This window comes from Chryseobacterium koreense CCUG 49689, assembly GCF_001045435.1.
In the GTDB taxonomy this organism is placed as follows: Bacteria; Bacteroidota; Bacteroidia; order Flavobacteriales; family Weeksellaceae; genus Kaistella; species Kaistella koreensis.
This window is the reverse complement of the sequence record NZ_LFNG01000002.1, coordinates 115,343-156,902: the sequence shown is the minus strand read 5'-3', so window position 1 is coordinate 156,902 and position 41,560 is coordinate 115,343. Positions and strand designations below refer to the sequence as shown.

Sequence of the window (41,560 nt, the reverse complement as noted above, 5' to 3'; positions counted from 1 at the left end):
TGCACGAATGATTTCTTTATAATAATTCAACGCAAAGATTTTAATATTAATCTGCATATTGGAGAAAGCAAAGATTGCGAAAAAGTTCGCTGATGAAGCGTGCTGCAAAACACTGTTTTTTGTGAGAAATATTTCTCTTTGCGAAACACTCGAAAAAGAAATACTCGCAAATGGCCAAACAAAGATTTATAAATATTTTAAACAAAGGCGCTATCGCTTATTGACGATAGACAAAGATTTTTTTACAGCATTTGAGATTAAGTTTGATTTTCGATTTTTCTTATCTACAGAAAGGGAAAGTATTTAGTGAAAAAATCCAAATCTGTCTATGCAATGGGCAGATTTTTCCATTTTTTGGGGGTTGGATCAGAAGTATTTTTGCAAAGTTGTTTGAAAGAAAATCTAGAAAGTAAAAAACCGCAACGCTTTGCACAAAGGTTTTCTTTAAGGATTACTTCTGCAAATTGCAAAGCTTTTTTGATGAAAGATATGGAAAAGATTACTCATTTTTTGGCTGGTTCGCAGCGACAATTGATCAATTTTGTAAGAATCGGAATATTCATCGTGATGGCGTGGATTGGCGGTTTAAAGGCTTTTCAGTACGAAGCGGACGGCATTATTCCATTCGTCGCAAACTCGCCCGTGATGAGTTTCATGCTCAATAAAAAGGTAAGCGATGCCGATAATTACAAACTCCACAAAAACAAGGAAGGCGAAGTAGTTCCCGAAAATATCGAATGGCATAAAGCAAACGGCACTTATGTTTTCTCCTATGGTTTGGGAACAGTGATCGTGGTTTTGGGAATTCTGGTTCTGCTCGGAATATGGTTTCCGAAAATCGGGATCTGGGGCGGAATGTTGACTTTCGGAATGTCAATCGTGACGTTGAGTTTCCTTATTACCACACCGGAAACCTGGGTTCCAAATTTAGGCGGAACTGACTTTGGATTTCCGTATTTATCCGCAGCAGGAAGACTCGTCATTAAAGATATAATTATGATGGGAGCGGGTTTGGTGGTAGCATCAGAATCAGCTAAAAGAATAATGAGCAGACGACAAGCGGCTGAATAAGCAATTTAAAATATTTCATAGTTTAGTTTTTTAGTGTTTAATGAAATTTCCCGCTCAAGAGGCGGGAAATTTTAATTCTGAATTCAGGGATCTTTATAGCATCTTCAAATTGTTCACTTCCAAATCCGTCAAGATTCTCCAATAGCCGCGTTTCACGTTCTTTTTGGTCAATCCTGCGAACATCACTCGATCAAGAGACTCCACTTCATAACCTAATTTCTGGAAAATTCTGCGTACCACACGGTTCCAGCCGATGTGGATTTCTATGCCGACTTCGTTCTTCGGTTTTCCGTCGATATAGGAAATGTTGTCCACTTCCGCGACTCCTTCTTCCAGCCGGATTCCTTCCGCAATGGCGTTCAGATCAGCTCTGTCGAGTTTTCTGTCCAAAGTGACGTGGTAGATTTTCTTCATGTTAAACGAAGGATGGGTCAACTTTTTGGTCAAATGTCCATCATTGGTCAAAAGAATGACACCGGTGGTGGTTCTGTCTAACCTTCCTACGGGAAAAAGTCGGTATGGTGAAGCGTTTGCCACCAAATCCATCACCGTTTTTCTGGCTTTTTCATCTTTCGTGGTGGAGATGTACCCTTTCGGTTTGTTCAGTAAAACGTAAACCGGTTTTTCGGGGGTAATTCCCTGTCCGTCAAAAACCACTTTATCCGTTTTCTGAACTTGGTATCCCATTTCGGTGATCACCACTCCATTCACTTGCACCAATCCTTGGGTGATTAATTCATCGGCTTCTCTTCTGGAACAGATTCCGGAATTGGCGATGTATTTGTTCAGACGGATCGTGTCTTTGTGCAAATCCTTATCAATTTTGTTCAGCTTTCTCCTTTGAACAAAAGATTTTGCGCGGTCTTCGTTTTTATCGTCGAATTTATTGAAAGGCTTTTTGGGGCCGAATTTTCGGTCGCCTTTTTCGTATTTATCTCGGGTATCAAAAGATTTGCCGGTTCTCTTTCCTGTTGGTTTTCTTGAAGTTCTTTCGATGGATCTTTCGAAAGATCTTGCTTCAGACTGGGACAAAAGTCTTGGTTCTCTTTTGGCTTTCGGTTCTTTCTTTTCCTCCGAATCTTCAGATTTTCTTGGTCGAGAGGAAGCAGTTCGCGAACTTCCGCCGGAAGGTCTTGCTGGTCTGGAGGAAGAAATTCTCGGTCTTTTCGGTTTTTCGTTGTCTCGGCTCATTTTCTGAAAATTTTTTGCAAAGATAGGGTTTTAGGAATTGCGAAGTACGAAATTAGAAGTTAGAAAATAGACATACGAATTAAAATACGGAAATACGGTTTTTGAAATAAGTTCACCTGCCATTCAAAACTCGGTTCTGCGGTTACTCTTGAGTACTTCCAAACTTCCTCTCGGCAGACAGGTTTCGAATTCTTCCAGATAGTTATCGGGATCGCAATTCGTAATTCGCATTTCGCAATTCGTATTTCTGCTGGATACCATTCGCCAACATTGCGAAAATTCCGATCAGAATCCATACCCGCAAAATATTTAAGTTAATGAAATTGGAATGTTTCGTTTTAAGGAGCACCAAATAAACCGAAAGAATCTGGACGAAAATACTGAAGGCAAAATAATAGCTCAGGATTCCGTGCAAACCCTTTTCGGAGACCACTAACGCCGAAATCAGTTGCGCGAAAATGAGCAGCAGAACGACAATCACATTCGTTACTTTTTTGCCAAAGAAATTCGGAATTGTAGTGTAACCGAAAACTTTGTCTCCATTTTTAGTCAAAGTATCCTTGATGATGTCGATGATTAAAAGCATTAAAAATATATAAACCGCCATCAGAAAAACCTTCATCGAAAAAGTTTGGTAATAAACCAGCATTCCAAAAAATGGATAAAGCGTCAAACTCACAAACGTAATATTGTTCAGGATCAGAATTTTACTCAATTTATGGCTGTAAAACCACATGACAAACTGGTAAATCAGAAAGAAAAGGAAAACCCGCGGCGAGATCAAAAATGCAACGGTGAGCGAAACCGTGTTCAGCAAAAGATAGGCATATAGAAAATATTTCTGCTTGAAGAAAGTCTGCAGCCGGGTTCGGAAAGGTTTTGTGATTCGGTCTTTCTCGCGGTCATAAAACTGGTTGATAATTCCGCCCGCCAAAATGCTGAGAACCGCACAGAAAATAATCCCGTGCACCCTGAAATCAAACACGAAATTCCTGAGACTTTCCTCTTGGTTAAAAAGGAAAAATGTGGAAACATAAAGCGCGAAAGTCAGCAATACCGTCACGAAAACCCTGGCTCCCAAAAGGAAACCCACGAGTTGCGAAATTCTGTAAGCGAAGAGATTGGACCCCTCTCTAAAACCCTCCACGGAGGATGGAGACTTTTTAAGATATTTATTTTCGGGTGAATTCACGCCAATAAGTAAATTAATATTTTAAACCATGAAAAACTATTGGCGATTTTTGGAATGATCAGAATCGGTAAATCACTTCCTTGTTGAAACCCTCCAGCATTTTTTCGGCTTTTTGGTAGTCCTTGGTAAAACCCAAAATATAACCGCCGCCGCCGCTTCCGCAGAGTTTAAGGTAGTAAGCGTTCGTGTCCAGACCTTTTTTCCAGATATTGTTGATGCTTTCCGGAATCATGGGTTTAAAATGTTCGTATGCCCAAATCGAAAGGTTTTTCAGGTTTCGGAACAGCGGATTCATTTCTTTTTTCAGGAATGCGTCGATGCAGGCATTGTTGTAGCGGATGAACTCTTCTTTCAGCGTTTTTCTGAAACCTTCGGTCTTCATTTTTTCAAAGAAAATCTGTACCATCGGTCCTGTTTCGCCTGTCATTCCGGAATCGATTAAGAAAATCGCACCCTTTCCTTCCGCACTTTGTGGAATGGAAACTTTATCTACATTTTCTTTATTTTCAATGAGAATCGGAAGGTTCATGTAGCAGATCAACGGGTCGATCCCCGAACTTTTACCATGGAAGAAACTTTCCATTTCACCGAAAACTTTCTTCAGATCCTTCAGTTCGTCTTTGGAAATCGTTTCTGGTTGAAGTTTGTTCACGGAATATTTCTCAAAAATAGCAGCCACTAATGCGCCGGAACTTCCCACTCCGTAACCTTGCGGAATATTGGAATCGAAGAAAAGTCCCTTTTCAATATCTTTTTGAAATGTAGAAATATCAAGTTGGAATTTTTCCGAAACCGGAAGGTTTTTGAGATAATCCGCGTATTTCTGCAAAGACGAATTCGACTTCTTTTCGAAATCATTCTCCAGATTGGAAAATTTCAGTGTTCCCTTATAGAAACTGTAGGGCAAAGTCAAACCCTGGGAATCTTCGATGATTCCGTATTCGCCGAACAGCAGGATTTTAGCGTAAAATAAAGGATTGGTCATTATAAGATTAACCGCTTGATTTTATGAGGCAAAGATACGGAAAAAATTGTTGCATGGTGCAATGGTTGCGATAGTTGAAATGAATTGAAGCTTAGTCCAGGAATGAAGGACGCTTCGCTTTAAAAGGTATCGGACAAAAATTTATTTTTTTTGATAGACCTCGACTGAACGATATTGCGATAAAATGAGCTGCAACTTGAGAAATCCTTGATTCTTACATTTTAAGGGTTTCTTCCCATTTGTTAAAGCCAAAAACCTTAATCTCCGTTTCGAAGATCTTGAAAACCACACGATATCCCTTGAAAATCATTTCTCTAATATTTTCATCATTGAAAAAAGGAGATTTCTTATAGGCGAAGGGAGTTTGAGCAATCTTCAAAGTTTCCCGGAGTAATTCTATTTCAAATTTTTCTGCAGCGTAGGGTTTGTCTCTCGCAATAAATTTCGTTTGCTTGAATAATTTCTGAAGGAATCTCTTTGAGTATTTTATCTCCTTGATTCTTCCCTCCATTTCTTTAGTTGTTCTATGGCGTCATCGTGATTATAAAACTCGGCATCTTCCCGAACTATATAGTCATAATCCTCTTGAAGTTCTTTTCCAATTTGCGTTGACTTTTCGTCTTTTCCAATAATTTCAAGCTCTTTCTCCGAAAATGTACTAAGCAATTTCAACAACTTTTCTTTGATTAAGATGTCATATTGAATAATTAAAGTTTCCATTATCTGATTGTTTCTTAAGCAAATCTACAAAATCAACCTTAAACATTTCCACGCCATTTAATTCACTTCCTTCTCCTGAATCACTTTCAACTTAACAAACCGAATCAAAACCAGTCCCACAAAGAAAAACAGCGACATCGATAATGCCGAGTAACGCATATTGTGGTATTTCTCGATCATGGTGGCGAAAATGAAGGTTCCTAAAATAATGGCGATTTTCTCGAGCACGTCATAGAAACTGAAATAGGTGGTGTTATCCATTCCGTTTTCAGGAAGCAGTTTGGAATAAGTGGATCGCGACATCGCCTGTAAACCGCCCATCACCAAACCGATGATTCCCGCAATTCCATAGAATTGGTATTCCACATTCGGGTTTTCCTTCTTTAAATAATAAGCCGACAAACAGGCCACAATCCAAAGAATAATCGCAATTGAAATCACATTTTTGTTGCCAATTCTTCGGGAAAGTCGGGAAAAAATCAGCGCACCTACGATTGCAATAATCTGGATTATTAAAAGCGTCATAATCAGTTTTTCTTGCGCCATGTTGATTTCACTTTTCCCGAAAAGTGTCGCCATCAGGAAAATAGTCTGCATCCCGACACTGTAAAAGAAGAAGCCGGAAAGGAAGAATTTCAGGTTTCTGTCCTTGAACAACTTGTTCCCCACCTTGAACAACTCGCGGAAACTCTGCCTGGTAATATCGATATAGAAAGCGATATTGTCTTTCAGGACTTCCCACAAACCTCCCTGTTCTTCATGTTTTTTGAAGATGTTTTTATAGTTCAACAAGACCAGATCTTTCGGCAGCTGGTCTTTCACATTACCAAATTGCGGCAAATATTTGAACGTATATTGAGAAAATCCAAACCACCACGCTCCTGTCAAAAGGAAGGAAATCCTGGTGTAAATTTTTGCCTGTTCTGCGTCTTTAGCCAAAACCTGAATCAGCACCAAACAGATAATCACCAAAATCACCGAACCGATTTAGCCGTAAACATAACCTCTCGCAGAAAGCGCATCCTGTTTGTCCGGAGTTGCGATATCGGGCAAAAATGAGTTATAAAAAACCAAACTCCCCCAAAATCCGACACTCGCCGTAATACTGAACAGCAATCCCAGAAAAACGTTCTGCATCCCGGTAAACATTGCCAATCCCATGCAGGAAGTGGCACCGAGGTAACAGAAAAACTGCAGAAAAGACTTTTTATTCCCAATGGTATCCGCCAATGACGACAAAATCGGCGAAAGCAATACCACAATCAGAAACGAGATCGTCAGCGAATAGCCATAAACCGCGTCCGGTTGGTATTCCGTACCGAAAACATTGATCGTGTAACGTTCCGGAACTTTGATCCATTTTCCGGTTTCCTGCACGAATTCACTCTTCTCCCGTATCGTGGTAAGAATGGAGAAATAAATCGGAAAAATCGTGGAAGTAATGACTAATGAATAAACGGAATTTGCCCAATCATAAAGCGCCCACGCTTTCATTATTTTGGGATTGTTCTTTATTGAATTCTCTTTTGTTTCAGGTTTCATAATTCTGGTTTCAAGTTTCAGGTTTCAAGTTTCAAGTTGAGTCCAGCTCTTATTTGAACTTATTTCCTTTAATTTCGGAATTTTGCAAATAAACAATAAAGTTTTTGATTTTTCCACTGAGGTTCTGATATTCCTCTATGAGCTGCTTTACATCTTCTTCGTGGATATATTCAAAATCAAAAGCACGATACAATTGAGATCTTGTTTCTCCGCAAGAACCTTTTGCAATGGAAAGAAATTGCTTAAACTCACTGTTTCCATCTCTTTCGAAGCCTTCCGCAATATTATCCATCACCGAACCTGAAGATGCTAATATTTGATTTCGAAATTTGAAATCATTATTAAAATTGCTCTTTTTGGAATGTTTAAAAATATTAACACAAAGCTTTCTAGCAGTTTGCCAAATTTCCAAATCCTCAAACCTTTTAATTGTAGCCATAATCTTGAATTTTTAACACATCAACTTGAAACATGAAACATGAAACATGAAACTAAATATTTTCAATGACAATTGCACTTGCGCCACCTCCACCGTTACAAATGGCGGCTGCACCGTATTTTCCGTTGTTTTGTTTGAGCACGTTGATTAAGGTTACGATGATTCTGGATCCTGAACTTCCGAGTGGATGTCCCAAGGAAACCGCACCACCATTGACGTTTACTTTTGAAGCATCCAATCCAAGGATTTTGTTGTTCGCCAAACCTACCACTGCAAACGCTTCGTTGAATTCAAAGAAATCAATGTCTGAAAGTTTTAGGTTTGCTTTTTCCAAAGCGATTGGCAGTGCTTTTGAAGGTGCGGTGGTAAACCATTCCGGTTCCTGTGCAGCGTCTGCGTAGGAAACGATTCTTGCCAAAGGTTTCAAACCAAGTTCCTCCATTTTTTCTCTGGACATCAATACTAATGCTGAAGCACCGTCGTTTAGTGTTGACGCATTTGCTGCTGTTACGGTTCCGTTGTCTTTTTGGAAAACGGTAGGCAAAGTTCCGATGCGCTCGAAGTTGACTGATTTATATTCTTCATCTTCACCGAAAATGATGGGTTCTCCTTTTCTTTGGGGAATTTCTACGGGAACAACCTCTTCTTTGAATTTTCCTTCGCTCCAGGCTTTTGCGGAACGTTGGTAAGATGCTATCGCGAAATTATCTTGGTCTTCTCTGGTGAGTCCATATTCCGCGGCGCATTTTTCAGCGCAAACTCCCATGTGGACTTTATTGTAAACATCGGTCAAACCGTCGAGGACCATTCCGTCCTGCATTTTCACATCGCCTAATTTTGTTGCATTTCTTGCGTGATAGTAGTGCGGAACCGAGGACATATTTTCCATTCCACCGGCAACCACGATTTCCTGGTCTCCGGCTTTAATGGAATTGGCCGCCAACATCACGGACTTCATTCCCGAAGCACAAACTTTATTAACGGTGGTTGATGGAACTTTATTGGGCAAACCTGCTCCCAAAGCTGCTTGGCGAGCGGGCGCCTGTCCTTCTCCTGCCTGAAGAACGTTTCCCATAAAAACTTCCTGAACCAAATTCGGGTCGAGGTTGATTTTATCTAATGCGCCTTTGATTGCGGTGGAACCTAATTTTGTGGCCGGAACGCTTGCCAAACTTCCGAGGAAACTTCCCATGGGTGTTCTTACTGCAGATACGATGAATACTTCTTTCATATTGATTTTAGATTATAATTTAATTATTTGCATTTTCAAATTTCTTACAGATTTAACCTCTCTTTTGGATCTTGTAAATTGTTCCAAAACGATAGTATTTCGATTCTATCGTATTGAACTTCATAAAAGATCAGATACACTTTCTTGACAATTATTCGTGTTTTTTATTACTGCACAGTCTTCCTATTAATTCATTCTTTGAAAGCATTTCATCAGGTTTTCTATTTCTTTCAATAATTTTTCACTGTATAAAACACTTCCATTTCTTTCATTATAAAACGAGAGATTTTCCCTTAGTTCGACTGTGGCTCTAGTTGACCAAATTATTTCTTTTTCAGCCATGATTTCATTTCGCTGAACATTTGCTCATTACTTTGAAAACGACCATTTTCAATATCCGCTCTTCCTTTATCAATGTTTTCTTTCTGAATTTCACTTAATTGGAAAAGCTCTTCTTCAGCAGAATCAAAAAGGATCTGAAGGGCGTTTAAAAACTTCAGATTATTTGAAGATTTAATACGCTCAATCAAACTATTTTTTATTTGAATCACGTTGTCCATTTTAATAAATTTTGTTTAAAAATAGTTGAGCCAAATTACGAAAAAAAACACACCTGATAAAAAGTGTGTTTTGCTTTATAAAAGTTAACTAGTGCTTGATTTCTTGCAATTCCTCCGGATTGTGTTTGTGTTTGAACATGATGGCGAAAAGAATCGCAATCACCAAGGCGTACGCCGCAAAAACCAGCCAGATTTCATGCCACATTTTGTCACCGTTTGGCAGGGTGAAATACTTTTGGATCAACCAACCACTCACCAAACTTCCCATCACTGCCCCAAAACCATTGGTCATCATCATAAACAAACCCTGTGCAGAGGAGCGGATTTTGTAATCAGTAGTGGTTTCCACGAAAAGGGAGCCGGAAATATTGAAAAAGTCAAAAGCCATTCCGTAAACGATGCAGGAAAGAACAATCAGCCCTAATCCGAATCCTACCGGAACTCCGAATGCGAACAGACCAAACCTTAAAACCCATGCAAACATGGAGATCAGCATCACATTTTTGATTCCATATTTCTTTAAAAAGAAAGGAATCGCAAGGATAAAGAGCGTTTCTGAAATCTGGGAAATCGACATGATAATCGTGGAGCGTTTCACCATGAAACTTTCGGCGTATTCCGGGATTTTACCGAAATCTGAAAGGAAAACATCTCCATACATATTGGTCAGCTGAAGCGCCGCTCCCAAAAACATGGAAAACAAAAAGAATAACGCCATTTTGTAGTCTTTAAATAAAGAAAACGCGTTGAATCCTAGTTTTTCAGCCAAAGTTGCATCTTTCGGAATCAGGTTTTGCGGCGGACATTTGGGCAAGGTAAATGCATAAATTCCCAAAATGATCGCAAAAACCGCAGCAATATCAAATTGAAAACCGGAGTCTTTATTTCCGGTGAGGTTGGTGATCCACATCGCCGCGATAAATCCTATGGTTCCCCAGACTCTGATCGGCGGAAATTCTTTTACGACGTCATAGTTATTATTCTTCAGCACATAATAGGCAATGGAATTCGATAGTGAAATCGTGGGCATATAAAACAGCATCGCGATGAGCATTACCCAAAAAAAGTTTTCAGGAGAGGTCACGGAAGGCAGGAAAAACAAAGTGATCCCATAAAGAATATGCAGAATTCCATATAATCTTTCCGCGTTCATCCACCGATCCGCAATAATTCCGGTTAAAGCCGGCATAAAGATGGAGGCGATTCCCAAAGTAGCGAAAACTTTCCCAAATTCTTCCCCACCCCATTGTTTGGTTCCAAACCAGTAAACACCTATGGTGATCAACCACGCTCCCCAAACAAAAAACTGGAGGAATGACAGTACTGTCAATCTAAACTTTAAATTCATATAGTTGCTAAAATATTATTCTATTTTTTTATTTCGTCTCTTGATTTCCTTCTGGAGCTCAAGTGCGGCGTCGAAATCTTCCTCACGGACAGCATCGTCTAGCAGTTTTTGGATTTCTGCATTAGAAAGTGTGGACAGATCGCCTTCTTTTTCTTCTATTTCCGGGGATTCTTCTTCTTTGGACACGTCTTCAAGCTCCAACAAAATCCCGGCTTCGCTTAAAACTTGCTGGGTCGTGTAGATCGGCGCATCAAAACGCACCGCCATTGCTACCGCATCGGAGGTTCTGGCATCCAAAATAAGTTCGTTTTTGGTCTCTTTATGCTGAAAATTGAGATTAGAGAAAAAAACACCATCCACGATTTGATAGATGATTACGGAAGTGAGCTCAAAGTTTGCAGAAGTTACAAATTTGCTGAACAGATCATGAGTGAGCGGACGGGGCGGATGAATGTCTTTCTCCAGACCCAGCGAAATGGATTGTGCCTCGAAATTACCGATTACTATGGGAAGTTTCACGTTGGTTTCTTCATGTTCCAAAAGGAGCGCGTATGCACCGGATTGCGTTTGGCTATAGGAAATTCCGCGTATGATTAATCTTTTATAATCCATAACTACAAATATACTTTAATTTTTAAATTTTGAATTTGAATTTTGATTTTTTTTGACCGGATGGAACAAAAATCAGGGGAGTAGATCCCCGTCAGCATTGGAATGATTTTTTGGATAGCCAATATCCTACAAAAAATTCCCGTGATCGGGGACTTGGTCGGTATTGATCTCGATGATAAACTTGCTTCCGCCTTGGCTATTTTCTTTGATGAACTTCGCATTCAGGAACTTGATCCTGGAATCGATATTGCTTAAGCCAATGCCTTTTGAAATCGTGTCCCTGGAAAAACCCTTGCCATTATCCTCCATAATAATCCTCATGTTTGGCTTCTCAAAATAAATTTCCAAGCTCCCTTCAGTTGCATGGGCGTGTTTCAGCATATTGTTCATCAATTCCTGTATAATTCGGTAAACATGGATCTGAACCGTTTTGCTCAAATCCGGTTTTTCACCAATGCAGGAAAAGGTAAACTTCATTCCAAAATTCTTTTCAATTTTTTGGCAGAAATTTTCCAGGGTGCCGATCAATCCGTAATTGAGAATTGAAGATGGCGACAGGTTGTGTGAAATTTCCCGGATTTGTTCATAAGAATTATCGATGATTTTGGACACCTCGTCAATCACTTCCCTGTTCTTTTGGGAAGCTTCCTCTTTATTGAAGACAGAGAGCTGGAACTTAATCGCCGTAAGATCACCGGCAATTCCATCGTGCAGTTCTTCGGCCATTCTCTTTCGCTCCCTTTCTTCGCCCTGCAGCAAACCCTGAAACCGGCTGATTTGCTGCTGATGTTTATGTCTGGTAACTTCTGTGCGGACTTTATCCCTTTCCTCATTGAAGACTTTCACTTTAAAGGCGAGTCCCAAACTGAAAAAAATAGTCTCCAGAATAGTTCCAATGTAGAAATACACAATCGGATTTTCCATGTTTAAGGAAGAAATACGGCTGCCCGCAAAAGCAATTAGTGAAAAGACCACAAAAATACTGGCTCCTGTGAGGAAAAAATATTTGTGTGCCGCAGAATGTTTCATGGCAAGATAAACTGAAGGCAAGAAAACAGCCAACATCACCGGAATATAGATGAAGGTAAAAAGGCTTAGATAAAATGGGTAATCACCGATAAAAAAGGAAACGACCGCAAAAATAAAGAAGGCTATGGCAAGACTTTTCAGAATCTTGACAACCGTGGTAAAGAACTTTTTGGTATGCCTTTGCAAATCCAAAAAATACAGCGCAAAAATCGTGTAGAAATTACAAAACCCAATTTGGAAATACAGGCAAAGTATCGCCACAAAAACCTTGGCATTTTTATCGCCCAAAAAACTGGCCACAAAATCTTCTAATGCGTAATAATTTGCGTCAAGTCTGGTTAAGACATACACCAGCAAAAAAATATTGTAAAAAGAATAAAATTTGAAGCTTTTATACCTTAAAAAAAGATAAAGAACGCCGCTCACAATGATAAACAGCAGCTGAAACGAAATTGACATGCTCCAAATAAATTCGGACATTTTTTGAATTATTAGTTTTAAAATATATAGTAAAAGTAGTGATTTTTCGAATCAGGCTATTTTTTTTCAAGCTTTTTTTGCATAAATATTCCATCCAGATGCAAAATTTCGGGACGGTTTATTGATCCCGTTTCTGGAAGGAGTTTTCCAAACAGGGATTCAGCCAGTAACCATGAACATCAATTTGGGACGATATTTCGGTTTGACCATTTTACCGGTTTTCATCCTGCGGAAATCTCAAAAACCAATTGTTCAATAAAGCCATAAAAAGTCCCACCTGATGATTCCGAAAAAACCAATTCATCACTGAAGGGCGGAAAGAACCGGTTCTATGATGGTTTACGATCTTTAAATGCAAAATTTATTTTATTGAAAATCAATGGAAAAAAACAAAAAAAACCGCCTCAGAATTGAGGCAGCTTCTTCTATATACTTAAGTTGCTCTTTCGATTTATCCTTTCAATGCTTTGATTTTTTCGGTTAAAGCAGGGATGATTTGGAACGCGTCTCCCACCACTCCGTAATCTGCCGATTTAAAGAAAGGAGCTTCAGGATCGCTGTTGATCACCACGATGGTTTTGGAAGAGTTCACTCCTGCCAAATGCTGAATGGCGCCTGAAATCCCGACTGCCACATAAAGATTCGGGGAAATTGCTTTTCCGGTTTGTCCAACGTGTTCAGAGTGAGGCCTCCAACCGATATCGGAAACCGGTTTGGAACAGGCGGTTGCCGCTCCCAAAACATTTGCCAGATCCTCGATCATTCCCCAATTTTCAGGCCCCTTCATTCCGCGTCCCGCAGAAACCACAATTTCAGCTTCTTTCAAATCGAGTTTCCCGGAACTTTGTTCGTGGGAAATCACTTTGGTGTCATCATTGACCACCGAAAGATTTTTTACTTCCTCGGTACCGGAAACCGGATTTTCCTTGGCTCCGAATGCATTCTGAGAAACCGTAAGAATCACGTTTGGGGCATCAGCTTTTGCATGCATAAAACCTTTTCCGGAAAAAGCTCTTCTTTTTACCTGGAATGGAGAAAGGTTTTCAGGAGTTTCCAGCACATTGGTGATGAGCGATGCACCGGTAGAAATGGCCAACATCGGCGCTACCGAAGACGCATCTGTGGTATGAGGAAAAACCACGATGTTACCATGGGCTACTTCGCTGATTGCTTTTGCGTAAGCTTTTGCGCTGAATTGTTTTAAGCCGTCATCTTTAATGTTGATGACATTTGATGCTCCATATTTAAACAGTAAATCTGAAGAATCGGTGGGGTTCACGGAAATTGCGGTTACAATATCTCCTGCCTTGTCTGCGATAGATTTGGCGTAGGAAACAGCTTCAAAAGCTGCTTTTTTGTAAACTCCGTTGATATTTTCTGCATATACGAATATCATAATTAAATATTTGTTTGAGGTTTAAAATTGTTTCAAGCCGGTCTGTAGACAGGTCATTTTGTACTTTAAATAACTTTGGCTTCTTCATGAAGCAATCTCACCAGTTCATCAAGGTTGTCTGCGGAAACCATTTTTACGGCAGCTCTTGCCGGAACAGAGTCATAAGAAACTCCCTCTACTTTTACTTCTGTGGAAGTGGGTTCCTGAACTTGAAGAGGCTTGGTTCTTGCAGACATGATTCCCCTCATATTCGGGATGATCAGATCTTTTTCATCTACCATTCCTTTTTGGCCTGCAATCACTGCCGGAAGCTTTACAGAGATGGTTTCTTTTCCGCCTTCGATTTCCCGAACTGCGGTGGCTTCATTTCCATTCACCTCCAAACCGACGCACGCATTAACAAAAGGCTGGTCCAAAAGTTGCGCAACCATTCCCGGAACCGATCCTCCATTATAATCGATGGATTCTTTTCCGCAAAGAGTTAAGTCATAACCGCCATTTTTGGCGATTGCCGCAATTTCTTTAGCCGTAGAATAACTGTCTTTTGGTTCAATATTTACTCTCACCGCATCGTTTGCGCCGATGGCCAAGGCTTTTCTGATCACAGATTCTGTGGAAGAATCTCCCACGTTTACCACGGTCACGGTGGCTCCCTGCGATTCCTGAAGTTTAATGGCTTTTGTCAAAGCAAATTCATCCAGCGGATTGATCACCCACTGAATTCCGTTTTTGTCGAATGCAGATTTGTCTGCCGTAAAATTAATTTTGGAAGTAGTGTCCGGAACACTACTGATGCAAACTAATATTTTCATTTATTTTTGATATTTAATGATGTTAATTTCTCCCAAAAACCAGCGCGACTTAGAAATTCCTCATCCATGGTGAAAATTTTCTTTGATTTATTTTCGCCAAAAAACCCTTTTAAATAAAGATTTCTTAGATGATTCCACTCTTCCTATTGATTTTTGCTAAGATAAATAAAAAATATATTATGCATGCATAGTATTTATATAAATTTCTATTTCACACATAATTAACTTGAAACGAATCCTTCGGGGCAACTAAAATTTATTCGGTTGCGGCTTCGCCGGTCTTACCTCGATCTTGCTTGGCAAACTTCTCGGATTCATCTTGATGATATCCACAATCAATTCTCCGATGTCTTCGGGTTGAATTTTCCAGGAATCGCTTTCCGTCGGTTCATGGTCATTAAAATGACTGGAAACCGAACCCGGCATGATGGTGGAGACCTTGATTCCGTATTTCCTTAAATCGAGCATTGCGGCCTGTGAAAATCCCACCGCACCAAATTTAGAGGCATTGTAACCGGAACCTTTTTCAAAGAAATTGGTCCCCGCGAGACTGGAAATCGAAATGAAATAACCCTCAGATTTTTTAAGTTCATCCACCGCAGCTTTCATCGTGTGAAAAAGTCCCGAAAGATTGGTCTCAATCATGGAGTTCCAATCTTCCATCGTCAATTCATCAACCGGTTTAAAAATTCCGACTCCTGCGTTGGCCACTACATAATCGAGTCTTCCGAATTTCTGCACAATTTGCGAGACCGCATTTTTCTCATCTTCAAAATTTCTGACATCAGATGAAATTCCCAAAACTTGCGAATCATCATTTGACAATAGTTTTGCAGCTTTTTCTGCATCTTCTTTATTTCTCCCCGAAAAGGCAACTTTCACTCCATTTCGCAGTAAAACTTCAGCCACTCCGAAACCAATCCCTTTGGTTCCGCCGGTAATGTATGCTACTTTATTTTCCATTTTTAAATTATTTGTCCTAAAATTACAAAAAATGCCCCAAAATTGGGACATTTCCTAAAGTCTTTATCTATCGTTATTTTGCATAATTCTCAAAAAACAGCGGAATACTTTCAATCCCTTTGTAGAAATTGAACAAACCATAATGTTCATTTGGCGAGTGGATCGCATCTGAATCCAAACCAAATCCCATCAACACCGATTTTGCTCCCAAAACCTGCTCGAACATTGCGGTAATCGGAATGCTGCCACCACTTCTGTACGGAAGCACTTCTTTGCCGAAAGCAGTTTCCATGGCTTTTTTCGCCGCCAAAAATTCTTTGGTGTCGCTTGGCAAAACATAAGGCATTCCGCCATGATGCGGAGTCACTTTCACCTTCACGTTTGCAGGAGCGATTTTTTCAAAATAGCTGGTGAATTTCTCGGTGATTTCTTCGGGAGTTTGATAAGGAACCAGACGCATAGAAATCTTGGCAAATGCTTTCGAAGGAATCACTGTTTTTGCACCTTCGCCGGTATAGCCGCCCCAGATTCCGTTGCAGTCCAAAGTCGGACGAATCGAAGTTCTTTCTAAAGTGGTGTATCCTTTTTCGCCTTCCACTCCATTCAAGCCGATGGATTTTTTGAAACCTTCGGGATCATCTTTCAACTTGTTCATTTCTGCTCTTTCCGCATCGGAAACCACGTCCACATTATCATAAAACCCGTCGATGGTGATATGTCCGTCTTCATCAATCAGTTTTGCGATCATCCTGCTCAACACGTGAATGGGATTCGGAACCGCACCTCCATAAAGTCCTGAGTGAAGATCACGGTTAGGACCCTCCACTTCCACTTCCACATAACTCAGTCCGCGCAAACCTGTTGTGACAGTAGGTTGCTCGTTGGAATAAATATGGGTGTCGGAAATCAGAATCACGTCGCAGGAAAGTTTTTCTTTGTGCTCATTCACGAAAACGCCCAGGTTTTCTGAACCCACTTCTTCTTCACCTTCGATGATGAACTTCACGTTACAAGGTAACGCATTGGTTTTCATCATGGCTTCAAATGCCTTCAAATGCATGAAAAACTGGCCTTTGTCATCAGCGGAACCTCTGGCGAAAATCGCGCCTTCCGGATGCAGTTCAGTTTTCTTGATCACCGGTTCAAATGGCGGACTGGTCCACAATTCGAGCGGATCCGCCGGTTGCACATCATAATGTCCGTAAACCAAAACCGTCGGCAAATCTTTATTGGTGATTTTCTCGCCATAAACGATTGGGTTTCCTTTTGTGGGGCAAACCTCTACTTGGTCAGCTCCTGCATTTTTCAGGTGTTTTGCCACTTCGTCGGCACATTTCAACACTTCATTTTTATAAGCCGGATCGGCAGAAATGGAAGCAATTTTAAGTAATTCAAAAAGTTCATCCACGAATCGCTGTTTGTTTTCCTGGATGTAGTTTAGGGTTTCTTGCATTATTTTTTGTTTTTTGAGAACTTAGAGAAAAGAGAAAAGAGCATAGACTTCCAGTATTAATTTGGTTTTATCAAACAGCTGGGTTTTTCTCTTTCTTCTTTTTCTAAGTTCTAATTAAGTACTATTTTTATTGTTAAAGAAGTTTGTGAGTAATGTAAAGATTACAAAAATCGCACTTCCCTAAGAAACTGATCTAGCGGGTGAGTCCACTACTTCCTTTATTCTAATTTCTAAATTAACGTTTTTTGAAATCCCGTTACCATTTTCTGAAGCTCAATAATTTGGTTTTCAATAATTTCATAATCATTAATTTCTATAAAATTCCTTCGAGCAGAAATGATAACTTGCGTCTGCATTTCATAAAGAGAACCTTGCCCAATTTCAAGAAATCTGTTAAAATCTTTGTTGGAGCTCCTACTGGAACCTTCCGCGATGTTGGAAGGAACAGAAACCGCACATCGCCTAAGTTGTGATTTCAAACCAAATTCCTCCGATTTTGGAAAATTTTCTGTTGTTTCATAAATATCGACCGCCAAATCTATCGACCTTTTCCAGATGTTCAAATTCTTAAAATTGTGTTTCATGATTATTGTTTTTAAGGTAAATTTTTAAGCCTGAAGGAAAATGAAAGTAACATATAGAACAAGAATCTTCTATGAAGGTTGACCATCTTTCTGGCAGATGTCCCAAAAAAAACCAGCCTTTTGTAAGTCTATCCTCTATCTTCTATCTTCTATCCTCTATCCTCTATCCTCTATCCTCTATCCTCTATCCTCTCCTCCTTGTAAAAATAAAAAAAAATGTCCCGCGAAAACAAGACATTTCATGTATTGATGAAACAAAGAAAACTTTGAACATTGGTAATGTCCTATTTTGCTTTTACCGTATCGGCTTTCATGTTTACTTCCTTGATTTCTGCGGTTGCCGCTGAATCCTTCACTGCTCCGGGAGCAGAAGTTTCCGCATTTGCTTTGAAGGCATCCGGATTGGAACCGATTTCAATATCGCTGTATCTTTCACCACCTTGTTCCATTTTGATGACACCTTTGTTTGATCCTGCCTGGATTTTTTTGCAGCTGATGGCAAAACTCGCCAAAGCAATTCCCAATACAATTTTCTTCATATCTAAATTTCGATTTTATTTGAATTTCAAAAGATTGCCCAAAAGTAAGAAATATTACGATTTATGCCAAAAGTTTAAAGCGATTTCAAGATAACTTTTCCTCTTTCAGATTGCGTGAAAATCAAATACCGGTTTCCACCGTCAGAAATCCTGTACTTTTTCTTGATTTCATCTGGGCTTAACGGGTGATTCTTTGAAATAATATTATACTTCTCCCCTTTTTTGATTTCTTTGGAATCAATGGTTCTAATTTCTAAAACTCTACCTGGAAAATTTTCGACCTTTTTGCGGGAGGTATAAAAATGGGTGTTCGGATGAAGTTTCCTTAAAGCAAATTTGCAGGAGACCAAATTAAAAGCACCCGACTTCAACACCGCATTATTTGGAATATAGAGAAAATCCAACGGTTCGGAAAATTCCGATGCTGCAGATTTTTCTTCTTTAAACTTGAAGTTGAAAACCGAATCCTCGCTCTCCAAATTGATGCAGGAAATTTCCACATCCTCGTTTCTAAGGTCTTTCTCAATGAAAACCAATAATTCCTTCACCTCATTTTTCACTGCGATGATTTCGATTCTTGAAATATTTCCCAAAGCCGAAATCAAATAAGAAATATCGATCAATGGCGAAAGTTTGATGATGATTTTGTCCGAAATCTCCAGAAGTTTTTCCTGTATCTCCAACAAATTGGGCGACAAATCTTCGAGCAGGAATTTCTTGTTTTTGTGTTCGTCGCGTCTTGCGGGATCCAGATAAACCAAATCGAACTTTTCATGATTTTGAGTTAAAAAATCCTCCAAATTTTCACGTACGAAATTCGCTTTTCTGCCTAAAATCCCCCAATTATGCTTGACTATTTCGAGCAGATCCAGATTTTGTTCCACAAGTGTAATTTCCTCAAAATTTCTTGAAAGAAAATACGCATCTATTCCGAAACCCGAAGTTAAATCGAGGAACTTTTGTCCTTTCAGATTCTGTGACTTAAATTCAGCGGTAGATTGCGATGAAGCCTGTTCCAGATTAAGATTCGGCGGAAAAATGATTCCTTCTCTTAATAAAAACGGGAACTTCTTTTCGGCGACTTTTCTGCCTTTGATCTGCTGCACGATTTCCTGCATCGAAACTTCCTGAAAGGGTGATTTCTTCAACAACAAAGAATGCAAATCGGTTTTCAGATTGGCATGGATGAAGTTTTGGATTTCTTTGCTTAAAATCAACACAACTTTTCAGTTTTTGAGTACAATTTGAATTGCCACGAATGCAGGAATTTTTCGCTTAATTAAGCATCAAGCACAAATAGGGTCGCGGCAAAATGGGTGAAAAAAGGTGAGACAAATAAGTAACAAACACGATTGCATTCGCAGCAATCATTCAAACATTTGCGCCAAACGAACCGGTTTGATTTCCTTTTCCGAATACATTTCTTCCACAGTTTTCGTCGGCTCCAGTTTCGGGTAAAGATTCACGCCGATGAGTTTTAGTTTTCCTTCTTGCACCCATTTTTGTTCCAGAACAGCGTGTTCATATATTTTTTTCTGCACCAAACCGGTTTTCAGCATTTCGCAGTAACCTCCAGCTGCCTCGATTTCGAGGAAGAGTTTCCATGACTTTTCCGCGAATTGCTGGGTGATATTTTCAATGTAATAACTTCCGTTTCCGGCATCGTCAAATACATTGATGATGCTTTCATAAGCCAGCACAATCTGTTGCTTAAAAGAGATTTCTTCGGACAGCGCATCCGAATTTTCTATTTTAAAATCGTTGGTAAATACGGCATCCGCTCCACCAATCATCGCGGCAGAAAGTTCCAGCGTTGAACGGATCAGATTATTTTCCGCATCATTTTTGGATTTGTTTCTTAATGAAGTTTCCGCAAAAATGTACGGGATTTCATCAAGTCCGAATTCTTTGGAAAGCTGGTTGAAAAGGAGTTTAAATGCCCTTACTTTTGCAATTTCGAAGAAATAGTTTCCACCGATCGCAAACCTGAAAATCAGTTTTTTCAAAATATCCGCACCGAAAATTTCGGTCAAATCTTTGGTTTTTGCCAATGCAATTCCCAACTGCTGGTAAATTGCCGCACCTGAATTCTGGTGAAGAGAAACATCCACGCAAAGGTTTCGTGAAAAATCTTTGGCTAATAGTTCTTTGCCGAGTTGTACTTTGATTTCCCCCTTGGAATCGTCTGAAAAAATGTCGATTAATGAAAAATAGCGGTCGCTTTCATTCGGAGAAATATGTTCCGCCAAATCCTTATTGTTCACAAAAATTACCTTTTCCTCCAGGTCTTCCACATTTTCGTCCAATAAAAAAGCGAAAACGTTTTCCTGCAAATCCTCGTGATATTTGGCGACCAATTGGGTGGATTCCTCCACTTTCGGCAAATTCCTCAAAGGTCTCGAAACCGAATCGTAGTATGGCTTCACCTCTATTCCTTCCAGATTTTCTTTGGAAAGTAGGGAATAGATATCTTCGGTTTTCAGTTGCTTTTTAACTAAATTTTCCCAATCGGAAAGCGAGGTTTTGGTAAACATGGCAATTGGTTTGTTTGATTTAATTTGAATGGTTCTGCAATAGTTCGAATTTGTCGAGCGCTCTTAATTCCAGACCACTAAAACACTGTTTCGTGCAACCAGTTGGTTATTTGGCTCCTTTCAGCGACGCAGAGTCCACCACGAGAATGAAGATTTCCTCATTGGGCTTTTTCATGAAATAATTTTCCCGGGCAAACTTTTCTTTTTCTGATTTGTCGTTCATCAGCTTTTTGTAGAAATCGTCGTTCTTTTTATATTCTGATTTATAATAGGCCAGTTGCGCCTCATATTTTTTGATTTCGCCATTTAATTCGTTCACCACCAAAAAAGAGGTGCTGTCAAAGAAGATCATCCACACCAAAAACAGTACGATCGTCACCGAATATTTGTTCAAAAGATAATTCTGGATGAACTTGAAAGAAGGCGACTTCGGTTTGATTTCCTTAATTAACGCTTTCATTTTTTGCGGGTTTTTTTAAAGTATTGTTGATCACGGTGGAAAGAAAATCAATGGCCACGGTATTTTGCTTCATGTTTGGCACAATCAGGTCTGCCTCATTTTTTGAAGGCTCTATGAATTCCTGATGCATCGGTTTCAGGGTGGTTTGGTATCGGTGAAGAACCTCCTGCAAATCCCTTCCCCTTTCCTGGGTATCTCTGCGAATCCTCCTAATCAGTCTTTCGTCTGAATCTGCATGGACAAAGACTTTTAAATCATATTCCTTTAAAAGTTCCTTATTCGTCAAAACCAAGATCCCTTCCACAATCAAAACGCTTTTTGGTTCCACCGTCACATGATCTCCCGTTCTGGAATGGGTCACGAAAGAGTAAAGCGGCTGCTCGATGCTTTCATTATTTTTCAACATTTTCACATGCTGAATTAAAAGGTCAAAGTCAATTGATTTGGGATGGTCGTAATTCAGCTGCTCTCTTTCAGCTAATGTAAGATGCTGATTATCATGATAATAATTATCCTGAGACAGCACATTCACTCCTTCTGCATTCAGTTGCTGAAGAATCTTATTAACCACTGTGGTTTTTCCGGAGCCGGTACCGCCTGCAATTCCGATGACGAGCATAAATTTACTTTTCGACAAAGATAAGGTTTTGACGGAATTACTTTATATTTTTTAAAGCTAAATATCGAGGTAAAATCAGCTGTGCTGTTCGATGTTTAAGACAAAATAAATCACCGCGACCACTCTGGCCAAAAATTCCCGGGATTGATTGCGATAGTAACTCCGGTTGGATAAAACATCCTGAGCATCGAAACCGAGCGCATTCATGTCACTGTTTCTGGCATAAAAAAGTGCTCGCAAATTGTGGAATCCCTGCGAAACAATGATCACATCATTCTGCTTGAAAACTTCTTTACAATTCTTGATGCTGAGCTGCGTTTTAAAACCATTCGGATCTTCTGTGATGATTTCTTCGGGGACGCCTTCTTCATAGACCAGGTAATTTTTCATGGCTTTAGGCTCATCATAGCCGGAACTTTTTTCGCCACTGACAATAATTCGTTTCACTTTTCCGTGATGGTAAAGAAGCGCCGCCGCATCCATTCTGGAAACAAAATACGGATTAGAGATTCCGGACTTCATTTTTGGTGAAGTTCCCAAGACCAGTGCAGTTTCTCGTGGTGGAATCTTAGAAATTTTAGTATAAGTTCTACCATTGGTCAAAGCAAAAACCCAGACATTTGCCAAAATCATCAGCAAGATCGCAATTTCAACGAGGTTGAAAAAAGTTTTTAATAGGTCGAGGATCTTTTTCATTCATTTAGTGTCTAAAAGTATGGACCGCCTTTGCTACGACGGAGGAATCTTTTGAATTTAAAAGACGTTCTCTTCGTACTTTTAAATCAAGTCAAAATTAACTTTTAATTTCTTACTTAAAACCACAGACATGCAAGCCAAAATTTTACCGGCTTTCTCTTCTTTTTGGGTCAGGTATTCATTTTCCAACAGCTCCACCTCGCCTTCCTCCAAAACACATTCGCAACTGCCACATATACCTGATTTGCAAGAATATGGAACCGGATACTTCTGAATCAGCAACTGCTGCAGCAAGCGCATTTTGTTATTTTTCAAGGTGGTTTTGTACTCCTTATCGAAAAGTTTGAACTCCACCTCGATGTCCTCCATCATTGGAAACTCCTTTTCTTGTGGATAAATATCGTCATTGTATTCTTCAAAAAGCTCGAAATGGATGTTCTTTTTCGGAATCCCATGATGGAAACATGCGTTTGCAAGCGATTTGATCATTTCGCCTTTGCCACAAATCAAAACCTCATCCACAGAATCCCAAAGCGTGGATTCTTCGTCTGTATCGTCAATCATCATGAGTTGGTTAATGATCAGTCCGACTTTTTTCTCATCCAGCCTTCCTTCTAAAAAAGCATTTCCTACTTTTTCACGAGAGTAGAAATAATGGACATGAAAACGTGATTTGTGCTGTTCCGCCAGTTCATCGATTTCTTTTTTAAAGGGAACTCCGTCGCGGGTCTTGTTTCCGTAAAACAGAAAAAGTCTTGTTCTGGGCTCATGATGAAGAATATTTTTGAAATGGCTCAAAATCGGGGTAATTCCAATTCCACCCGCAAAACCAATGATGGTGCGAAACTCGTCTGGTTTGGAAACCAGCGTGAATCTTCCTTTCGGTGTGGAAACTTCCACAAAATCACCAATCTCGAAATCATGGAACAAATCCTTTGTGGAGCTTTCTTCCTGATTAATCTTGATTCCCAAAGAGAGGTTCTTCTCAAAAGGTGCGGATGTCATGGAAAAATCATTATAATACATCTCACCTTTTGAAGGATATTTCAGCGTGACGTATTGCCCCGCTTCAAACTTAAACTGGGACTTCAGATTCTTTGGAATCTCAAATTCCAATGAAAAGGTGTTTTTGGTCAGTTCCTGCTTTTTCGCTAATTTTAGCAGATGAAATTCGGCCTGTTTCTCCTTAGGTAAAAGATTTTCCATATCAATTCAAATTCAAAAATAATAAAAAATAAATGAAAAAATTAATTCTGGGTATATTGGTTTTGACCATGATTACCGCCTGCAAAAAAGAGTCAAATGTCACCGAAAATTCTGACCAAACGCAAAACGACTCGCTCGTCACATCGGAATCCAATGAAGTTTCTGCGGCGGTCATTCCATTCAAAGAAATAGAACTGACTCCGGAACAGACTTCCAAAATTTTGGGGAAACAAGACAATGACACTTTGTATGTGACGAATTTCTTTGCAACATGGTGCGGTCCGTGTATGCGCGAAATGCCTCATTTCAAGGAAAAAATCCAGGAAACCAAATCACAGCCGGTGAAATTCACCTTTGTAAGTTTGGACGAAAAAGATGTTTGGGGCACCAAAGTAAAAGCATTTGCAGAAGAAAACAGCCTTTCCAAACACATCGTACTCGTGGATGCCATGAAACTGAACCCTGAATTTTTTCACCAAAATTTCAAACAGTGGGACGGCGGATCCATCCCATTCACCTTCATGAGAAAAGGAGATAAAACCGACGAAACAGTGGGCATGATGAGTGCGGAAATGCTGGACTCAAAAATTAAATCATTCCAATAATTTGAAATTTTTCACTTCAGAAAAGGCGGAACGCACTGAACCACTCTACATCTAAACCACCTCTCCACCTGTAAAAAATCCATGCCCAAATCTTTCAAAGTCATTTGTTTTTTGCTTTTTATTGGAACTGTGATTTCGGTAATCATCAATCTGAACATTGGTTTTTTGAAATTAAATTTCGCCGACTTTTTCACTGAAACCCAAAATTCACAAATCGCACAATTGCGCATCAATAGGGTTTTAGTGATGATTTTGGCGGGAATTTCCATTCCTACTGCCGGATTTCTATTGCAGGAATATTTCCAGAATCCTTTAGCGGGACCCTCTGTATTGGGAATCACTTCTGTAGCGAGCCTGAGCGTAGCTTTCTATATCTTTTTATCGCAAAATTGGGTGCTTCCCGAGTTTTTGCAAAATAGTTTTCTGAGTCTTTCAGCAATTGCGGGAAGTCTATTGTTAATGCTGGTTTTGATAGGATTTTCGAACCGTTTTCAGAATCATAATTTCCTGATTATTTTCGGATTTCTGGTTTCGGCTTTGGCGGGAGCAATTGTTTCGATACTGCAGTTTTATGCGGACAACCAAAGTCTGAAAAATTACATTTTGTGGAGTTTTGGTGCCAATAATTCTGTTTCCGGAAATGAGATTTTTGTACTTTCGGTCATTGTTTTGATGGGTCTGTTTTTAAGTTTTAAAACGATCAAGCCATTGATCGGGAATGCTTTGGGAACGGTATATGCAAGAAGTTTGGGCGTGAATCTGAACGGTTTGAAAATATTGATCATCGTGGCTTCATCACTGCTTTCCGCTTCTGTCACTGCATTTTTGGGACCGATTCTATTTATTGGAATTGTGGTTCCCCATTTCTGCAGAATGATTTACAATCCAGCGAAACTTTGGCAGCAGTGGATTTTAAATATGCTTTTGGGCGTATTAATTATGGAATTATTTTCCATCATTTCGGAACTGACGCAATTTCCGCTGAATGTGATCACTTCACTGTTTGGAATTCCCGTAATTTTGACGATGATGATGAAGAAAATTTAAACGCAAAGGCGCAATGAAATTGATCAATCCATTAATATTAAAAAGTAAATTTGAAACCTAAAAATAAAAGTAATTCCAATGGACGAAGTGAATCTTTGCGCCATCTCAAAGATCAAAACTGAAAAAAATTGCGCCTTTGCGTTCCACTGAATTGATGTTTATAGAACTAAAAAATACAACCATCGGATACAATGCACCTTTAATAAAAGGTATTGAAACCTCATTGGATTTAGGCGAAATCTGTCTGCTGATCGGGAATAATGGTGTGGGGAAAACTACTTTGATTAAAACGATACTTCATCAAAATCCGGTTTTGGGCGGAGAAATTCGCATCAATGAAAAAAACATCAAAACCCTTTCCAATAAAGAGATTGCCGAGCAAATCGCAGTAGTCTTTTCTAAAGCGCAAATTCCTGCAAACTATACTTTGAACGATTTGATTTCATTAGGCAAATACATTCACTATCCTTATTATTTTGAGTTAAATGATACGGACAAAAATGAAGTAAACGAAATCATTGAAAGTTTAAATTTAGGACAGTACAAAAATTTTCCGCTGCAGAAACTTTCAGATGGAAATCTACAAAAAGCGTTTATCGGCCGTGCTTTGGCGCAAAATTCACCCATGATCATTTTGGATGAACCCACCACCCATTTGGATGAGGAAAATAAGATCATCATTTTGAAATTGCTCCGGAATCTGGCTAAAAGACAGAACAAACTGATTCTCTTTTCTTCCCACGACTGGCGATTGGCAAAGGAATTTTCAGATAAAATCTGGTTTGTAAAAGACCAGCATCTATCCGCCGGAATCACCGAAGAGGTCTTGATAAACAATGACGAGCTGCTGCATCCCCATCTTTTCAATTTCGATGAACATTTTGTGGCTCCGCAAATTTTTGCCCCGGATTTACATAAAGAAATGCTCTACTCTTTCCTTCAAAAAAACTTCAAAAAAAACCTGCAATACCTCAAATTTGAGTTCGAAGATGGTTTTTGGGAGATTTCATCCGATACTTTTCAAGAAAAATGCAGTTCCTTTAAACAAATTGCAGATTTAATTGAAAACCTTCATTAATTCAATATTCACAGAGATCGTTTAGTTTATTATGCATGCATAGTATTATGTGATTCATATCAATTAATATTCTGTATATCAAACATTTAAAATTATTGTCAAAAATACTATGCATGCATAGTATTTTTTTGGTTACATTTGTATGAACCACATAAATCTCAGTTATGGAGAATAAAAATACAGAGAAAGTCGAGAACGTCGATTTAATTCTGAAATCGACTTGGTTGGCTGTTTCTAAAATGTATTCGGAAATGGCGCAGGATCACGATGCCACTGCAGTTCAAGCACTTACCCTTTTAAAAATTGATCCCAAAGCAGGAACTAGGAGCACCAACCTCGGTCCGAAGATGGCGATTGAACCTACCTCTTTGACCAGAATCATCAAACTTCTGGAAGACAATGGATACATATATAAGGAAAAGACCACGAACGATAAGCGTGAAGTCATCATTAAACTAACCGACAAAGGATTGAATTCCAGAAACATGTCGAAAGAAGTAGTGGTCAATTTCAATAAAACGATCATGGAAAAAATTCCACAGGAAAAATTGGAGGTCTTCAAAGAAGTCATGACAGAAATCCAGAAAATTACATCAGATCTAAATAAGAAAAAATAAATGAAAAGACGTATTAAACACGTGACCGTACTTGGTTCGGGAATTATGGGAAGTGGAATTGCAGCGCATTTTGCTAACATCGGCGTTGAAGTTCTTCTTCTTGATATCGTTCCATTCGAACTCACGGAAGCGGAACAGAAAAAAGGTCTTACCAAAGAAGACAAAGTTGTTCGAAACCGAATTGCACAGGAGAATTTTGTAAAGCTTCAAAAAGCAAGTCCTGCGCTTTTGTATTCACCGAAATTTGCCGAAAGGATTACCGTCGGGAACTTCGATGACGATTTGCCAAAAATCAAAAATACCGATTGGATCATAGAAGTGGTCGTAGAAAGACTGGATATTAAAAAATCGGTTTACGAAAAAATTGAGCAGTTCAGGAAACCGGGAACTTTGGTTTCCTCCAATACTTCTGGGATTCCGATCAATATGCTCGTAGAAGGCAGAAGTGATGATTTCAAACATTATTTCGCGGGGACCCATTTCTTTAATCCGGTAAGGTATTTGCCGCTTTTGGAAATCATCCCGACCAAAGACACCAATCCGGAAATCGTGAAATTCTACATGGATTACGGTTCAAAATTCTTAGGCAAAACCACCGTTTTGGCTAAAGACACCCCTGCATTTATCGCCAACAGAATCGGGGTTTTCTCCATGATGAACCTGCTTCATGAGGTGAAAAGTTTAGGCTTAAATGTTACCGACATCGACAAACTGACCGGACCTGTAATCGGCCGTCCGAAATCGGCAACCTTCAGAACAGCAGATGTGGTCGGATTAGACACTTTAGTGCACGTTGCTAATGGCGTTCGAAAAAGTGGTGCCGAAACCAACAATTTCAACGATGTTTTCGCATTGCCGGACTATATCCAAAAAATGGTGGACAACAATTGGTTGGGTTCAAAATCCGGACAAGGCTTCTTCAGGAAAGTGACCAATGCCGAAGGAAAATCAGAAATCCAGGGCTTGAATTTGGATACTATGGAGTATGAACTTCAGGCGAAAACCAATTTCCCTTCCCTCGAACTCACCAAAAATATTGACAAACCGATTGACAGATTCAAAGTCCTGATCAGTGGAAAAGATAAAGCCGGAGAATTGTACAGAAAATCTTTGGGTGCATTGTTCGCTTACATTTCGCATAAAGTGCCTGAAATCTCTGATGAACTCTACAAAATCGACGACGCGATGCGAGCAGGTTTCGGTTGGGAAAACGGACCGTTTGAAATTTGGGATGCCGTGGGAATCCAAAAAGGAATCGAATTGGCGAAAGAAGCAGGTTACGAGGTTTCCGATTGGGTGAAAAACGTGGAATCTTTCTATAAAGTGAATGAAAAAGGACACAAAATCTTCTTTGACCAGACCCAATCAAACTACGAAAACATTCCGGGACAGGAATCCTTCATTATCCTCGACAACATTAGGAAAGACAAAACCCTTTGGAGCAACTCCGAATCTGCAATCCAGGATTTGGGCGACGGAATTATCAACTTTGAAATCCGTTCCAAAATGAACTCACTCGGAGGCGGCGTTCTGGATGGGCTAAACCGAGCAATCGACCTTGCAGAAAAAGAATATGATGGATTGGTGATTGGAAATCAAGGTGCAAATTTTTCCGTGGGAGCAAATTTAGCCATGATTCTCATGATGGCCATCGATCAGGATTGGGACGACTTGAATATGGCAATCGCCTATTTCCAAAAATCGATGATGAGGGTTCGTTACTCCTCGATTCCGGTGGTGGTTGCACCTTTCGGAATGACTTTAGGAGGCGGTTGCGAAATGACGATGCACGCAGACAGAGTGGTTGCCGCAGCAGAAACTTACATCGGATTGGTGGAAACCGGAGTCGGCGTAATTCCCGGCGGCGGCGGAACCAAGGAACTCACCTTGAGAACCTGCAAAGATTTTGAAAAAGACGACGTGAAAACCAACCGACTTCGCGACGCTTTCATGAATATCGCGATGGGAAAAGTGGCAACTTCCGCTTACGAAGCTTATGACATGCATATTCTTCAAAACCACAAAGACATCGTGGTGGTAGATAAAAACCGTCAGATTGCGGAAGCAAAAAAAGTAGCAAAAATGCTTGCCGAGCAAGGTTACACCCAACCTATCGAACAGAAAGTGACCGTTTTAGGAAAAGACGCACTCGGAATGTTTTATGTGGGAACCGACCAGATGCTCGCCGGAAATTACATTTCTGAACACGACAAAAAAATTGCCGACAAACTCGGCTACGTAATGGTGGGAGGAAATCTATCCGAACCAACTTCTGTGACGGAACAGTACCTGCTGAACCTTGAAAGAGAAACCTTCCTTTCTTTGACGGGTGAGCGAAAAACTTTGGAACGCATCCAATACATGCTTCAAAACGGAAAACCATTGAGGAATTAAGAAACCAGTAAAAATCGCTAAAATCAGCCGCAAAACGGTGAAATCAAAAACAATGGGTGCAGCCCATTGAAATGAAATGGCGAAAACTAAATAACAATAAAATTATGTCAAAGACAGCATACATAGTAAAGGGTTACCGAACCGCCGTAGGCAAAGCGCCGAAAGGTAGTTTGAGATTCACCAGACCCGATGTAATGGCGGCAACCGTCATCGAAAAACTGATGGCAGAACTGCCGCAACTCGACAAAAATAGAATCGACGACCTCATCGTAGGAAACGCAATGCCGGAAGCTGAACAAGGTCTGAATGTGGCACGACTGATCTCACTAATGGGACTCAATACGGATAAAGTTCCGGGAGTTACCGTGAACAGATATTGTGCATCCGGTTCGGAAGCGATTGCTATTGCCTCCGCAAAAATTCAGGCAGGAATGGCAGACTGCATCATCGCAGGTGGAACAGAATCCATGAGCTATATTCCGATGGGTGGTTACAAACCGGTTCCCGAAACGGATGTGGCGAAATCCAATCCAGATTATTATTGGGGAATGGGCTACACCGCAGAAGCCGTGGCAAACCAATATAAAATTTCCAGGGAAGAACAAGACCAGTTCTCGTTCGATTCTCATCAGAAAGCATTGAAAGCGATTTCAGAAGGAAAATTCGCCAATCAAATCGTTCCGATTCCGGTAGAATACAATTTCCTGGACGAAAACCAAAAAATGCAGACCAAGAAATTCGATTTCACGGTGGATGAAGGTCCTAGAAAAGACACCTCGTTGGAAGGTTTGGCAAAACTTCGTCCGGTATTTGCGAACGGAGGTTCCGTAACTGCCGGAAACTCTTCCCAAATGAGTGACGGAGCGGCCTTCGTGATCGTGATGAGCGAAGAGATGGTGAAAGAACTGGGTTTGGAGCCACAAGCAAGACTCGTAGCATACGCAGCAGCAGGTTTGGAACCCAGAATCATGGGAATGGGACCGCTTTACGCGATTCCAAAAGCATTGAAACAAGCCGGAATGGAACTGAAGGACATCGAACTTATCGAGTTAAATGAAGCGTTCGCATCACAATCCGTCGCCATTAAAAAAGAACTCGACCTCAACCCGGAAATCCTTAACGTAAACGGTGGCGCCATCGCACTGGGACATCCGCTAGGATGCACGGGAACAAAATTGACCGTGCAGCTCATGGACGAAATGCGACGACGCGGAAACAGGTACGGAATGGTGACGATGTGTGTAGGAACCGGACAAGGTGCGGCTTCGATCTTTGAACTTCTTTAGGAGAAAAAAGAAAAAAGAAAAAAGAGAAAAGAGAAAAGAGAATAGAGAAAAGAAGATAGGTTGACAAAAATCTGCTTTTAAGAAATCTAAAAATATTCAGAATAAGTTGAATTTTTAGGCCATCTATCACTAATGAAAATTTAAAACAAAGGCAAAAGGAAGATTAAAACCAAAAGCGCAACACAGCTCAAATCTAAAGTCTATTTTCTTTGCTCTTTGTTCTATCATCTAAAAATATTAAAACAATGTCTGATACTACTAAAAAAAAATTGGTTGGCGGTGAATTCCTGATTACAGATACCCCTGCAGCGGAAATCTTCACCCTGGAAGAAATCACTGAAGAGCAGAAAATGCTCCGTGATTCCATCAAAGAATTTATTGACAAAGAGGTCGTTCCAAAAAGAGAACGATTCGAGAACAAGGACTATGCATTAACCGAAGAAATGATGCGCAAACTTGGCGAAATGGGCGTTCTGGGAATTGCTGTGCCTGAAGAATACGGCGGACTGGGAATGGATTTCGTGACCACCATGTTGGCTTGCGACATGGCTTCCGGAGCAAATGGTTCATTGGCAACCGCTTACGGAGCACATACCGGGATTGGAACTTTGCCCATTTTGCTCTACGGAACTGAAGAGCAGAAGAAAAAATACCTGCCGGATTTGGCGGCCGGAACAAAATTCGGAGCCTACTGTTTGACCGAGCCGGATGCCGGTTCGGATGCCAATTCCGGAAAAACCAAAGCAAGACTTTCAGAAGACGGAAAACACTACATCATCAACGGACAAAAAATGTGGATTTCTAATGCAGGTTTCGCAGATACCTTCACTTTTTTCGCGAAAATTGATGACGATAAAAACATTACCGGTTTCGTGATCAACCGCAGCGAACTCGAAAATCCTGAAAGCATGACTTTCGGCGAGGAAGAGCACAAACTCGGAATCCGCTCCTCCTCTACCCGACAGGTTTTCTTCAACGACATGAAAGTTCCTGTGGAAAATCTTTTGGGCGAAAGAAACAATGGCTTCAAAATCGCCCTGAATGCGCTCAACGTAGGCAGAATCAAACTGGCGGCAGCCAATCTGGATGGTCAAAGAAGAATTACTTCGCTTGCCATTAATTATGCCAATGAAAGAAAACAGTTCGGAGTCGCCATCTCCACTTTCGGGGCAATCCGCAAGAAAATCGCCGAAATGGCGACGGGAATTTTCGTTTCCGAAGCAGGTTCCTACCGTGCGGCAAAAGATATTCAGGACAAAATTGAAGAACTGGTTGCAGGTGGCATGAATCACCAAAAAGCTGAGTTGAGAGGGGTGGAAGAATTTGCGGTGGAATGCTCTATCTTGAAAGTATTCGTTTCGGATCTTACGCAGCTTACGGCAGATGAGGGCATCCAAATCTACGGCGGAATGGGCTTCAGCGAAGATGCGCCGATGGAGCAGGCTTGGAGAGATTCCAGAATTGCCAGAATTTACGAAGGAACCAATGAGATCAACCGACTCCTCGCCGTGGGAATGTTGATCAAGAAAGCCATGAAAGGCGAACTGGACTTGCTGAAACCGGCCATGGCAATCGGAAAAGAACTGATGGGAATCCCTTCTTTCGAAGTACCGGATTATTCGGAGTTCATGTCTGAGGAAAAAGCGATCATCCATAATTTGAAGAAAGTCTTCCTGATGGTTTCCGGAGCAGCACTCCAGAAATACATGATGGATATTGAAAAGCAGCAGCACCTCCTGCTGAACGCTTCCGAAATCCTGAACCAAATCTATATGGCGGAATCTGCAGTTTTAAGGGCAGAAAAACATTTCAGCCCAGATTCAGTAGAAGCGGCGATGGCTCAGCTGAACCTTTACAAGGCCGTGGAAAAAATCATCGTGGCGGCAAAAGAAGGAATCGTTTCCTTTGCAGAAGGCGATGAGCAGCGAATGATGCTTTCCGGATTGCGAAGATTCACGAAATACACCAACATGCCGAATGTGGTGGCGCTGACCGAAAAAATAGCGGCACATTTCGTAGAGAAAAACGCTTACTAGAAATAGTTTTGATATAAAAGTGGAAACGCCTCGGGAAACCGGGGCGTTTTTTTGTTGAAGAGCTGCGAAAGCTTTAAGAATACGAGGAAATTTAAGTCAAAACCATTTGATCTTTTTTTACAGTTTAAGCAACGCAGGTAAAATTCTACCCGTGCATTATATTTGCTAAAAAATATTTACAAATGAGCAACAAGACAAAACATTACATCCTAAAAGAACTTAATAAAGTGTATAATAACAATCCGGACTATTACGATAATGAAGTTTTAGGAATCTTAAGTAGATCAATATCGTTTAATCAATTAAAAAATAATCTAAACGTACCAGATTCTGAACTCACAAAAAATCTAGAATATCTGATTATTAATGAAGAAGTTCAACGATTGGATAAAAATGCTAGTGAAAAAGATTTAAATTTTAAGCTCACTGAAAAAGGTAGAAAATCATTTTATTCCGACTTTTATTATAATAAGTTTTGGTACAGGGATAGAACTTTTGTTATTGAAATCATCGCGATCTTAGTAGCAATAATTACTTTTTTAGTCAAACCTTAAAAAGATTATCTCCCCCTACCTCCTCAGCACCCCCCGCAAAATCTCCACCTCATTCTCCAGCTCCGCAATTCTCGGATCTGTTTTTACGGGAAAATTCGGCGGGTAGCTGCCGATCAAATCCGAAAGCAGATCATAATTCAGCCCCATAGACAATTTCCAGAGGATCCCAAACTGCAGCGAGGGCCGGCTATAATAAGCGTGCACCGTGCTTTCTTTCACGCCGATCCTGCGTGCCGCTTCCGCCGAACTGACGTGCAGTTCGCGCAGTTTCCCCCGCAAAAACTGCCCCACATGCGGATGCGGGTCTGCACCCTGATTCTTATAACTGTGTACTGGAGACATATTCAATAATTTATGATGCCTAAAGTTACTAAATATTTGTTTTAAACTGTGTAATCTTAGCTTTAAACTGCTAAATCTTAGCTTTAAACTGTGTCATCGTAGTTTTAAACTGCGAAATCTTGGTTTAAAGCTGCGTAATCTTAGTTTTAAACGGCGTAATCTTAGTTTTAAACTGCGTAATCTTAGTTTTAAACTGTGAAATCTTAGTTTAAAGCTGTTATTTTTGAGTCCGGAACTTCTACTCAAATCCAGGCTTGGTTATTTACAGGCTTTTATAGCTTTTATTACTGGAAAATCCGTGAATTTAATCAACTACATGTTCGACCTTGCCTTCTGCGAAAGGAATTCCTGAGGATTTATCGGTTAAATTTTTTAATAAAATCACCAGGCACCAAAGCGGTGAAACCATAAAAGTGATTGTTCGCGAACGGCGCATGAAATCGGGACGTGCTTTTAATTTAAAAAGAAATGCGTGAAAAAATTCACCACCCGGTTCATGTCCTGCCTCATGGAAAAGGCGAGCAGGTATTTTATCTGGAGCAGAAGCGGTTCCAAACTGTTAGACAATTTCAGGAATTCCCTTTCCGGGATGATGCCATACAGCTTCCCCTGGTGCATGATGTTCAGCGCCTGATCGCCCAGTGAAACGGTGATGCTGCCCAATTTTTTGTAGAAGGTATTCTCACTGATTCGCTCGAAACCGTCGTCCAACATTTCGGTAATCAGTAGATTGAATAATTTTTGTCCTTCTGGGGAAAGATTCATTGCAGTAGATAATTGTCTTTGCGAAAATACTGTTTTTTCAGAAAAACATCCTTTTCATTTTTCCCAAAAAATAAGAAAAGTGAAGATTTTGAAAACATTTTTGGCTGATTATCCGTAACTTGGGCTTGCTTTTAAGTGAAAATGGCAACCGAAATTTTAATCAAAATTTAATTGGAGACATTCTGCTTGGAGCATTTATTGATGAACTTTGCAAAAAAAAAAGCCGCTTTATGCCCGATAAATCTCGACAAATTTTCCAGACCGAAAACGCAAAACGATATAAGGCGACCCAATGGACCTTCCGCATTGTCGGCGCCATCCTGATCTTCATCACCGCTATAGTAATAATCACCGTATTGAGGGGGAAAAACCCCACGATGCCCCTGATGAAATCTGTCGGGAATTCCTATAAATCCAAAATAGACCCCTCCAATGCCTTCACTTTAAGCACGCCATTAAACAAAAAATTCAAAGGGTTCAAAGATTTCCTGAACAAGAGAATCGCCTATGAAGAGAGCAGCAAGCAGCATGTGGATGCAAAATTGATTCGTGCGGCGTTCTATACCCCGTGGAGCCCGCTTTCTCTGCTCGATTTGCGATCCAACGGCGGAAAGCTCAACACCATTTATCCCGAATGGTTCTTCATCAATCCCAAAACCTACCGACTCGATTCCAGAATTGACAAGGAGGCACTTTCGGTGATGAAGCATTACGGCTTGAGCGTGCAACCCATTCTCAACAACTTTATCAGCATCCCCGGAAAACAGGGCAATTTCAACGGAGACCTGCTTCATACCGTGCTGCATGACCAGAAGATTCAAAATGACCTGATCGCGCAAATTATTTCCACTTTAAAGCAAAACCAACTCCAGGGAATCAATATCGATTTCGAGGAAATGAAGGAAAATTCAGACGAGTTTCTGAATGCCTTTATGAAAAACCTCTACACCCAGTTCAAGCAAAACGGACTCACCGTGTCGATCGACATCATGCCGGATAACTCCGATTATAACATAAAATTTCTAAAAGACTACTCGGATTATTTCATCGTGATGGCGTATGACCAGTTCAACGATCCTTCGCAGGCGGGACCCATCTCTGACCAAAAATGGATCGAAAAACAAATGGACGTCATTGCCAAAGATGTTCCTTCAGAGAAATTGATTTTGGGAATCGGAGCCTATGGAAGACAATGGATAAAGGACGAAAATGGCACCAGAACCGAAGACATCACCTACAGCCAGGCGATTGACCGTGCGAAAATTTCAAAATCGGCAATCAGTTTTGACAACAACTCATACAACCTGCACTATGCCTATGATTTTGCCGGAAGCGCCTATGAGTTTGAGTCCAAAAATGACGTTTGGTTTACCGATGCCGCTACCGCTTTCAACATCGTGAGATTTTCTGATGACTACCGCAATGCCGGCACCGCGATTTGGCGACTGGGAAGTGAAGATCCGCGAATCTGGACTTTTTATGGCAGGGATTTAAGTTCCGATGCCTTGAAAAAACAGCCGTTCAGCTACACGCTGCTTGAGATGATGCCGCCGAATTTCAATACCAAACCCACTTCCATTGGCAGCGGCGAACTGATCAATATTCTGTATTCGCCGGAGCAGGGCCGCACAAAAATCACCGTGGATAAAAATGAAAACCTCATCGCGGAACAGCGCTATAACCAACTTCCATCCGGATTTTTGTACGAAAAATTTGCTGAGGACAGCACGAAAATAGGTCCCGGCCACAAAATCATCCTCACTTTCGATGATGGCCCGAACGCGAAATATACTCCGAAGATTTTGGATATTTTGGAAAAAGAAAAAGTTCCCGCCACCTTCTTCCTCATCGGCGAAAATGCGGAAGCGAATATCCCACTTGTTCAGCGCATCAACCGCATGGGTTTTGAAATAGGAAACCACACTTTCACCCATGGCAACCTTGCAAAAATGTCGCCCGAAAGAGCAGCTCTGGAACTGAAAACTACCCGGTCCCTGATAGAAGCCATCACCGGAAAATCCACCGTTTTGTTCAGAGCGCCCTATAATGCGGATTCCGAACCGCAGACTTACGAGGAACTGGAACCTTTGGCACAAAGCAAAAAGGACAACTATATCGCCGTAGGAGAAAGCATTGACCCCAATGATTGGGACCCAAAAATGAATGCCGATTCCATCGTCAATAGAACCATCCGCTTCGCCACACAAAATAACGCGAGCATCATTTTGCTTCACGATTCCGGCGGAGATACCCGGCAACCGACCGTGGACGCGCTCCCGGCAATCATTAAATATTTTAAGGACAAAGGCTGCAAATTCACCACCGTTGCCGATTTGATGAAGGTTCCCGAATCCCAATTGATGCCGCCGGTAAAAAGAAGTTGGAAAAATGACGTGAATTTTTTCTTTGCCTCTGCGAGTTACTGGTTAGGTCAAATTATTTACTCGCTGTTCCTGATCGGCATTGTATTGTCGATTGGCAGAATGATTTTCATGGCCGTTCTCGCGTGGTTCGAAACAAAAAGAGAGAAGAGATTGTGGTCAGAATTTAAAGGAATTCCAGATGGATTGACGGTTTCCGTGATTGTTCCGGCATACAATGAGGAAGTGAATGCGGTGAGAACCGTGGAGTCTTTGCTGATGCAGGACTACAAATATCTCGACATTGTCTTTGTGGATGATGGAAGCAAGGATTCCACTTTTGAAACCGTGAAAAAAGCGTTCGACGGAAACCCGAAAGTGAAAGTCTTCACCAAACCCAACGGCGGAAAAGCCTCTGCACTGAATTTCGGAATCCAGAAAAGCGATGCGGAATTCGTGGTATGCATCGATGCAGACACCCAGTTAAAAACCGACGCCGTCACTAAATTAATCGAGACTTTTTACCTCCAGGGAAAACCCGCAGAAGTAGGCGCGGTGGCGGGAAATGTGAAGGTAGGAAACGAGATCAACATGATCACCAAGTGACAAAGTATTGAATACATCACTTCTCAGAATTTCGACCGGCGAGCGTTTTCGCTACTGAATTGCATTACGGTTGTTCCGGGTGCAATAGGCGGTTTCAGAAGAAAGGCCATTCTGGAAGCGGGCGGTTTCACCACCGATACTTTGGCAGAAGACTGCGATTTGACGATGCGGCTCCACAAAACAGGTTACATCATTGAAAACTGCAACGATGCCATTTCTTATACTGAAGCACCGGAAACCATCGGCCAGTTTCTGAAACAGCGATTCAGATGGAGTTTCGGGATTTTGCAGAGTTTCTGGAAACACCGGGACGCGATTTTCAGAAAACGGTACAAAAATTTTGGGAGGGTCGCTCTGCCCAATATTTTACTGTACCAAATTTTGTTGCCTTTTTTGGCTCCACTTGCTGATTTGCTTTTGGTGTTGAGTTTAATCTTGTCCGGGTTAGGATTAATTGTGGCAGATCCGGTCCATATCATCGCCTATTACCTGATTTTCTCTTTGGTAGATATTGCAGGAGCGGCCCTTGCTTTTGCGTTTGAGAAAGAAGATTTCAAAAAACTGATTTGGATGATTCCGCAGCGGCTGGTTTACCGGCAGCTGATGTACTATATTTTGTTCAAATCCATCCGAAAAGCAGTGAAAGGTGAAATCCAAAGTTGGGGTGTTCTAAAAAGGACGGGAAACGTGACCACGGCGTAGCATGCACCGCAAATAGTGATTTCAAAAAGTTAAATCATAACCGATCACGGAATTGAAATGGATGCGGAACAATGAATTGGTGAGGTGAAATTTAGGTAAGAAAAGGGTGCTCCTATTTATTTTTGTTAAAGTCTGTGTTTGAAAGATGATGAATGCAGTGTGATTTTTTATTAATTTTAAGTTCAGATTCTTCTAATCTCATTTTAAGGTAAGCTAAAATACCTTAAATGTAAATTCGGCGATTAACTTTCTGTAGAACTAAAAATCAAATCCATGATGATTACCATAAGTTCAATAATGGAAAAAGCGTTTCTGCTAGGAATTTTACTTGTTCCGTTCGGAGTTTTTGCCCAAAGCAGCAATTATCCCAGTGCATGGACTTTGGAAAATTGCATCGCATTCGCCAAACAAAACAATATTTCCATCAACTCCCTTCGTCTTTCCAAGAATTCGGCGCAGCAGGACTTGCTTCAGGCAAAAGAGGCGAAATATCCCAATCTGAACGGAACCTTTTCTCAAGGGCTTTTCGCGGTCAACGGCCAGAACGGACTAAATGTAAATGGAGCGCAATCACAAAGCATTGGTGCCAATTCTTCGATGACTTTGTACCACGACCATTACATAAAGAATAACGAAATGTCCAAAAATCTGCTGCTACAAATGTCTGACTTATCGGTAAAGGAAGCGGAGAACAACATTTCGGTAAGTATTGCACAGGCATTTTTGAACATTTTGATGATGAAAGAAAATATTGTTTCCATCGAAAGCCTGCTCCAAACCTCTGAAATCCAACTGAAACAGGGAAGCCAACTTTACAATGCCGGAAGCATTTCCAAATTGCAATATCTGCAGTTGGAAATCCAGTTCGCCCAAGACCAATTCAACCTTGTTCAGGCACAGAACAGTTTGCGAAGCGATGTTTTGAATCTAAAACAGCTTCTTCAACTTCCATCAGATTATGACCTCCAAATTTCATCACCCGAAAACATCACCGTTTCTGCTGGAATCCGGTCTTTAGGAGAAATCCAGAACACCGCACAAAATAGCCGCCCGGAAATCAAGTACAGCGAGCTGAATGTGCAAAACGCAGAAACAGGATTGAAAATGGCTCAAGCCTCCATCAAGCCGACCTTGAATTTGGTAGGGAATATTTCAACAGGTTACAATTTTGGCAACGGCGGATACCTCAATCAATTGGGCAACAATTTTTATCTTCCGGTGGGACTGAGTTTGGGAATCCCCATTTACAACAACAGGATCTATAAAACCAGCATCGAGAAATCTAAGATTGAAATTGACCAGGCCCATCTGAATCTGAAAAACACACAACTCACCCTGAACCAGCAAATCGAGCAAGCCTATATCAGTCTGCAAAACTCGGTTTCTCAATATGAATCGGCACAGAAACAATTTGACCTCAACAGGCAAAGCTTAGACATCGTGAATGCCGAAATGAAAATTGGCTCCATTAATTATGTACAGTTGCAGCAGCAAAGATTGCTCTATATCCAGGCGTTGCAGAACTACCTTCAGGCAAAATATTCGGCAGTACTGAACAGACAGATTTACGAATTTTATTCTACCAACCAAATCACACTTCAATAAAAAATGAAAAAGAATAATAAACGATGGATTATTTGGTTAGTCGCAGGAATTGTGGCAATCGGAGGAATTTGGTTTTATCTCAAAAAAAACGACCAGATAAAAATTCAACTGCAAACCACGAAACCAGTAACCGGCGACATTTCTACCAGCATCACTGCGACAGGGAAAGTGCAACCCGTAGATACTGTGGCGGTAGGAACCCAGGTTTCGGGAACAATTAACCACATTTATGTGGACTTTAACTCCAAGGTTAAAAAAGGACAGCTTTTAGCATCGATCGACCCTACCCTGCTCCGCGAACAAATGCTGCAAATCCGCGCCAATCTAGAAAGCGCGAAAAGCAACCTTGTCTTTAACCAAAACAATTACGACAGACAGACGCAATTATACAAAGTGGGAGCAATCAGCAAATCAGATTTTCAAACTGCACAAAATCAATACAATGCCGCAAAAGCACAATTGGCAGCAACCACTGCACAGCTCGCCGCAGCAAACAAGAATTTGTCTTTAACTAATATTTATGCGCCGATTGACGGAACGGTTTTAAACAGAAATGTGAGCGAAGGACAAACCGTTGCTTCTAGTTTCAGCACGCCGACCTTGTTCAGTATAGCAAAAGACCTGAGCAAAATGCAGGTTCAGGCATATATTGCGGAAGCCGACATCGGTAATGTGCTGGTGGGTCAAAAATCAACTTTTACGGTGGATGCATTTCCCGATGAGACCTTTGCCGGGGAAGTTTCGGAAGTAAGGATGCATCCGACAGTTTCATCAAACGTGGTCAATTACATCACGATCATTGGAACCGATAATTCCGATATGAAGCTGAAACCGGGAATGACTGCGAATATCTCTGTAGTGACAAGCAATATTCCCAATGTGATGAAAATTCCGCTGAGTGCCACAAGTTTCCGTCCCGATAGTCTGGTTGCCCAAAATTTCAAAATCAATTCCCCTTTTAATAATGGTAAAAAACAATGGAACGGGAAAAACGCCGGTGGAAACAACGGCGGACCAAACAACGGAAGTACCGCTCAAAATAAAAACGAATCCGGAGTATGGATTCTGGCGGCCGACAACCAAACCATTTCCCATAAAAAAATCCGGACCGGAAAAAGCAACGATACCGAAATCCAGGTCATTTCTGGACTTGATGTGAACGACAACATCATCACCGGATACAAAAAAGAAAGCAACAAATCTCCCGGCACGGCAAAAAGCCCATTCTTGCCGCAAAGACCGAACAGAAATAAAAATCAGGGTGGTTCGCCAAGAAATTAAATTAAACGATGGCCGATAAAATTTTAGACATAATAGACATTACCCGCAATTTCAAAATGGGTGAAGAAATTGTGCACGCCTTGAAAGGGGTTTCCTTCAGTGTGGAAAAAGGCGAGTTTGTCACCATCATGGGAAGCAGCGGTTCCGGGAAATCCACCCTCCTCAATATTCTGGGTTGTCTGGACAAACCTACAAGTGGCGACTATATCCTGGACGGCGTGAATGTGAAAAACCTGAGCCGGGACGAGCTTGCCGCATTGCGAAACAGGAAAATCGGCTTTATTTTCCAGGCATATAACCTGTTGCCGAGGACAACCGCGCAAGAAAACGTGGAACTTCCGCTTTTGTACAATTCCGATGTTTCGTCTGAGGAACGGCACGAAAAAGCCATAACGGCATTAGCTGCAGTGAAATTGCAGGACAGAATGGATCACGTTCCGAACCAAATGTCTGGAGGACAACAGCAAAGAGTCGCAATTGCCCGTGCTTTGGTGAACGAACCGGTGATGATCCTTGCCGATGAAGCCACCGGAAACCTCGATACCAGAACTTCCTATGAAATCATGGCTTTGATGCAGGATTTGAACAGCCAAGGCAGAACGATCGTGTTTGTGACACAC

General features: G+C 40.8%; 36 protein-coding genes and 3 pseudogenes (1 of these 39 only partly in view). 13 read left to right on the top strand and 26 right to left on the bottom strand.

Going from position 1 to position 41,560, the window contains the following annotated elements; translation table 11 throughout:
* The first annotated feature begins 489 nt into the window (after positions 1 to 489).
* Entirely contained in the window at positions 490 to 1,071 is a 582-nt protein-coding gene (locus ACM44_RS01935; protein ID WP_048498441.1) for a DUF417 family protein, read from the top strand.
* 93 nt (positions 1,072 to 1,164) lie between these two features.
* Here ACM44_RS01935 and ACM44_RS01930 read toward each other — a convergent pair whose 3' ends face one another.
* The 24 genes and pseudogenes from ACM44_RS01930 to ACM44_RS01815 all read right to left on the bottom strand — a co-directional run bounded on the left by ACM44_RS01930 (position 1,165) and on the right by ACM44_RS01815 (position 23,662).
* Positions 1,165 to 2,262, bottom strand: a complete 1,098-nt coding sequence (locus tag ACM44_RS01930) for a pseudouridine synthase (RefSeq protein WP_241477124.1) — start codon at positions 2,260 to 2,262, stop codon at positions 1,165 to 1,167.
* A gap of 202 nt (positions 2,263 to 2,464) precedes the next feature.
* Positions 2,465 to 3,409 carry a geranylgeranylglycerol-phosphate geranylgeranyltransferase gene (locus ACM44_RS01925; RefSeq protein ID WP_048498439.1) on the bottom strand — a complete coding sequence of 315 codons (945 nt, stop codon included), beginning with the start codon at positions 3,407 to 3,409 and terminating at the stop codon, positions 2,465 to 2,467.
* Between the two features lie 103 nt (positions 3,410 to 3,512).
* Positions 3,513 to 4,439 carry a mevalonate kinase family protein gene (locus tag ACM44_RS01920; RefSeq protein WP_048498433.1) on the bottom strand — a complete coding sequence of 309 codons (927 nt, stop codon included), beginning with the start codon at positions 4,437 to 4,439 and terminating at the stop codon, positions 3,513 to 3,515.
* 214 nt (positions 4,440 to 4,653) lie between these two features.
* Positions 4,654 to 4,950 (bottom strand): type II toxin-antitoxin system RelE/ParE family toxin, encoded by a 297-nt coding sequence (locus ACM44_RS01915; RefSeq protein ID WP_048498432.1) that lies wholly within the window; start codon positions 4,948 to 4,950, stop codon positions 4,654 to 4,656.
* Positions 4,926 to 5,159, bottom strand: coding sequence for a hypothetical protein (locus ACM44_RS01910; RefSeq protein ID WP_048498431.1), 234 nt, complete (start codon positions 5,157 to 5,159; stop codon positions 4,926 to 4,928). Before ACM44_RS01910 ends, ACM44_RS01915 begins: the two co-directional genes overlap by 25 nt.
* A gap of 57 nt (positions 5,160 to 5,216) precedes the next feature.
* A pseudogene (locus ACM44_RS01905) lies at positions 5,217 to 6,701 on the bottom strand (MFS transporter).
* Between the two features lie 49 nt (positions 6,702 to 6,750).
* On the bottom strand, positions 6,751 to 7,140 hold the full coding sequence (locus ACM44_RS01900) for a four helix bundle protein (protein WP_048498430.1): 390 nt from the start codon (positions 7,138 to 7,140) through the stop codon (positions 6,751 to 6,753).
* 52 nt (positions 7,141 to 7,192) lie between these two features.
* Positions 7,193 to 8,371, bottom strand: a complete 1,179-nt coding sequence (locus tag ACM44_RS01895) for an acetyl-CoA C-acyltransferase (RefSeq protein ID WP_048498429.1) — start codon at positions 8,369 to 8,371, stop codon at positions 7,193 to 7,195.
* A 323-nt stretch (positions 8,372 to 8,694) separates the two neighbouring features.
* Complete coding sequence (locus ACM44_RS01890) at positions 8,695 to 8,931, bottom strand: hypothetical protein (RefSeq protein WP_048498428.1); 237 nt, start codon at positions 8,929 to 8,931, stop codon at positions 8,695 to 8,697.
* Positions 8,932 to 9,019: 88 nt separating this feature from the next.
* Positions 9,020 to 10,279 carry a nucleoside permease gene (locus tag ACM44_RS01885; RefSeq protein ID WP_048498427.1) on the bottom strand — a complete coding sequence of 420 codons (1,260 nt, stop codon included), beginning with the start codon at positions 10,277 to 10,279 and terminating at the stop codon, positions 9,020 to 9,022.
* Between the two features lie 15 nt (positions 10,280 to 10,294).
* Entirely contained in the window at positions 10,295 to 10,891 is a 597-nt protein-coding gene (locus tag ACM44_RS01880; protein WP_048498426.1) for a bifunctional nuclease family protein, read from the bottom strand.
* A 126-nt stretch (positions 10,892 to 11,017) separates the two neighbouring features.
* Positions 11,018 to 12,400, bottom strand: coding sequence for a sensor histidine kinase (locus ACM44_RS01875; protein WP_083993616.1), 1,383 nt, complete (start codon positions 12,398 to 12,400; stop codon positions 11,018 to 11,020).
* 451 nt (positions 12,401 to 12,851) lie between these two features.
* Positions 12,852 to 13,799, bottom strand: a complete 948-nt coding sequence (locus ACM44_RS01870) for an electron transfer flavoprotein subunit alpha/FixB family protein (RefSeq protein WP_048498424.1) — start codon at positions 13,797 to 13,799, stop codon at positions 12,852 to 12,854.
* Positions 13,800 to 13,861: 62 nt separating this feature from the next.
* On the bottom strand, positions 13,862 to 14,608 hold the full coding sequence (locus ACM44_RS01865; RefSeq protein ID WP_048498423.1) for an electron transfer flavoprotein subunit beta/FixA family protein: 747 nt from the start codon (positions 14,606 to 14,608) through the stop codon (positions 13,862 to 13,864).
* 249 nt (positions 14,609 to 14,857) lie between these two features.
* Positions 14,858 to 15,571: an SDR family oxidoreductase gene (locus ACM44_RS01860; RefSeq protein WP_048498422.1), complete on the bottom strand. Its 714-nt coding sequence runs from the start codon at positions 15,569 to 15,571 to the stop codon at positions 14,858 to 14,860.
* Positions 15,572 to 15,644: 73 nt separating this feature from the next.
* Complete coding sequence (locus ACM44_RS01855; protein WP_048498421.1) at positions 15,645 to 17,024, bottom strand: dipeptidase; 1,380 nt, start codon at positions 17,022 to 17,024, stop codon at positions 15,645 to 15,647.
* A 230-nt stretch (positions 17,025 to 17,254) separates the two neighbouring features.
* The gene (locus ACM44_RS01850; protein WP_048498420.1) at positions 17,255 to 17,608 is read right to left on the bottom strand and encodes a four helix bundle protein; all 354 of its coding nucleotides are present in this window, start codon (positions 17,606 to 17,608) and stop codon (positions 17,255 to 17,257) included.
* Between the two features lie 284 nt (positions 17,609 to 17,892).
* Entirely contained in the window at positions 17,893 to 18,147 is a 255-nt protein-coding gene (locus ACM44_RS01845; protein ID WP_048498419.1) for a hypothetical protein, read from the bottom strand.
* Between the two features lie 74 nt (positions 18,148 to 18,221).
* Positions 18,222 to 19,364: a class I SAM-dependent methyltransferase gene (locus ACM44_RS01840; RefSeq protein WP_221247256.1), complete on the bottom strand. Its 1,143-nt coding sequence runs from the start codon at positions 19,362 to 19,364 to the stop codon at positions 18,222 to 18,224.
* A gap of 150 nt (positions 19,365 to 19,514) precedes the next feature.
* Positions 19,515 to 20,681, bottom strand: coding sequence for a methylmalonyl-CoA mutase family protein (locus tag ACM44_RS01835; protein ID WP_048498417.1), 1,167 nt, complete (start codon positions 20,679 to 20,681; stop codon positions 19,515 to 19,517).
* 106 nt (positions 20,682 to 20,787) lie between these two features.
* On the bottom strand, positions 20,788 to 21,141 hold the full coding sequence (locus ACM44_RS01830; RefSeq protein ID WP_048498416.1) for an FtsB family cell division protein: 354 nt from the start codon (positions 21,139 to 21,141) through the stop codon (positions 20,788 to 20,790).
* Positions 21,125 to 21,781, bottom strand: a pseudogene (gene udk, locus ACM44_RS01825) (uridine kinase); the annotation flags it as partial. The pseudogene udk and the gene ACM44_RS01830, both read right to left, overlap by 17 nt.
* A gap of 54 nt (positions 21,782 to 21,835) precedes the next feature.
* Positions 21,836 to 22,456 carry a SanA/YdcF family protein gene (locus ACM44_RS01820; protein ID WP_048498414.1) on the bottom strand — a complete coding sequence of 207 codons (621 nt, stop codon included), beginning with the start codon at positions 22,454 to 22,456 and terminating at the stop codon, positions 21,836 to 21,838.
* 81 nt (positions 22,457 to 22,537) lie between these two features.
* A complete protein-coding gene (locus tag ACM44_RS01815; protein ID WP_048498413.1) occupies positions 22,538 to 23,662 on the bottom strand; it encodes a 2Fe-2S iron-sulfur cluster-binding protein in 1,125 nt (374 codons plus the stop codon).
* 32 nt (positions 23,663 to 23,694) lie between these two features.
* Between ACM44_RS01815 and ACM44_RS01810 the strand changes: the two genes are divergently transcribed.
* From ACM44_RS01810 to ACM44_RS01775, 8 genes are all read left to right on the top strand, one after another.
* Positions 23,695 to 24,267, top strand: a complete 573-nt coding sequence (locus ACM44_RS01810) for a TlpA family protein disulfide reductase (protein ID WP_048498412.1) — start codon at positions 23,695 to 23,697, stop codon at positions 24,265 to 24,267.
* An 81-nt stretch (positions 24,268 to 24,348) separates the two neighbouring features.
* Complete coding sequence (locus tag ACM44_RS01805; protein ID WP_048498411.1) at positions 24,349 to 25,314, top strand: iron ABC transporter permease; 966 nt, start codon at positions 24,349 to 24,351, stop codon at positions 25,312 to 25,314.
* 154 nt (positions 25,315 to 25,468) lie between these two features.
* Entirely contained in the window at positions 25,469 to 26,392 is a 924-nt protein-coding gene (locus tag ACM44_RS01800; protein WP_048498410.1) for an ABC transporter ATP-binding protein, read from the top strand.
* A gap of 164 nt (positions 26,393 to 26,556) precedes the next feature.
* Positions 26,557 to 27,009 (top strand): MarR family winged helix-turn-helix transcriptional regulator, encoded by a 453-nt coding sequence (locus ACM44_RS01795; RefSeq protein ID WP_048498409.1) that lies wholly within the window; start codon positions 26,557 to 26,559, stop codon positions 27,007 to 27,009.
* Positions 27,010 to 29,403 carry a 3-hydroxyacyl-CoA dehydrogenase/enoyl-CoA hydratase family protein gene (locus tag ACM44_RS01790; protein WP_048498408.1) on the top strand — a complete coding sequence of 798 codons (2,394 nt, stop codon included), beginning with the start codon at positions 27,010 to 27,012 and terminating at the stop codon, positions 29,401 to 29,403.
* Between the two features lie 104 nt (positions 29,404 to 29,507).
* Complete coding sequence (locus tag ACM44_RS01785) at positions 29,508 to 30,689, top strand: acetyl-CoA C-acyltransferase (protein WP_048498407.1); 1,182 nt, start codon at positions 29,508 to 29,510, stop codon at positions 30,687 to 30,689.
* A 245-nt stretch (positions 30,690 to 30,934) separates the two neighbouring features.
* A complete protein-coding gene (locus tag ACM44_RS01780; RefSeq protein WP_048498406.1) occupies positions 30,935 to 32,725 on the top strand; it encodes an acyl-CoA dehydrogenase family protein in 1,791 nt (596 codons plus the stop codon).
* A gap of 182 nt (positions 32,726 to 32,907) precedes the next feature.
* Entirely contained in the window at positions 32,908 to 33,279 is a 372-nt protein-coding gene (locus ACM44_RS01775; protein WP_048498405.1) for a hypothetical protein, read from the top strand.
* A gap of 15 nt (positions 33,280 to 33,294) precedes the next feature.
* Here ACM44_RS01775 and ACM44_RS01770 read toward each other — a convergent pair whose 3' ends face one another.
* Complete coding sequence (locus tag ACM44_RS01770; protein WP_048498404.1) at positions 33,295 to 33,621, bottom strand: helix-turn-helix domain-containing protein; 327 nt, start codon at positions 33,619 to 33,621, stop codon at positions 33,295 to 33,297.
* A gap of 453 nt (positions 33,622 to 34,074) precedes the next feature.
* The gene (locus ACM44_RS01765; RefSeq protein WP_048498403.1) at positions 34,075 to 34,386 is read right to left on the bottom strand and encodes a hypothetical protein; all 312 of its coding nucleotides are present in this window, start codon (positions 34,384 to 34,386) and stop codon (positions 34,075 to 34,077) included.
* Between the two features lie 230 nt (positions 34,387 to 34,616).
* Here ACM44_RS01765 and ACM44_RS01760 point away from each other — a divergent pair.
* The 4 genes and pseudogenes from ACM44_RS01760 to ACM44_RS01740 all read left to right on the top strand — a co-directional run.
* Positions 34,617 to 38,054: pseudogene (locus tag ACM44_RS01760) on the top strand (polysaccharide deacetylase family protein).
* A gap of 273 nt (positions 38,055 to 38,327) precedes the next feature.
* Positions 38,328 to 39,659: a TolC family protein gene (locus ACM44_RS01750; RefSeq protein WP_048498400.1), complete on the top strand. Its 1,332-nt coding sequence runs from the start codon at positions 38,328 to 38,330 to the stop codon at positions 39,657 to 39,659.
* Positions 39,660 to 39,662: 3 nt separating this feature from the next.
* A complete protein-coding gene (locus tag ACM44_RS01745) occupies positions 39,663 to 40,940 on the top strand; it encodes an efflux RND transporter periplasmic adaptor subunit (RefSeq protein WP_048498399.1) in 1,278 nt (425 codons plus the stop codon).
* Positions 40,941 to 40,948: 8 nt separating this feature from the next.
* A protein-coding gene (locus tag ACM44_RS01740) for an ABC transporter ATP-binding protein (protein ID WP_048498398.1) crosses the window boundary here: on the top strand, positions 40,949 to 41,560 show its 5' portion. It continues 153 nt past the right edge of the window; only the first 612 of its 765 coding nucleotides appear in the window; it begins with the start codon at positions 40,949 to 40,951; the stop codon falls past the right edge of the window.

Excerpts from the sequence above, each read along its gene's own strand:
- ACM44_RS01910 (WP_048498431.1), bottom strand. The coding sequence starts at position 5,159 with ATGGAAACTTTAATTATTCAATATGACATCTTAATCAAAGAAAAGTTG.
- ACM44_RS01770 (WP_048498404.1), bottom strand. The coding sequence starts at position 33,621 with ATGTCTCCAGTACACAGTTATAAGAATCAGGGTGCAGACCCGCATCCG.
- ACM44_RS01880 (WP_048498426.1), bottom strand. The coding sequence starts at position 10,891 with ATGGATTATAAAAGATTAATCATACGCGGAATTTCCTATAGCCAAACG.
- ACM44_RS01865 (WP_048498423.1), bottom strand. The coding sequence starts at position 14,608 with ATGAAAATATTAGTTTGCATCAGTAGTGTTCCGGACACTACTTCCAAA.
- ACM44_RS01750 (WP_048498400.1), top strand. The coding sequence starts at position 38,328 with ATGATGATTACCATAAGTTCAATAATGGAAAAAGCGTTTCTGCTAGGA.
- ACM44_RS01835 (WP_048498417.1), bottom strand. The coding sequence starts at position 20,681 with ATGTTTACCAAAACCTCGCTTTCCGATTGGGAAAATTTAGTTAAAAAG.
- ACM44_RS01875 (WP_083993616.1), bottom strand. The coding sequence starts at position 12,400 with ATGTCCGAATTTATTTGGAGCATGTCAATTTCGTTTCAGCTGCTGTTT.
- ACM44_RS01860 (WP_048498422.1), bottom strand. The coding sequence starts at position 15,571 with ATGGAAAATAAAGTAGCATACATTACCGGCGGAACCAAAGGGATTGGT.
- ACM44_RS01900 (WP_048498430.1), bottom strand. The coding sequence starts at position 7,140 with ATGGCTACAATTAAAAGGTTTGAGGATTTGGAAATTTGGCAAACTGCT.
- ACM44_RS01800 (WP_048498410.1), top strand. The coding sequence starts at position 25,469 with ATGTTTATAGAACTAAAAAATACAACCATCGGATACAATGCACCTTTA.
- ACM44_RS01745 (WP_048498399.1), top strand. The coding sequence starts at position 39,663 with ATGAAAAAGAATAATAAACGATGGATTATTTGGTTAGTCGCAGGAATT.
- ACM44_RS01890 (WP_048498428.1), bottom strand. The coding sequence starts at position 8,931 with ATGGACAACGTGATTCAAATAAAAAATAGTTTGATTGAGCGTATTAAA.
- ACM44_RS01790 (WP_048498408.1), top strand. The coding sequence starts at position 27,010 with ATGAAAAGACGTATTAAACACGTGACCGTACTTGGTTCGGGAATTATG.
- ACM44_RS01830 (WP_048498416.1), bottom strand. The coding sequence starts at position 21,141 with ATGAAAGCGTTAATTAAGGAAATCAAACCGAAGTCGCCTTCTTTCAAG.
- ACM44_RS01850 (WP_048498420.1), bottom strand. The coding sequence starts at position 17,608 with ATGAAACACAATTTTAAGAATTTGAACATCTGGAAAAGGTCGATAGAT.
- ACM44_RS01885 (WP_048498427.1), bottom strand. The coding sequence starts at position 10,279 with ATGAATTTAAAGTTTAGATTGACAGTACTGTCATTCCTCCAGTTTTTT.
- ACM44_RS01895 (WP_048498429.1), bottom strand. The coding sequence starts at position 8,371 with ATGAAAGAAGTATTCATCGTATCTGCAGTAAGAACACCCATGGGAAGT.
- ACM44_RS01820 (WP_048498414.1), bottom strand. The coding sequence starts at position 22,456 with ATGAAAAAGATCCTCGACCTATTAAAAACTTTTTTCAACCTCGTTGAA.
- ACM44_RS01855 (WP_048498421.1), bottom strand. The coding sequence starts at position 17,024 with ATGCAAGAAACCCTAAACTACATCCAGGAAAACAAACAGCGATTCGTG.
- ACM44_RS01930 (WP_241477124.1), bottom strand. The coding sequence starts at position 2,262 with ATGAGCCGAGACAACGAAAAACCGAAAAGACCGAGAATTTCTTCCTCC.
- ACM44_RS01795 (WP_048498409.1), top strand. The coding sequence starts at position 26,557 with ATGGAGAATAAAAATACAGAGAAAGTCGAGAACGTCGATTTAATTCTG.
- ACM44_RS01915 (WP_048498432.1), bottom strand. The coding sequence starts at position 4,950 with ATGGAGGGAAGAATCAAGGAGATAAAATACTCAAAGAGATTCCTTCAG.
- ACM44_RS01805 (WP_048498411.1), top strand. The coding sequence starts at position 24,349 with ATGCCCAAATCTTTCAAAGTCATTTGTTTTTTGCTTTTTATTGGAACT.
- ACM44_RS01785 (WP_048498407.1), top strand. The coding sequence starts at position 29,508 with ATGTCAAAGACAGCATACATAGTAAAGGGTTACCGAACCGCCGTAGGC.
- ACM44_RS01845 (WP_048498419.1), bottom strand. The coding sequence starts at position 18,147 with ATGAAGAAAATTGTATTGGGAATTGCTTTGGCGAGTTTTGCCATCAGC.
- ACM44_RS01810 (WP_048498412.1), top strand. The coding sequence starts at position 23,695 with ATGAAAAAATTAATTCTGGGTATATTGGTTTTGACCATGATTACCGCC.
- ACM44_RS01815 (WP_048498413.1), bottom strand. The coding sequence starts at position 23,662 with ATGGAAAATCTTTTACCTAAGGAGAAACAGGCCGAATTTCATCTGCTA.
- ACM44_RS01780 (WP_048498406.1), top strand. The coding sequence starts at position 30,935 with ATGTCTGATACTACTAAAAAAAAATTGGTTGGCGGTGAATTCCTGATT.
- ACM44_RS01920 (WP_048498433.1), bottom strand. The coding sequence starts at position 4,439 with ATGACCAATCCTTTATTTTACGCTAAAATCCTGCTGTTCGGCGAATAC.
- ACM44_RS01935 (WP_048498441.1), top strand. The coding sequence starts at position 490 with ATGGAAAAGATTACTCATTTTTTGGCTGGTTCGCAGCGACAATTGATC.
- ACM44_RS01765 (WP_048498403.1), bottom strand. The coding sequence starts at position 34,386 with ATGAATCTTTCCCCAGAAGGACAAAAATTATTCAATCTACTGATTACC.
- ACM44_RS01775 (WP_048498405.1), top strand. The coding sequence starts at position 32,908 with ATGAGCAACAAGACAAAACATTACATCCTAAAAGAACTTAATAAAGTG.